42 protein-coding genes (1 of these 42 running past the window's edge) are annotated in these 46,002 nt (G+C 74.1%); 29 read left to right on the top strand and 13 right to left on the bottom strand.

The genetic code is table 11. The features are described from left to right. Nucleotides 1-98: 98 nt before the first annotated feature. Nucleotides 99-437 (bottom strand): hypothetical protein, encoded by a 339-nt coding sequence (locus ACFQ6N_RS20025; protein ID WP_380650524.1) that lies wholly within the window; start codon nucleotides 435-437, stop codon nucleotides 99-101. Nucleotides 438-698: 261 nt separating this feature from the next. Here ACFQ6N_RS20025 and ACFQ6N_RS20020 point away from each other — a divergent pair, with 261 nt between their 5' ends. Next, the gene (locus ACFQ6N_RS20020) at nucleotides 699-1,622 is read left to right on the top strand and encodes a LysR family transcriptional regulator (protein WP_380650522.1); all 924 of its coding nucleotides are present in this window, start codon (nucleotides 699-701) and stop codon (nucleotides 1,620-1,622) included. Nucleotides 1,623-1,722: 100 nt separating this feature from the next. Here the strand turns inward: ACFQ6N_RS20020 and ACFQ6N_RS20015 are convergent, their stop codons facing one another. Beyond that, a complete protein-coding gene (locus ACFQ6N_RS20015) occupies nucleotides 1,723-2,499 on the bottom strand; it encodes a crotonase/enoyl-CoA hydratase family protein (RefSeq protein ID WP_380650520.1) in 777 nt (258 codons plus the stop codon). 200 nt (nucleotides 2,500-2,699) lie between these two features. Here ACFQ6N_RS20015 and ACFQ6N_RS20010 point away from each other — a divergent pair, with 200 nt between their 5' ends. Then, nucleotides 2,700-4,034 carry a PLP-dependent aminotransferase family protein gene (locus tag ACFQ6N_RS20010; protein ID WP_380650518.1) on the top strand — a complete coding sequence of 445 codons (1,335 nt, stop codon included), beginning with the start codon at nucleotides 2,700-2,702 and terminating at the stop codon, nucleotides 4,032-4,034. Between the two features lie 117 nt (nucleotides 4,035-4,151). Here ACFQ6N_RS20010 and ACFQ6N_RS20005 read toward each other — a convergent pair whose 3' ends face one another. Next, nucleotides 4,152-5,120, bottom strand: a complete 969-nt coding sequence (locus ACFQ6N_RS20005; RefSeq protein ID WP_380650516.1) for a helix-turn-helix transcriptional regulator — start codon at nucleotides 5,118-5,120, stop codon at nucleotides 4,152-4,154. Nucleotides 5,121-5,220: 100 nt separating this feature from the next. Here ACFQ6N_RS20005 and ACFQ6N_RS20000 point away from each other — a divergent pair, with 100 nt between their 5' ends. Beyond that, a complete protein-coding gene (locus tag ACFQ6N_RS20000) occupies nucleotides 5,221-5,844 on the top strand; it encodes a DinB family protein (protein WP_380650514.1) in 624 nt (207 codons plus the stop codon). Between the two features lie 107 nt (nucleotides 5,845-5,951). Here ACFQ6N_RS20000 and ACFQ6N_RS19995 read toward each other — a convergent pair whose 3' ends face one another. Continuing rightward, on the bottom strand, nucleotides 5,952-6,167 hold the full coding sequence (locus ACFQ6N_RS19995; protein ID WP_380650512.1) for a heavy-metal-associated domain-containing protein: 216 nt from the start codon (nucleotides 6,165-6,167) through the stop codon (nucleotides 5,952-5,954). Nucleotides 6,168-6,637: 470 nt separating this feature from the next. Between ACFQ6N_RS19995 and ACFQ6N_RS19990 the strand changes: the two genes are divergently transcribed. Then, nucleotides 6,638-7,390, top strand: coding sequence for a DUF3152 domain-containing protein (locus ACFQ6N_RS19990; protein WP_380650510.1), 753 nt, complete (start codon nucleotides 6,638-6,640; stop codon nucleotides 7,388-7,390). Between the two features lie 274 nt (nucleotides 7,391-7,664). Next, nucleotides 7,665-8,576, top strand: a complete 912-nt coding sequence (locus ACFQ6N_RS19985; RefSeq protein ID WP_380650532.1) for a glutaminase — start codon at nucleotides 7,665-7,667, stop codon at nucleotides 8,574-8,576. Between the two features lie 110 nt (nucleotides 8,577-8,686). Here ACFQ6N_RS19985 and glmS read toward each other — a convergent pair whose 3' ends face one another. Both glmS and ACFQ6N_RS19975 read right to left on the bottom strand, forming a co-directional pair. Next, nucleotides 8,687-10,513: a glutamine--fructose-6-phosphate transaminase (isomerizing) gene (gene glmS / locus ACFQ6N_RS19980; RefSeq protein ID WP_380650508.1), complete on the bottom strand. Its 1,827-nt coding sequence runs from the start codon at nucleotides 10,511-10,513 to the stop codon at nucleotides 8,687-8,689. 137 nt (nucleotides 10,514-10,650) lie between these two features. Next, entirely contained in the window at nucleotides 10,651-10,926 is a 276-nt protein-coding gene (locus ACFQ6N_RS19975) for a hypothetical protein (RefSeq protein ID WP_380650506.1), read from the bottom strand. A 217-nt stretch (nucleotides 10,927-11,143) separates the two neighbouring features. Between ACFQ6N_RS19975 and asnB the strand changes: the two genes are divergently transcribed. From asnB to ACFQ6N_RS19955, 4 genes are all read left to right on the top strand, one after another. Then, nucleotides 11,144-13,003, top strand: a complete 1,860-nt coding sequence (gene asnB / locus ACFQ6N_RS19970) for an asparagine synthase (glutamine-hydrolyzing) (protein ID WP_380650504.1) — start codon at nucleotides 11,144-11,146, stop codon at nucleotides 13,001-13,003. A gap of 222 nt (nucleotides 13,004-13,225) precedes the next feature. Next, nucleotides 13,226-14,350 carry a hypothetical protein gene (locus tag ACFQ6N_RS19965; protein ID WP_380650502.1) on the top strand — a complete coding sequence of 375 codons (1,125 nt, stop codon included), beginning with the start codon at nucleotides 13,226-13,228 and terminating at the stop codon, nucleotides 14,348-14,350. 186 nt (nucleotides 14,351-14,536) lie between these two features. Next, nucleotides 14,537-15,961 carry a pyridoxal phosphate-dependent decarboxylase family protein gene (locus ACFQ6N_RS19960; RefSeq protein WP_380650500.1) on the top strand — a complete coding sequence of 475 codons (1,425 nt, stop codon included), beginning with the start codon at nucleotides 14,537-14,539 and terminating at the stop codon, nucleotides 15,959-15,961. 76 nt (nucleotides 15,962-16,037) lie between these two features. Then, entirely contained in the window at nucleotides 16,038-16,451 is a 414-nt protein-coding gene (locus ACFQ6N_RS19955; protein ID WP_380650498.1) for a hypothetical protein, read from the top strand. 109 nt (nucleotides 16,452-16,560) lie between these two features. On the opposite strand, the gene ACFQ6N_RS19950 is transcribed toward ACFQ6N_RS19955, so the two are convergent. Further along, nucleotides 16,561-16,836, bottom strand: coding sequence for a hypothetical protein (locus tag ACFQ6N_RS19950; RefSeq protein ID WP_380650496.1), 276 nt, complete (start codon nucleotides 16,834-16,836; stop codon nucleotides 16,561-16,563). Nucleotides 16,837-16,943: 107 nt separating this feature from the next. Further along, nucleotides 16,944-20,918 (bottom strand): amino acid adenylation domain-containing protein, encoded by a 3,975-nt coding sequence (locus ACFQ6N_RS19945; RefSeq protein ID WP_380650494.1) that lies wholly within the window; start codon nucleotides 20,916-20,918, stop codon nucleotides 16,944-16,946. A gap of 257 nt (nucleotides 20,919-21,175) precedes the next feature. Between ACFQ6N_RS19945 and ACFQ6N_RS19940 the strand changes: the two genes are divergently transcribed. From ACFQ6N_RS19940 to ACFQ6N_RS19920, 5 genes are all read left to right on the top strand, one after another. Continuing rightward, on the top strand, nucleotides 21,176-21,886 hold the full coding sequence (locus ACFQ6N_RS19940; protein WP_380650492.1) for a GNAT family N-acetyltransferase: 711 nt from the start codon (nucleotides 21,176-21,178) through the stop codon (nucleotides 21,884-21,886). Nucleotides 21,887-22,147: 261 nt separating this feature from the next. Then, nucleotides 22,148-23,410, top strand: coding sequence for a MurT ligase domain-containing protein (locus ACFQ6N_RS19935; RefSeq protein WP_380650490.1), 1,263 nt, complete (start codon nucleotides 22,148-22,150; stop codon nucleotides 23,408-23,410). 46 nt (nucleotides 23,411-23,456) lie between these two features. After that, entirely contained in the window at nucleotides 23,457-24,185 is a 729-nt protein-coding gene (locus tag ACFQ6N_RS19930) for a type 1 glutamine amidotransferase (protein ID WP_380650488.1), read from the top strand. A 353-nt stretch (nucleotides 24,186-24,538) separates the two neighbouring features. Further along, nucleotides 24,539-25,564 (top strand): 6-phosphofructokinase, encoded by a 1,026-nt coding sequence (locus tag ACFQ6N_RS19925; protein ID WP_380650486.1) that lies wholly within the window; start codon nucleotides 24,539-24,541, stop codon nucleotides 25,562-25,564. A 156-nt stretch (nucleotides 25,565-25,720) separates the two neighbouring features. Beyond that, nucleotides 25,721-26,716 (top strand): 2-hydroxyacid dehydrogenase, encoded by a 996-nt coding sequence (locus ACFQ6N_RS19920; protein ID WP_380650484.1) that lies wholly within the window; start codon nucleotides 25,721-25,723, stop codon nucleotides 26,714-26,716. A 4-nt stretch (nucleotides 26,717-26,720) separates the two neighbouring features. On the opposite strand, the gene ACFQ6N_RS19915 is transcribed toward ACFQ6N_RS19920, so the two are convergent. Continuing rightward, nucleotides 26,721-27,773, bottom strand: coding sequence for an NAD-dependent epimerase/dehydratase family protein (locus ACFQ6N_RS19915; protein ID WP_380650482.1), 1,053 nt, complete (start codon nucleotides 27,771-27,773; stop codon nucleotides 26,721-26,723). A 201-nt stretch (nucleotides 27,774-27,974) separates the two neighbouring features. Between ACFQ6N_RS19915 and ACFQ6N_RS19910 the strand changes: the two genes are divergently transcribed. Beyond that, a complete protein-coding gene (locus ACFQ6N_RS19910; protein WP_380650530.1) occupies nucleotides 27,975-28,997 on the top strand; it encodes a cytochrome c oxidase assembly protein in 1,023 nt (340 codons plus the stop codon). Between the two features lie 123 nt (nucleotides 28,998-29,120). Beyond that, nucleotides 29,121-29,708: a YdcF family protein gene (locus ACFQ6N_RS19905; RefSeq protein ID WP_380650480.1), complete on the top strand. Its 588-nt coding sequence runs from the start codon at nucleotides 29,121-29,123 to the stop codon at nucleotides 29,706-29,708. Between the two features lie 137 nt (nucleotides 29,709-29,845). On the opposite strand, the gene ACFQ6N_RS19900 is transcribed toward ACFQ6N_RS19905, so the two are convergent. Beyond that, entirely contained in the window at nucleotides 29,846-32,065 is a 2,220-nt protein-coding gene (locus tag ACFQ6N_RS19900; RefSeq protein WP_380650478.1) for an NADP-dependent isocitrate dehydrogenase, read from the bottom strand. A gap of 389 nt (nucleotides 32,066-32,454) precedes the next feature. Here ACFQ6N_RS19900 and ACFQ6N_RS19895 point away from each other — a divergent pair, with 389 nt between their 5' ends. After that, complete coding sequence (locus tag ACFQ6N_RS19895) at nucleotides 32,455-32,760, top strand: SAV_915 family protein (protein WP_380650476.1); 306 nt, start codon at nucleotides 32,455-32,457, stop codon at nucleotides 32,758-32,760. Beyond that, nucleotides 32,757-33,083 (top strand): hypothetical protein, encoded by a 327-nt coding sequence (locus tag ACFQ6N_RS19890; RefSeq protein ID WP_380650474.1) that lies wholly within the window; start codon nucleotides 32,757-32,759, stop codon nucleotides 33,081-33,083. The genes ACFQ6N_RS19895 and ACFQ6N_RS19890 overlap by 4 nt, the downstream gene beginning before the upstream one ends. 59 nt (nucleotides 33,084-33,142) lie before the next feature. On the opposite strand, the gene ACFQ6N_RS19885 is transcribed toward ACFQ6N_RS19890, so the two are convergent. Together ACFQ6N_RS19885 and ACFQ6N_RS19880 are read right to left on the bottom strand one after the other, a co-directional pair. After that, entirely contained in the window at nucleotides 33,143-33,403 is a 261-nt protein-coding gene (locus tag ACFQ6N_RS19885) for a hypothetical protein (protein ID WP_380650472.1), read from the bottom strand. A 143-nt stretch (nucleotides 33,404-33,546) separates the two neighbouring features. Then, nucleotides 33,547-34,509, bottom strand: coding sequence for an EamA family transporter (locus tag ACFQ6N_RS19880; RefSeq protein WP_380650470.1), 963 nt, complete (start codon nucleotides 34,507-34,509; stop codon nucleotides 33,547-33,549). Nucleotides 34,510-34,794: 285 nt separating this feature from the next. On the opposite strand from ACFQ6N_RS19880, the gene ACFQ6N_RS19875 reads away from it, so the two are divergent. Beyond that, the gene (locus ACFQ6N_RS19875) at nucleotides 34,795-35,721 is read left to right on the top strand and encodes a serine/threonine dehydratase (RefSeq protein WP_380650468.1); all 927 of its coding nucleotides are present in this window, start codon (nucleotides 34,795-34,797) and stop codon (nucleotides 35,719-35,721) included. Nucleotides 35,722-36,019: 298 nt separating this feature from the next. Further along, nucleotides 36,020-37,681 (top strand): APC family permease, encoded by a 1,662-nt coding sequence (locus ACFQ6N_RS19870; protein WP_380650466.1) that lies wholly within the window; start codon nucleotides 36,020-36,022, stop codon nucleotides 37,679-37,681. A gap of 68 nt (nucleotides 37,682-37,749) precedes the next feature. Here ACFQ6N_RS19870 and ACFQ6N_RS19865 read toward each other — a convergent pair whose 3' ends face one another. Further along, on the bottom strand, nucleotides 37,750-39,375 hold the full coding sequence (locus tag ACFQ6N_RS19865; protein WP_380650464.1) for an FAD-dependent oxidoreductase: 1,626 nt from the start codon (nucleotides 39,373-39,375) through the stop codon (nucleotides 37,750-37,752). A gap of 304 nt (nucleotides 39,376-39,679) precedes the next feature. Between ACFQ6N_RS19865 and ACFQ6N_RS19860 the strand changes: the two genes are divergently transcribed. From ACFQ6N_RS19860 to ACFQ6N_RS19820, 9 genes are all read left to right on the top strand, one after another. Then, nucleotides 39,680-40,855 carry a SchA/CurD-like domain-containing protein gene (locus ACFQ6N_RS19860; RefSeq protein WP_380650462.1) on the top strand — a complete coding sequence of 392 codons (1,176 nt, stop codon included), beginning with the start codon at nucleotides 39,680-39,682 and terminating at the stop codon, nucleotides 40,853-40,855. A gap of 32 nt (nucleotides 40,856-40,887) precedes the next feature. Next, a complete protein-coding gene (locus ACFQ6N_RS19855; RefSeq protein WP_380650460.1) occupies nucleotides 40,888-41,313 on the top strand; it encodes a cupin domain-containing protein in 426 nt (141 codons plus the stop codon). Next, the gene (locus ACFQ6N_RS19850) at nucleotides 41,310-42,566 is read left to right on the top strand and encodes a beta-ketoacyl-[acyl-carrier-protein] synthase family protein (protein ID WP_380650458.1); all 1,257 of its coding nucleotides are present in this window, start codon (nucleotides 41,310-41,312) and stop codon (nucleotides 42,564-42,566) included. Before ACFQ6N_RS19855 ends, ACFQ6N_RS19850 begins: the two co-directional genes overlap by 4 nt. Nucleotides 42,567-42,571: 5 nt before the next feature. Further along, complete coding sequence (locus tag ACFQ6N_RS19845) at nucleotides 42,572-43,813, top strand: beta-ketoacyl synthase N-terminal-like domain-containing protein (RefSeq protein ID WP_380650456.1); 1,242 nt, start codon at nucleotides 42,572-42,574, stop codon at nucleotides 43,811-43,813. A gap of 32 nt (nucleotides 43,814-43,845) precedes the next feature. Further along, on the top strand, nucleotides 43,846-44,106 hold the full coding sequence (locus ACFQ6N_RS19840; protein ID WP_380650454.1) for an acyl carrier protein: 261 nt from the start codon (nucleotides 43,846-43,848) through the stop codon (nucleotides 44,104-44,106). Between the two features lies 1 nt (nucleotide 44,107). Beyond that, the gene (locus tag ACFQ6N_RS19835) at nucleotides 44,108-44,563 is read left to right on the top strand and encodes an SRPBCC family protein (RefSeq protein ID WP_380650452.1); all 456 of its coding nucleotides are present in this window, start codon (nucleotides 44,108-44,110) and stop codon (nucleotides 44,561-44,563) included. Beyond that, complete coding sequence (locus ACFQ6N_RS19830; protein WP_380650450.1) at nucleotides 44,560-44,889, top strand: TcmI family type II polyketide cyclase; 330 nt, start codon at nucleotides 44,560-44,562, stop codon at nucleotides 44,887-44,889. The genes ACFQ6N_RS19835 and ACFQ6N_RS19830 overlap by 4 nt, the downstream gene beginning before the upstream one ends. Nucleotides 44,890-45,243: 354 nt before the next feature. Continuing rightward, a complete protein-coding gene (locus ACFQ6N_RS19825; RefSeq protein ID WP_380650448.1) occupies nucleotides 45,244-45,666 on the top strand; it encodes a hypothetical protein in 423 nt (140 codons plus the stop codon). Nucleotides 45,667-45,769: 103 nt separating this feature from the next. After that, nucleotides 45,770-46,002, top strand: the 5' portion of a protein-coding gene (locus tag ACFQ6N_RS19820) for a class F sortase (protein ID WP_380650446.1). Its footprint extends 475 nt past the window's final position; 233 of the gene's 708 nt are visible here — the first part of the coding sequence; the start codon lies at nucleotides 45,770-45,772; its stop codon lies off the right edge, out of view.

Genomic DNA, 46,002 nt, shown 5'->3' with positions numbered 1-46,002 from the left:
CGGTCCGACAACCGCTCATCCGCAGGCGACTTGACCTGCCCCACCCTCGCCACACCACAACCAACGAGCACAGACCGCCAAAGTCACTGGCATTGGGTCTAGCTCCAGTCGTCCGTACCGCCCAGGATTTCGACCAGCTCCAGCCCCGGGTCGTCCGCCTCGGCCGACCACCGGTCGTAGGTGGCCTCCCAGATCGGGGCGAGTTGGAGCAGCCACCGCAGCCGGTAACGGAACACGACGGGGGGCAGACCGGGCCGGCGGACGACGAGGCGGTGGCGCAGCACCCCGGTGTGGTGGTGGATCCCGGTCCGGTCGTCGAACACCGTGGACCAGTCGTCGATCCGCAGGACGCGCCGGCCGTCCGTCTCCCGCACCTCGACGGCCAGGTGACCGAGCCGCCCCGACCACACCACCCGGGACTCCGCCCCGTCCGTCATGGCCGACGCACCCGTCCTTCCCCCGTCCGGCGTGACCGTTCCCTTCCCCTCGCACATCCCGTGTCCTGCCGCATCGATGCGGGTCGACACCCGCCCGCCACCCTCGCCGCCGCGTCCGGAACGCCCTGCGAGATCAGCGGGCGGGTTGCCGCCCTGGGCCCTGCACCGATGATCGATCCCGCCGGACACCCAAGTCAATCCACCGGTTCACTGGGATACCCCCAAGCAAAACCTTGGATCCAAGGGCTACCGTGGGTCATCGTGACCATTGACGACCTCCGCGTCTTCGCCGCGGTCTGCCGGGCCGGCTCGCTCAGCGCCGTCGCCCGCGACCTCACCTGCTCCCAGTCCGCGGTCAGCCAGCACGTGAAGCGGCTCGAACGGGAGCTGGGCCTCTCCCTGATCGAGCGCCACCCGCGCGGGGTGGTGCCCACCAAGGCGGGCCGCCTGCTCCAGGCCGCGGTCACCACCGGCCTCGGCGGCATCGACCACGCGCTGCACCGGATCGCCGAACTCGCGCGTGGCGAGGGCGGATCCGTCCGGATCACGACCGGTTCCACCAGCATCCGGCACTTCATGTCCGGGGCGGTGGTGGCCTTCCGGCGGCGCTTCCCGCAGGTCAGCCTGGAGTTCCAGACCGAGGTGTCCAGCCGCAGCTGCCTGGAGGCGCTCACCGCCGGCCGGGTCGACCTCGCCTGGATCACCCTCGGCAGCCCGGTCCGCGGCATCCACCAGCGGCCTGTGGTCGACCTGCCGTGGGTGCTGGCCGTCGCGGCGGGCGACCCGCTCACCACGAGGGCCCGCATCGAGCCCGCCGACCTCCAGGACGCCCGGCTGACCGGGCTGCCGCAGAACTCGGTGGCCCGCTCCCAACTCGACTCCTGGCTCGCCGAGTCGGGCATCCGGCCGGTCTACGACACCAGCGTCGCGGACTGGGACACCGCGATCCTGCTCGCCGAACTCGGCCTCGGCCATGCCGTCGTCCCGGCCCTCCCCCAGTGGCAGGGCCCCGGCCACCCCGGACTGCGGCTGCTCCCGCTCCCCGACCTGCCCCCGCTCACCGCCGGCTGGGCCGTCCGGGACTGGGACAACCTCGACCCCCTCGCCCGTGCCTTCGCCGACACCGTCGCCGCCCACTGCGGTGACGGGGCCGTCCGTGCCACCGGGCACCCGGGAGCCCCCTGAACACCTGCCCCGGCCGGGCGCCACCCCCGACGCCGGCGCCACCCCCTACGCCGGCGCCACCGAGAACGCGGGCGCCCCGGCCCGGGGCGCCCGCCCGCCCTCAGCCGGAGGCGGCCGTCCGGTCCAGGAAGCGCCGCAGGCCGTCCCGGACGCCCTCGGTCGGCACGGTCGCGGCGAAGGCCGCCGCCTCCACCGCGAGCCCCTCGTCGATCGGGAGGTTGATCCCCCGGGTCACGGCCCGCAGGCAGGCGGCCACCGCCGTGGGGGCGTGCCGGATGATGCGGTCGGCCAGGTCCCGTGCGGTGTCGAGCAGTTCACCGGCCGGCACGACGGTGTTGACCAGGCCCATCCCGGCGGCGCGGGCTGCCGGGATCGGGTCGCCGGTGAGGATCAGCTCCAGTCCCCGCTTGCGGCCGACCTGGCGCGGCAACCGCTGCGAGCCGCCGAAGGGCGGCGGGAAGCCGAGCGAGATCTCCGGCTTGGCGAAGGTCGCGTGCTCGGCCGCGACGGCCAGCGGCGCGGCCTCGGTGATCTCGCAACCGCCGCCGTACGCCAGGCCGTTGACGGCCACGATGACCGGCTTGGGGAACTCCTCGATCCGCCGGGTGAGGGTGTGGCCGCGCCGGACGAACTCGCGCAGGGCCCGCTCGGGCCCGCCGGCGATGCTGGCGGCCAGGGACGGGATGTCGGCGCCCGCGCTGAACGCCCGCTGTCCGGCGCCGGTGAGGATCACGGCTCGGACGCTGTCGTCGGCGTCGACGCGGTCGAGCTCGGCGAGCAGCGCGTCGATCGTCGGGTAGTCAAGGGCGTTGAGCTTCTGCTCCCGGTCGATGGTGAGGGTGACGACCTGCCGGTCCCGCTCGCTGCGGACGGTCATGGGCGTGTGCTCCGTTCCTGGCCTCGATTGATCCCGGCCTCGATGTTCCCGGCCTCGATGTTCGCGGCCTCGATGTTCGCGGCCGCTTCCCGGCCTCGCTGCCGGACAGGTCGAGGCTAGGAACACCCCGCCAGGACAATCCAGTTATTGTCCTGGATACACCCCGGTACGGCCCGACCCCCAGGAACGGCAGGTGACCCGTGCGACCGCCCTCCTACAAGGCCGTCGTCGACGAGTACGCGGCGGCGATCCGCTCCGGCGCGCTCCCGGCCGGCACCCGGCTGCCGACCCACCGCGCCCTCGCCCGCGAACGACGGATCGCCCTCGCCACCGCCACCCGCGTCTACGCCGAACTGGCCGCCGCCGGACTGGTCGTGGGCGAGCAGGGCCGGGGCACCTTCGTCCGGGCGCGCTCCGGCTACGACGGCCTCGAACCCTCCCGGGCCCTCCCGGTGCCCCGCGTCGCGGACCTCTCCTTCAACCAGCCACTCTCCCCCGACCAGGGCGACCTGCTGCGCCGGGCCCTGCGGGCGCTCGCCTCCTCGGGCGACGCCGAGGCCCTGCTGCGCCAGCACCCGCCGGGCGGCCACCGGCACGACCGGGCCGCCGTGGCCCGGTACCTGCTGGACCGCGGCATCGACACCGCGCCGGAGAACGTGCTGCTCACCAGTGGGGCGCAGCAGGCGCTGGACTGCGTCCTGCGCACCCTCACCCGCCCCGGGGACGTGCTCGCCGTGGACGCCCTCGGCTACCCCGGCATCAAACTGCTCGCCGCCGCGCACGGGCTCGACCTGGCCCCCGTCCCGGTCACCCCCGACGGACCCGACCTGGACGCGCTCGACCGGCTCTGCCGCGCCCGCCCGGTGCGCGCGGTGTACGTCCAGCCGACCGTCCACAACCCGCTCGGCTGGGTCCTCGACCGGGTATGGCGCGCCCGCCTGGCCGACCTCGCCGCCGCGCACGGCTGCACGCTGGTCGAGGACGGCACGTACGCGTTCCTGGAGGCCGCACCACCACCGCCGCTGTACGCGCTCGCACCGGAGCACACCTGCTACGTGGCCGGGCTGTCCAAGAACGTGGCGCCTGGCCTGCGGTTCGGCTTCGCCGTCCTGCCCGGCCGCCTGCTCCGATCCGCCACCACCGGGCTGCGCACGGCGGCCTGGGGCGCGCCCGGGCTGATCACCGCGCTCGTGACCGGCTGGCTCGGGGACGGCACGGTCGCCCGGCTGGAACGGGAGCGCCGCACGGACGCCGCCGCCCGCCAGGCCGTCGCCCGGACCGCCCTGGCCGGCCTCACCAGCACCGCCCACCCCACCTCGTACATCCGCTGGCTCACCCTCGAACCCCACCAGCGCCCGGACCACGTGGCCGCCGTGCTCGCCGCCGAGGGCATCCTGGTCTCCACGGCCGACGCCTTCGCCACCACCGCCCACCGGCCCAACGCCGTCCGCCTCGCCCTCGCCACGCCCCCGCTCACCGACCTGCCCGCGGTCCTCGCCCGGCTGCGCGCCGCCCTCGACGCCATCGCCCCGTAGACCCTCGCGTCCCGCCCGGGCGTCCCAGCCCGGCAGCACGCCCCGGCGGCGCGCCCCGGCGTCCCGACCCGGCGGCGCGAGAAGTCGACCGGGCCGACTTCCCACTCCCCGCCCTCGCTACTCCCCGAGCGCGACCGCCCGCCCGAATCGGGTGCTCCAGTCCGCCAGCAGCAGCCGCAGCTCGGGCGGGCCGACCAGTTCGAAGTCCGCCCCCAGCGAGCCCAGGGCCATGGCGGGCCAGTCCAGCGAGTCGGCGGTCATCCGCAGCCGGCAGCGGCCGGGAGCGACCTCCTCGACCGTGCCCCAGCGGCCGATCCGCTCCCGCACCCGGTCGGCGGGCGCGTCGACCAGTGCCTCCACCGCGTACGGCCGGGGAATGCCGCTGAGGCCCGCCCGGACGAACTCCACCGCGTCCGCCGCCGGGAGGGTGCGCGGGGCGAAGCGGGCGCCGCTGCCCTGGGGGGCGGTCAGGCGGTCGAGGCGGAAGGTGCGCCAGTCGGCGCGGTCGAGGTCGTAGGCGACCAGATACCAACGCCGGCCGAGGCAGACCAGCCGGTGCGGTTCGACGTGCCGTTCCGTGCCGCGTCCGTCCGCGGCGGTGTACGCGAAGCGCAGCCGCTCGTCGTCCCGGCAGGCGAGGGCGACCACCGTGAGGATGTCCGGGGCGACGCCCGCACCCGCCGAGGTGCCCCAGTCCACCGGGACCGTCACCGCGCGCAGCGCCTCCACCCGGCGGCGCAGCCGGGCCGGCATCACCTGGACCACCTTCGCCAGGACCCGTACCGAGGCCTCGGCGACGCCTTCCACCGGGCCTTCCGCCGCGGCCTGGAGGCCCACTGCCAGGGCCACCGCCTCCTCGTCGTCGATCACCAGCGGAGGAAGCGCCGCGCCCGCCGCCAGCTGGTAGCCACCGTCGACGCCGCGCTGCGCCTCGACGGGGTAGCCGAGGTCGCGCAGCCGGTCGACGTCCCGACGCAGGGTGCGGACGGAGACGTCGAGCCGGCCGGCCAATTCCTCGCCGGGCCAGTACCGGTGGGTCTGGAGGAGGGAGAGCAGTCGCAGCGTGCGGGAGCTGGTGTTCGCCATGCTTCCGATTCTCGCGGCAATTCAGGACAGGAACTGACCGCTTCCCTCCGTAGCGTTGTTCTTGTCCGAGGGAGCAGGAACCGAACGGAAGGCCCGAACCATGACCACCACCTCCAGCAACGCCGCCTCCACCGACGCCGCCGCCACCAACGCCGCCGCCACCAACGCCGCGAGCAGCGTCACCAGCGCCACCGCCGACGCCGTGCCGGCCACCGTCACCGGTGAGCGCGCCGACTTCCTGGAGACCCTGGCGAAGCACCGCTACTTCCTGCGCTTCACCACCCGCGACCTCACCGACGAGCAGGCCGGCCTGCGGACCACCGTGAGCGCGCTGTGTCTGGGCGGCCTGATCAAGCACGTCACCTCGATGGAGCGGCACTGGGTGGACTTCATCCTGGAAGGCCCGTCCGCGATGCCGGACTTCACCACCTGGACGGAGGCCGACATCGCCGCCCGCGCCGACGAGTACCGCATGCTGCCCGGCGAGACGCTGGCCGGCGTGCTGGCCGCGTACGCCGAGGTGGCGCTCCGCACGGACGAGCTGGTGGCCACCCTCCCGGACCTGGACGCCTCCCACCCGCTGCCGAAGGCCCCCTGGTTCCAGGCCGACGCCGAGTGGTCGGCCCGCCGGGTCCTGCTGCACGTCATCGCCGAGACCTCCCAGCACGCCGGCCATGCCGACATCATCCGCGAGGCCCTGGACGGCGCGAAGACGATGGGCTGAACCGGACGGGCCGCGGGGTCCGTCGGCCACCACCGACGGACCCCGCGGTCCCAGTGGTCCCACCCGCCCCGCGATCCCACCCCCGTGAGCGGACCCTGAACGGCTCCTCAGGCCCGCCCGACCAGCGTGAACCCGGCCCCGTCGACCGCGCCGCGGACCACGGCCTCGTCCAGCGGCCGGGCGGAGGCCACGGTGACCCGCCCGCTCGGCGCGTCGGCGACGACCTCGGTGACGCCCGGGAGCGCGGAGAGCCCCGCGCTGACCGTCCTCTCGCAGTGGCCGCAGCTCATCCCGTCGACGGCGAAAACGGCGGTAGTGGACATGGCGGTGCCTCCAATGGCGTGCGCACGGGCTGGATCGGCCCGGGGGGACGCGCCCGGCGGGCCGACCCGCACCACAACACCCGAATCCGACCCCCGGGCCCAGGGACACGCCGCACGGGTGACACCATCGAGCGGTTCCGGGAACCGGCCGGGACCCGCATCCGACTGGGCCCCCGCACCACCGCTGAGCTGCCCCTGAACCCCCGCACCGCCCCCTCCCGTTCCTCCAGGTACAACCCCATCGCCCGACCCGACCCGACCCAGCCTGACCTGACCCGACCGGGCCCATCCGGCCCCCGGCCCCGAAGCCCGGTCGCCGATCGGCCGCCCGAACCGCCGATCCCGCACCGGAGCCGTACCGCCATGTTCTGCAGCACCCCGCTCAGCCCCATACCGCCGCTCGGCCCCGTACCGCCCGGCACCACCCCGCCCGGCAGCAGACTCCGGGCCCACCCGACCGGGAGCGGCCGTTGAGCGCGCTCACCCGGCTGCTCGGGCGACGGCTCGCACTCCTGCTGACCCCGCTGCCGGCCCGGCTCCGCCCCCGGAAGCCCTGGCACGGCGCGCTCGCCCTCGCGCTCGTCGCGGTCCTGACGGCCGGCCTGCTGTGGTGGCAGCCGTGGAACGACCGGAAGCACGGCCCGGCCGCGTTGGCGTTCACCACGGCGCCCGGCGGCTCCGCCCGGTTCGGCACCGGCGAGCACCTGTACCGCTACAAGGTGCGGGTGGAGAACGGGATCGCGGAGAGTCCGGAGCAGTTCGCCGCCGAGGTGGACGCGGTCCTGGGCGACGTCCGCCAGGGCTGGGCGGCCGGCGGCACGGCCTCCTTCCAGCGGATGCCCGCCGACCCGGTCGACTTCACCGTCTACCTGGCCACGCCGCAGTCCACCGACCGGATCTGCGGCCAGTACGGGCTGGACACCGGCGGCTGGGTGAACTGCGGTGTCACCCACCAGGTGGTCATCAACCTGAAGCGCTGGACCGAGCTGTCCGAGTTCTACCAGGGCAAGCCCGAGCTGTACCACGCGCTCGCGGTCAACCACGAGGTCGGCCACATCCTCGGCAACGGCCACGTCGACTGCCCCGGGCCGGGCGCCCCGGCGCCGGTGATGATGCAGCAGATCAAGGGACTGCACGGCTGCGTCCCGAACGGCTGGCCCTACTCCGACACCGGCACTCTGCTCACCGGCCCGCCCGTCGAGGCCCCCACCAACGCGCCGTAGCGCGGCCGCACCCGGGCACCGCCCCGGACCATCCACCGCCCCGCGCCGGAACCGCCCACCGCCGGTACCGCACCACCCCATACCGAACCGCACCACCCCATACCGAACCGCCCCGTACCGGAGCCACCCGCCCCCGGTACCGAAGCACCCGCCCGAAACACGGATAATCCTGGTCGGACCGGACGCCGCCCGCACCGCGCGCCCGGTCCCGATCATGTCCGTACGCGGTGCCGGTGGAGGAAGAGCGTTGAACGGTGAGCCCGACGGGGAGGCCCTGGACTGGCCGGTGCTGCTGGCGGCCGCGGAGGGGGCGGCCCGGGCGACCCGGGGCCGGGGAAGGGTCGCCGACTACATCCCGGCGCTCGCCACCGCCGATCCGGAGGCCTTCGGCATGGCCGTCGCCACCGTCGACGGGCAGCTGCACGGCGTCGGCGACTGGGAGCGGCCGTTCTCCGTCCAGAGCGTGTCCAAGCTGTTCTCGCTGGCCCTCGCGGTGGCCTACGGCGGCGACACGCTCTGGCAGGGCGTCGGCCGCGAGCCGTCCGGCAACCCCTTCAACTCCCTGGTCCAGCTGGAGACCGAGCACGGCATCCCACGCAACCCGTTCATCAACGCGGGCGCCCTGGTGGTCACCGACCGGCTGCAGACCATGACCGGCGACGCCTCCGGCGCGGTACGGGAGTTCCTGCGCCGCGAGTCCGGCAACCCCGGGCTCGACACCGATCCGGTGGTCGCCGCCTCCGAGGCCGAGCACGGCCACCGCAACGCCGCCCTGGCCCACTTCATCGCCAGCCACGGCAACCTGGAGAACCCGGTCGAGACCGTCCTGGAGCACTACTACGCCCACTGCGCCCTCACCACGAGCTGCCGCGACCTCGTCCTGGCCGGCTCGTTCCTCGCCCGCTACGGCGTGCGCGCCGACGGCACCCGGCTGATGTCCCGCAGCGAGGCCAAGCGCATCAACGCCGTCCTGCTCACCTGCGGCACCTACGACGCCGCCGGCGAGTTCGCCTTCCGGGTCGGCCTCCCGGGCAAGAGCGGCGTCGGCGGCGGCATCCTCGCCATACTCCCCGGCCGCGCCGCCGTCTGCGCCTGGGGCCCCCGCCTCGACCAGGCCGGCAACTCGGTGGCGGCGGTCACCGCCCTGGACACCCTGACCACCCTCTCCGGCTGCTCGGTCTTCTGAGCGAACCACCCCATCACGCGCCCCACCCCACCGCACGGCCGGGCCCCGAAAGCCACCCGGGCCCCGGCCGTCCGCACAGCGACCGGGGCCCGGTGGTCCTGCGGTGACGGCTACTCGACCGTCACGCTCTTCGCCAGGTTGCGCGGCTTGTCCACGTCGCGGCCGAGGGCGACGGCGGCGTGGTAGGCGAGCAGCTGGAGCGGGATGTTGAGCAGCAGCGGGTCCAGCTCGGGCTCGCTCTTGGGGACCAGGATGCAGTGGTCCGCGAGCTTCTCCTCCGGGCGGCGGTGGGCGATCGCGATGACCCGGCCGGAGCGGGCCTTGATCTCGCCGAGCGTGGTCAGGTTCTTGTCCAGCAGCTCGTCGTCCGGGACGAGCGCCACGGTGGGCAGTTCGGGGCTGATCAGGGCCAGCGGGCCGTGCTTGAGCTCGCTCGCCGGGTAGGCCTCGGCGTGCACGTAGGAGATCTCCTTGAGCTTCTGCGCGCCCTCGCGGGCCACCGGGTAGCCGCGCACCCGGCCGATGAACATCATGCCGGCCGACTCGGTGTACTCGGCGGCGAGTTCGGCGATCGCCTCGCTCTGCTCCAGCACCTCGCGGATCTGGTCCGGCAGTGCCTTCAGGGCGGAGACGATCCGGCGCCCGTCGGCGGGCGACAGGTCGTGGATGCGGCCGAAGTGCAGGGCGAGCAGCGCGAAGGCGACCACGGTGGAGGTGAACGCCTTGGTGGAGGCGACGGAGACCTCCGGTCCGGCGTGCAGGTAGATGCCGCCGTCACACTCTCGGGCGATAGCGCTGCCCACGGTGTTGACGACGCCGAGCACCCGGCCGCCCTTGCGCTTGATCTCCTGGACGGCGGCCAGCGTGTCGTAGGTCTCGCCGGACTGGCTGACCGCGACGTACAGGGTGTCCGCCTCGATCACCGGGTTGCGGTAGCGGAACTCCGAGGCGGGCTCGCTGTGCGCCGGGATCCGGGACAGCTCCTCGATCAACTGCGCGCCCATCTCGCCCGCGTAGTAGGCGGATCCGCAGCCGAGGATCTTGACCCGGCGGATCTCGCGCAGCTCCCGGGCGTCCAGGTTGAGGCCGCCGAGGTGCGCGGTGGCGAAGCGCTCGTCGAGCCGGCCGCTGAGCGTGCGCTCGACCGAGCCGGGCTGCTCGTGGATCTCCTTGAGCAGGTAGTGCTCGTAGCCGGCGGTGTCGAAGGAGTCGATCTCCCAGTCCACGGTGGACGGCTGACGGTGGGTGGTGCGGGCGTCCGCGGTGAAGGTGCGGAAGCCGTCGGCCCGGACGGTGGCCAGCTCGCCGTCCTCCAGGTGGACGACCTGGCGGGTGTAGCGGACCAGCGCGGAGACGTCGGAGGCGGCGAACATCTCCTTCTCGCCGATGCCGAGCACGATCGGGCTGCCGTTGCGGGCGACGACGATCCGGTCCGGCTGCTCGCCGTCGAGGACGGCGATGCCGTACGTGCCGACGACCCGGCCGAGCGCGGCGCGCACCGCGTCCTCCAGCTCGACGCCCTCGGTGACGTGCGCGGCGATCAGGTGGGCGAGCACCTCGGTGTCGGTCTCGGAGCGGAAGACGGCGCCGTCGGCGGTCAGCTTGGCGCGCAGCTCGTCGGCGTTCTCGATGATGCCGTTGTGGACGACGGCGATCCGCTCGGCGTTGTCCAGGTGCGGGTGCGCGTTGGCGTCGCTGGGCACGCCGTGGGTGGCCCAGCGGGTGTGGCCGATGCCGGTGGTGCCCTTGAAGCGGGCCGGCACGGCGGCGGCGAGGTCGGCGACCCGGCCCTTCACCTTGCGGAGCTTGAGGCCGCCGCTGCGCCCGGTGACGGCGACGCCGGCCGAGTCGTAGCCGCGGTACTCAAGCCGGGCCAGCCCCTCCAGCAGGAAGGGGGTCGCGTCCTTGGGGCCGATGTAGGCCACGATTCCGCACATGCGTGGACTCCTCTTGGTAGTGAACGGACGACTCGGCCGTGCCGCGCGCCCGTGGTGGCGGCGCGGCAGGCGTGACGGCGGCCCCGGCGCCGTGGCGGCGACGCGGCGCACCTGGTGGTGACCTCGGGCGGCGGTGCTCAGCCGTAGACGATCCGCCGCAGCTGGCGGGCCGAGAGCTCCGGCGCCGCGACCCGGCGCTGCGGCAGCTCCTCGGCGAGCCGGGCGAAGATCCGCTCGTTGGTCAGGCCGCGTGCCTGCAGCTCGGTGTGGCGGCGGCGCACGTACTCCTCGGTGCTCTCGGAGAAGTACGCCAGGACCTCCGCCACGACCCGCGCCGCCTCCCGGGGCCCGAGCGGGCTGGTCCGGCTGAGGTGGGCGAGGAGGTCTTCGTGAGGGTGGGGTGAGCTCGGCACGAATGAGGAGCCTAGGTCCGGCGGCTCGGGGAAGCCAATCTTCCTGCCCGAAATCGGGCAGACTTTACGAATTTCAGCTCGCGTCCACCCGGTGGCGGCGCCCCGGACGGCCGACTACCCTCCCATCCGTTCGTCTTCGGGCGAACTCTTGAACCGTCACCAACTCCACACGTAGCGTGATCCCCTGAACACGAAGCGGAAGACCGGAGGCTTGCTGATGTGCGGGATCACCGGATGGGTCGCGTTCGAGCGCGACCTCACCGCCGAGCCGGGGCACCGGGCCGTCCTCGACGCGATGACGGCCACCCAGCGGTACCGCGGCCCGGACGCCGGCGGCGTCCTCCTGGAGCCGCACGCCGCGCTCGGCCACCGCCGCCTCGCGGTGATCGACCTCGAGGGCGGCACCCAGCCGATGACGGTCGAGCAGGACGGCCGGCTGATCGCCGCGCTGTCCTACAGCGGCGAGGTCTACAACCACCGCGAGCTGCGCGCGGAACTGGAGGCGGCCGGCCACCGCTTCCGCACCCGCAGCGACACCGAGGTCGTGCTGCACGCCTACCTGGAATGGGGCGAGGACCTGGCCCGGCGGCTCAACGGCATGTTCGCCTTCGCCGTCTGGGACGCCCGCCGCGAGGAGCTGCTGCTGGTCCGCGACCGGATGGGCGTCAAGCCGCTGCACTACCAGCCCACCCCCGACGGTGTGGTCTTCGGCTCCGAGGTCAAGGCCCTGCTCGCCCACCCCGCCGTCCGCCCGGTGGTCGGCCTGGACGGGCTGCGCGAACTGCTCGGCTACACCCGCACCCCCGGCCTGACGCCCTACCGGGACATCCGCGAGGTCCGGCCCGGCCACCTGGTGCGGGTGCGCCGCTCGGGCGTCTCGGAGCACCGCTACTGGGCGCTGGAGGCCCGCGAGCACACCGACGGACTGGAGGCCACCGTCGCCACCGTCCGGGCCCTGCTGGACGACATCGTGCACCGCCAGCTCGAAGCGGACGTCCCGCTCTGCTCGCTGCTCTCCGGCGGCCTGGACTCCAGCGCCGTCACCGCGCTCGCCGCCCGGACGCTGGGCGCGGCCGGCGCCGGACCGGTGCGCTCCTTCTCCGTCGACTTCGCCGGCCCGGGCGGCGGCCTCCCCGCCGACACCGTCCGGGAGACCGCCGACGGCCCGTTCGCCCGGCTGCTCGCCCGGCACGTCGGCGCCGACCACAGCGTGGTCGAGCTGGACGCCGCCGAGCTGAGCGACGTCGCCCGGCGCTCCACCGTGCTGCGCGCCCGCGACCTGCCGGGCGGCGTCGGGGACATGGACGTCTCGCTGCTGCTCCTCTTCCAGGGCGTGCGCCGCCACTCCACCGTCGCTCTGTCCGGAGAGTCCGCGGACGAGCTCTTCGGCGGCTACCGCTGGTTCCACGACCCGGTGAGCATCGCCGCCGAGGACTTCCCCTGGGCCACCGGCCTCACCCGGATCGCCGGCGCCGGCTCCTGCCCCCGCGAACAGCTCCTCGACACCGAGCTGCTCCGCAAGCTCGACCTGGACGAATACCGCCGGGACCGCTACCGCGACGCGATCGCCGAGGTCCCGCACCTGGCCGCGGCCGACCCGACGGAACGGCGGATGCGCGAGATCTCCTACCTCAACCTGACCCGCTTCGTCTGCATCCTGCTCGACCGCAAGGACCGGATGAGCATGGCCAACGGCCTGGAGGTGCGGGTGCCGTTCTGCGACCACCGGCTGGTCCAGTACGTCTTCAACACGCCCTGGGCGATGAAGAACTTCGACGGACGGGAGAAGAGCCTGCTGCGAGCCGCCGTCCGGGACGTGCTGCCCGCGGCGGTCGCCGACCGGATGAAGAGCCCGTACCCGGTGACCACCGACCCGCACTACCCGGCCCGGCTGCGCTCGGAACTCGCCCGGCTCGCCGCCGAGCGGACGTCCCCGGCGCTCGGCCTGCTCGACCGGCGGCGCCTCGCCGACGCCCTCGCCCCGGACACCGACCCGCAGTCCGTCCGGCTGGGCGCCGACCTCGCCCTGGACCTGGACACCTGGTTGACGGAGTACCAGGTGACGCTGGAACTCTGACGCCCGGACACCCGGACACCCGGACGGAGCAACACCGCGAGCGCGCGGGCCGTTGCGCCGTCCGGGTGATCATCGGGAACCATCCCGCCGCGTCCGGGCGTCGCACGGTGCGGTAGCGTCGCCGACACCTCCCGAATGGCGGGCGAATTCGTGGAATCCCGCCCCCGTGCCGTCAGGATGGGAGAGAACCCGTCCACCTCGATCCGCCGGGGGATCCCGCTCATGCAGCCGCGAGTCTTCGCGATTCTCACCGCCCTGCTCCTGGGCGTCCTGGGCCTCGGGTCGGTGGCCGTCACCGACTGGTCGCCCGCGGCGGCCACCGCGACCCCGGCCGCCACGGCCCCCGGGGCTCCCGCCCCCGGCGCCGGCGCCCAGCCGGCCTCGGCGGGCGCCGCGAGCGCGACGCCGACCGGCGATCCGGCGGTGTGGACCCGCTCGACCCTGCGCAACAAGCTGATGGCCGAGATGGACGCCACCGACCCCGGTGTCGCCCTCGCCGACCTCGACAAGATCACCAAGGAGAAGCCGTACACCGTGCGCTTCTGCCACCCGATCGCGCACGAGCTCGGCCACTCGGCGGTCAAGCGCTTCAACGCCGACTTCCAGAAGGTCATCTCCTACCCGCACGAGACCTGTGCGGCCGGCTACCTGCACGGCGCCGTCGAGGAGATGCTCAACGCCTCCGCCCAGCCCGAGGTGGACCTGCTCAAGCTCTGCGCGCCCAAGAACAGCGGCCCCTGCATCCACGGCGTCGGCCACGGCACGATGTTCGTGGTCAAGCAGGACGTCGCCAAGGCCCGCGACCTGTGCAACAAGTTCCCCACCGACCAGAACCGGATCCGCTGCTCCGAGGGCCTGTTCATGCAGCTCTTCGGCCCGGACGAGGAGGACGAGCAGGCCAAGGCCAACCTGCCCGCCGACAAGCTCGCCCAGGACCCGCTCTACCCCTGCAAGGACCAGCCCTCGCTGTTCCAGTCCGCCTGCTTCTTCTACGCCCCGACGTTCTACCTCTCCTCGCACGACTACCCGAACCACCCCGAGGTCTACGCCGAGGCCCTCAAGTGGTGCCTCAACGGCAAGGCGAGCGGCGGGGCGGTGGACTGCAGCCGGGGCGTCGGCTCGCGGACCATGAAGTACAACCTGGACCGCGAGGACTGGGCCGCCCAGCAGTGCGCCACCGCCGCCGACGGCTGGCAGCGCAAGGCCTGCGCGGAGGGCCTGGTCAGCTACTACACGGTCAACTACACGGACGGCGGCGCGGCCGGGCGGCTCTGCGCCAAGATCACCGGCAAGGAGATGCAGGGCTACTGCCGCTCCGCGAGCGGCCTGTCCGCTTCGCTGGACTGAACCCGCCCGCCGTCTCCCGTCCCGCCCCCCGTCCGGCCCGCCCGGACCCCCACCCCCGGTCTCAGCATGAGGGCCCGCGCCGCACGGCGCGGGCCTTTTGCATACGATCGCCTCTCCGTAAGATCACCGGACCACGGTGCGCCGAGGACGCCGCGCCCCACCTCCCCGGCCTCCCTGGAGCACGCCATGACCACCGAGGACTTCCGCGCCGCCGCCCACGCCACCGCCGACCTGGTCTCCGACCACCTCGCCGGACTGCCCGACCGCCCCGTCTGGCAGCCGATGGACGACGACGCCCGCCGCGCCCTGCTCGACGCCCCGCTGCCCGCCGGGGGCCGCCCGCTCGGCGAGCTGGTCGACGCCATCGGACGCGAGGTCCTTCCTCATCCGATGGGCAACGGCAGCCCGCGCTTCTTCGGCTGGGTCAACTCCGCCCCCGCCCCCGCCGGGGTGCTCGCCACCCTCGCCGCCTCGGCGATGAACCCCAGCTCGGCCGGCGGCGACCACGCCGACGTCCACCTGGAGCGCGCCGTCGTCCGCTGGATCGCCGAACTCGTCGGCTTCCCGCACCCGGCCGGCGGCGGGCTGCTCACCTCGGGCACCTCGATGGCGACCATCGTCTGCCTCGCCGCCGCCCGCAACCGCGCCGCCCGCCGGGCCGGCTGGGACGTCCGCGAGGACGGCCTGGCGGGCCTGCCCCCGCTGGTCGGCTACGTCACCGGCGAGACCCACTCCTGCGTCCGCAAGGCCGCCGAGCTCCTCGGCCTGGGCAGCAGGCACCTGCGCACCGTCGCCACCGGCCCGGACGGCCTGCTGGACACCGCCGAGCTGCGCGCGGCCGTCGAGCGCGACCGGGCCGCCGGACTGCTCCCCTTCCTGGTCGTCGCCTCCGCCGGCACCGTCGGCACCGGCGCCGTCGACCGCTTCGACCCGATCGCCGACCTGTGCGAGGAGCAGCGGCTCTGGCTGCACGTGGACGGCGCGTACGGCGCCTTCGGCCGGCTCGACCCCGCCATCGCCCACCGCTACGCCGGCCTGGAGCGCGCCGACTCGCTCGCCCTCGACCCGCACAAGTGGCTCGGCGTCCCGGTCGACTGCGGCTGCGCCCTGGTCCGCGACACCGAGGAGCTGCGCGCCACCTTCAGCCTCGTCCCGTCCTACCTGCGCGACGAGGCGGCCGGCGCGCTCGGCTGGTTCTCCGAGTACGGCACCGAGCAGACCCGGCCGTTCCGGGCCCTCAAGGTCTGGGCCACCATCGCCCACAAGGGCCGCGACGGCCTCTCCCGGGACATCGCCCGGTGCACCGAACTGGCCCGCCTGCTCGGCGGACTCGTCGAGGCCGACGAGGAGTTGGAGCTGCTCGCCGAGGTGCAGACCTCCATCGTGGCGTTCCGCCACCGCGCGCCCGGCCTGGACCCGGCCGCCCGCAACGCCCTCAACCGCGACCTGCCCGCCGCCGTCCAGCAGCGCGGCCGGGTCTTCGTCACCGGCGCCCGCCTCGGCGAGGACGAGCTGCTGCGCGCCTGCCTCCTCAACGCCGCCACCACCGAGGACGACCTCCGTCTCCTGCTCGCCGAGGTCAGGGCCGCGGCCCGCGAGCTGCTCCCGTAACAGCCCCGCGCGGACCGTAACCGCCTGGTCACGACGGACGCCCGGCCGGGAAACACCGGTCGGGCAGGGTGGTGGCATGGAGCACTCGAAGACCTCTCCCCGCCGGGCCCACCGCTGGCGCCGCGACACCGTCGAGCTCGCCGCGGTCTTCCTCTCCGTCACGGCGGCCGACCTCATCGCCAAGCTCGTGGTGGACGGGCCCGACGGCCCGGTCGTCCTGGCCGCCTCCGCCCTCGCCCTGCTCGCCACCGCCCTGCTGCACACCTGGTGGTCGCCCCACGCGCCGCCCCCGACCGTCCTGTGGCGGGTGCGCACCACGGCGCTCGCCCACACCCCCACCGCGCTCGCCGACCACGAGATCACCCTGCTCTCGCTCCACCCCGAGGAGCTCTTCCTCCGCACCTCCCGCGCCGTCACCCCGGCCGCGCTGGCCGCCCTTCTGACCACGACGGGGCACACCCTCCAGGACCACCCGACCCGGATCGCCTGACCCGGACCACCTGACCCGGATCACCTGACCGGTGCACCCGCCCCGGCACCGGGCGTCCGGACGACCCCGGCGGGGTGTCCGGACGCCCGGCCACGCGTACGGCGGGAGGTCAGCCCTCGTCGGCGGGCCGCACGGCGCACACCGCGTTGCCGAGCATCGCGCCGAAGCCGCCGAGCAGGGCACCGGTGACGGACTTGCAGGCGGCGGCCTCCTCCGGGGTCTTGGGGCCGTTGATCTCGGAGGAGTCGGAGGAGTCGGACGAACCGGAGGAGACGGTGGAGGCGACGGCGGCGGCCGGCTGGGCAAGGGCGAGCGGGGCGACGAGGAGCAGCGCGCACCACGCGGCGGCCCGTACGGACTGCCGGACCTGCTTCTTCACGGACATGGGTGAACCCCTTCGGATCGGGACGGGATCGGCGGAAAGCCGAGCCATCCCTATCCGAAGGGGCCCACCCGCTCACAGATCCTGGGCCATCCGTGAGCGTGTCCGCCTCAGCGGGTGTCGCCCGTCCGCTCCAGCGCCCGGATCGCGGCGACGAGTTCGCCCACCCCGTGCTCCTTCAGCACCCCGTAGTGGTCCCCGGCCAGGTCGACCACGGTCGGCGGGGCGGCGGAGTAGCCGCTGCTGCCCTCGATGAAGGAGTAGTCGTCGCCGGCGGCCTTGAACAGGGTCACCGGGGCGTCCAGCCGCCGTTCGGCGAGCTCGCGGAAGCTGTACTCGAACTCGTAGGTCTCGGCGACGATTCCGGTGATCCGGCGGATCAGCTCCTCGTCCAGCTCCGGCAGCGTCCGGTGCACGGAGGCGACGAAGCCGTCCTCGTCCTCGGTCTCGGCGAGGCAGCGCTCCAGGTCGGGGCCGCTGATCCGGCCGGTGAACACCCCGAACAGGATGGTCACGTACGCCGGGTCGGCGTACGAGGCCTCGCGGCCCCACCGGCGGCCGTCGCCCTGGCGCACCTTCGGGTTGCCGGGGCAGATCAGCAGCAGGTCCTCCACCCGCTGGCCGGCCTGCTCCAGCTGCCAGGCCGCCTCGAAGGCGACCCGGGCGCCGAAGGAGAAGCCCCACAGCGTGTACGGGCCCTGGGGCTGTATCCGCCGCAGTTCGGCGACGTCGGCGGCGGCCGTCTCCCGGATGGTCGGGTACGGCGTCTCGCCCTCGTTGATGCCGTGCGCCTGGACGCCGTAGAAGGCGCGGCCCGCGCTCGCCTCGCGGCCGAGCAGGCGCAGGTTCATCGGGTAGCCGCCGAGCCCGGGCCAGCAGAACACGGGCCGGCCGGCCTCGCCCGGGTGCAGCGGGATCAGCCGGGAGCCGGCCGTCCCGGCCCCGTCAGCGCCTCTCTCGCCGCTCTCGCCGCTCGCCCGCTCGGCGCAGGCCCGCTCGATGCGCGCGGCCAGGTCGCCCAGCTTCGGGCACTGGAACAGCACCTGGAGCGGCAGCGCGACGCCGAACTCGCGGTTGATCCGGTGGACCAGGGCCACGGCGACCAGCGAGTTGCCGCCGACCGCGAAGAACTCGTCCGTCACCGAGACGTCCTCGTACTTCAGCGCCTGCCCCCAGGCCTCGGCCAGCCACCGCTCGTGCGCGGTGCCCGGCGCGGTGTACTCGCCGCGGGCCCCTGAGGCGCGGACGGCGTCCGAGGCGGCGAGCGCCTTGAGGTCGACCTTGCCGTTCGCGGTCAGCGGCAGGGCGTCCACCACCAGCACCCGGTTGGGGAGCATGTAGTCGGGCAGCAGGTTGGCCAGTTCGTCCTTGATGATCTCGGCCGGTCCCTTCATGTGGACGGTGTCCTCGTACATGCCCTCGCTGCGGATCTGCTCCTCGCTCACCTTGCCGCCGAGGAAGAAGTACGACGGGCCGGCCGCGATGCCGTGCTCGGCGAGGATCCCGTCGATGCGGCGGGCGGCGGGCAGCGGGTGGCCGGACCTGGAGCTGTAGCCGGAGGACATGAAGCCCAGGCCCCGGCCGTTGCGCTGGAGGTGGTGCAGCTTGGTGCCGAGCGCGATGTACTCCAGCCACTCCTCGTCGGCGCGGCCGACGGCGGTGATGCCGAACGAGGCCCGGGCGTAGACGGACTGGTTGATCGCGATCACGTGCCGGGACTCCACCACGGAGTCCGAGACCCGGGTCAGCCCTCCGTCGGCGTACCGGTAGAGGCCGCCCGGCAGGCCGTCGACCCGGCCCTGGTGGGCCTGGAGGTACAGCTCGGTGTGCTCGGGACGCGCCGCGCCGGTGTTGCGGACGACGGCGAAGCCGCCCAGGTAGTGGTCCTCCTCGGCCACGTCCAGCCGGTCCTTGACCGCCGGGTCGAGGCCGAGCGGGCGCACGTCCAGCCCGTACTCGGGCAGCACCTCCTCGAAGACGCCCAGCATGTGGCCGGTCTCGAACTCCAGCACCTCGCGGATGTTGGTCTTGTAGACCGGCTCGATGGCGCCGTGCTTCCCGGAGAAGTGCAGCGTCAGGTACGCCTCCTCGCGGGTCCCGGCGGGCCCGATCCGGACCAGGACGTGCTCGACGGGGTGGTAGTAGTACAGCCCGGCCGGGAGGCCGTCCAGGCCGCCGGTCTCCAGGTACAGCTGGGTCGCGTACAGCGCGCCCGGCGAGGCGTAGGCGTACTTGGGCAGCAGCCGCTCCTCGCTGTGGAACTGGCCGAACCAGCGCAGCACGCGGCCGAGTTCGGGGAAGCTCAGCAGTTCCAGGTCCCGGCCGAAGGCGCCGGCCGGGCGCGGGGCGAGCAGCGCGGTGAGGTCCTCGCGGGTGACCGGGCCGCCGTCGTAGAAGCGGTAGGTCTTGCGGGCGAAGGTCTCCCGGCGCTGGGCCTCGCTCTCGCGCCGCCCGGGCAGTGCGATCCGTTCGCGGCCGGCCAGTCGTGCCGGGTCGCGCAGGCCGGGGTCGGAGAGCTGGGCCTTGACCTGGAGCTTGCTGGCCTTGGACTGGTGGTGGCCGCCGTGGCTGCCCTGGTCCATCAGGGCGGCCTCGCGCGGGTTGAGTTCGACGCAGGCGACCAGGTTGCGGTGGCCGGTGCGCTCGTCGTCGCTGACGACGGCGGCCGAGCGGCGCACCCAGGTGTGCTCCTCGATCGCGCGGGCGATCTCGTCCAGTTCGACCCGGTAGCCGCGCAGTTTGACCTGGTTGTCGACCCGGCCGGCGAACTGGAGGGTGCCGTCCGGGTTCCACTGCGCGAGGTCTCCGGTGCGGTACAGCCGCTCACCGGGGGCGAACGGGGACGGGACGAACCGCTCCGCGGTCAGCTCCGGCCGGTTCAGGTAGCCGCGGGCCAGCTGGACACCGCCGATGTACAGCTCGCCGACGGCGTCGCCGGCGACCGGCACCAGGTCCTCGTCCAGGACGTGGCACTGGGTGTCGTCGACCGGGCGGCCGATCGGCACCGAACCGGCGCCGTCGCCCGGACCGGCCGGGTCGACCACGTACGCGGTGGCGTTGATGGTGCACTCGGTCGGACCGTACAGGTTGACCAGCGACGCCCCGGGCAGGGCCAGGCCCAGGTTGCGGGCGAGCCGCCGGGAGAGCGCCTCCCCTCCGGAGAACAGCCGGGTCAGGCTGGTGCACCCGGTGAAGCCGTCGGTGTCCAGCAGCGCCTGGAGCAGGGTGGGCACGCACTGCAGCGCGCTCACACCGTGCCGCCGGACGGCGGCGACCAGGGCCTCCGGGTCGCGGTGGAGGCCGGGCGTGCCGGCCACCACGCGGGCGCCGACGGCCGGGGCGAGGATCTCCCACTGGGCGGCGTCGAAGCTCATCGGGGTCTTCTGCAGCACGGTGACCTCGGGGCCGAGGTGCCCGGAGTCGAGCATCCAGCGCAGCTGGGAGACCACCGAGCGGTGCTCGATCATGACGCCCTTGGGGCGGCCGGTGCTGCCGGAGGTGTAGATGACGTAGGCCAGCGACTCCGGCCGGGCCGCCTCCCCTGCCTCCTCGGCCTGCCCGGCCTCCCCGGGCTCCCCCGCCACCCCCGCCGCCCCCGGCTTCCCGGCTTCGGTGTGGAGCGCCGGCACGTCGTCGAGGGTGAGGATCGCCGTCCCGGCCGGGGCCAGTGCGGCCAGCCGCTCGCGCAGGTGTTCCTGGGTGAGCACGATCCGGGTGCCGCTGTCCTCGATCATGTAGCGGAGCCGGTCCTCCGGGTACTCGGGAGACAGCGGCAGGTAGCAGGCCCCGGCGTAGAGCACGCCCCAGGCGCCGGTGACCAGGTCCACCGACGGCTCGACGTACACGCCGACGCAGGCGTCGGTGCCGGCCCCCAGGCCACGCAGCCCGGCGGCGATCCGGCGGGCGGCCCCGGCCAGTTCCGGGAAGGTGAGGCCGGTGCCGTCGCCGACGACGGCCCGGTCGGCCGGCCGGGCCTGGGCCTGCCGGTCGAGCAGGGCGGTGAGCGGGCTGCCGACCGGCGCCCGGCGGGCGTGCGGGACGGCGGAGACGGCGGGGGCGGCGGAGACGGACGGGGTGGTGCGCATGGTATTCGCCTTCGGTGCGTCGGTGGGGAAGGACCCCGGCTGCCCCTCTGACCAGGAGCGCCGGGCTCGGAATCCACCGTCGGCCGCCCGCTGTCCCGTCCGCCTGAGGCAGTGGTCCGGACCTGTGCCGGATCCGTCCCGGCCCGCGGGCCCGCCGGTCCCGGTCCGGCCCCATCCGGTCCCGGGCGCGTCCCGGGCCTCCACCCGTTCACGATCACGTAACCGAGCGGAAGCGAGCCGTCGGTAGCGTCGGCCTCATGACGGCACCACGCACGCGCCCCGAACGGCTCTGGCACCGGCCCTTCCGCGGGTCCGACCGCAGGTGCGCGGCGCCCGAGGGCCAGGCCTCCCGGCCGCCGGCGCTCACCGACGGCCCGCACCGGGCCGCCCGGACGCACCCGCACCCCCAGCACCCCCAGCAGGGCCCGGGCGGCCCGGCGCCGGAGGGCCCGGCCCGGCTGTCCCTGCCGGACGGGACCGAACTGCTGCTGCGGCCGGCCGGCCCGGCGGACAAGGCAGCGGCGCTGGCCATGCACGGCCGCTGCTCCCCCGCCGCGCTGCGGCTGCGCTACCACGGCCCGGTCCGCGACGCCGACCGCTACCTCGACCACCTGCTGGACCCCCGGCACGGCCGCACCCTCGCCGTGACCGCCCCCGACGGCCGGATCCTCGCCCTGGGGCACCTGATGTGGGACGACGGCGAGGCCGAGCTGGCCGTCCTGGTCGAGGACGCCTGGCAGCGGCACGGGCTGGGCACGGCCCTGCTGCGGCGGCTGTCGGCGGCGGCCCGCACGGCCGGGGTCGGGACGGTGTACGCGGTGACCCACGCCGGCAACGCCGGTCTGATCGCCGCGATGCGCCGGCTGTCCGCTCCGCTGGGCTTCCGGGCCGAGGACGGCACCCTGGTGATCACCGCCACGCTGGGCGCCGAGGACCCGGCCGTCCGGACCCACCATCCGGGCCGCTGATCATTTCTTCACCAGATCCTTACCGGCGCCTCCGGGGAACCCGCCACCGTCCGCGGGCGTCCTGAAGGGACAGAGGCTCCGTCCGTACACCGCCCTCCTTGACGGCCCGTCAACAGCCCCCGCCGCCCCGTCGCAGCAGGCGGCACGGGGTCCGGTTCGTCCGGCCGGACGACGGAGTCGGTAGGCTGAGCCCCGTCCCCGCCGCCCGACGGCCCGTTATCCGGCCCTGGGCGGTGCCGCAGCAAGGAGGAACCACTGAGCATGGCAGGCACCGAATCGGAGCCCACAGGCGCACGCGACGCCTCGCTGCCGGCCCGCGCCAAGATCGCTGTCACGGCCGGCCGGGTCGCCGCCGCCGTGTCGCGCAAGGCCGGACGCGGGAGCGGCTCGGTGATCGGCGGCAAGGTCGCCCTCAGGCTCGACCCCGACCTGCTCGCCACCCTCGCCGACCACCTCGACGTCGTCCTGGTCAGCGCGACCAACGGCAAGACCACCACCACCCGCCTGATCGCCGAGGCGCTGCGCGCCGCCGGCCCGGTGGTCTCCAACGCCCTCGGCGCCAACATGCCGGCCGGCATCACCTCCGCCCTGGCGGGCGGCACGGAGGCCCGCTTCGGCGTGATCGAGGTCGACGAGAAGTACCTGGCGACGGTCGCCCGCGACACCCGCCCCAAGGCGATCGCCCTGCTCAACCTCTCCCGCGACCAGCTCGACCGCGCCGCCGAGACCCGGATGATGGCCGAGAAGTGGCGCGAGGGCCTCCAGGACACCGAGGCCGTGGTCATCGCCAACGCCGACGACCCGCTGGTGACCTGGGCCGCCTCCTCCTGCAAGAAGGTGGTCTGGGTGGCCGCCGGACAGGCGTGGAAGGAGGACGCCTGGTCCTGCCCCGCCTGCGGCGGTGTGATGCAGCGCCCCGGCGACGACTGGTTCTGCCAGGAGTGCGGCTTCCGTCGCCCCAACCCGCACTGGGCGCTCCAGGGCACCCACGTGATCGACCCGCAGCGCGGCGCCTGGCCGATCCAGCTCCAGCTGCCGGGCCGGGCCAACCTGGCCAACGCCACCAGCTCCGCCGCCGTCGCCGCCGTGTTCGGCGTCTCCCCCCAGGTCGCCCTGGAGCGGATGCGCTCGGTGAGCGCCGTGGCCGGCCGCTACGACGTGGTCCAGTACCAGGGCCGGGACATCCGCCTGCTGCTGGCCAAGAACCCGGCCGGCTGGCTGGAGACCTTCTCGCTGATCGACGGCCCGCCCGCCCCGGTGATCCTCTCCGTCAACGCCCTCGACGCCGACGGCACCGACACCTCCTGGCTGTGGGACGTCGACTACGAGCGCCTCGCCGGGCACCCGGTCTTCGTGATGGGCCAGCGCAAGCTGGACCTGGCCGTCCGCCTGGAGGTCGCCGGGCTGCAGTTCCACGTGGTGGACACCCTGGAGCAGGCCGTCCGGATGGCCCCGCCCGGCCGGATCGAGGCCATCGCCAACTACACCGCCTTCCAGCAGCTGCGGAAGGTCGTGGCCGGCTGATGCCGCGCCCGCACACCAGTCTTTTCGTGACGGAAGGCCTTCGAGGATGAGTGAGAGCAGCCTGCGCGTGGTCTGGGTCTACCCGGACCTGCTCAGCACCTACGGCGACCGGGGCAACGCCCTGGTCGTGGAGCGCCGGGCCCGCCAGCGCCATCTCAACGTGACCCGGATCGACGTCCGCTCCGACCAGGCGATCCCCACCAGCGGGGACATCTACCTGATCGGCGGCGGCGAGGACCGCCCGCAGCGGCTCGCCGCCGAGCGGCTGCGCGCCGACAGCGGCCTGGTGCGGGCCGCCGAGAACGGCGCGATCATCTTCGGTGTCTGCGCCGGCTTCCAGATCATGGGCCACGAGTTCATCAACGACCTCGGCGAGCGCGAGCCCGGCCTGGGCCTGCTCGACGTCTGGACCGCCCGCGGCGAGGGCGCCCGCTGCGTCGGCGACGTGCTCGCCGACGTCGACCCCCGGCTCGGCCTGCCGCAGCTGACGGGCTTCGAGAACCACCAGGGCGTCACCCACCTCGGCCAGGGCGTCCAGCCCTTCGCCACCGTCAGCGTCGGCCGGGGCAACGGCACCGGCGACGGCACCGAGGGCGCCTGGCGGGACACCGTCTTCGGCACCTACCTGCACGGCCCGGTGCTGGCCCGCAACCCCGCCGTGGCCGACCTGCTGATCAAGCTGGCGCTGGACGTCAACGCCCTGCCGCCGGCCGACACCACCTGGTACGACGCGCTGCGCGCCGAGCGCATCGCGGCCGCGACGCGCCCCGCCTAGTACGTCCGGCCGCCCCGGCCCGGGTGCCCGCGATGCGGTCACCCGGCCCGCGGGCGGTCCCGGACGTACGACAATGGGGCTGCCTACTGCACACCCTCCTCGGCAGCAGGCTGCACTTCCGCGCGGGGGCGCCGACGGCGCCGTCCCCCGCGTCGGCTCCTGCCCGGCCGGACCAGGGGCCGTATGCTCGACTTCGCGGCCGTTTTCGGACGTTCTGTCCGGATCGGCCGGTCCTTCACCCCACGGCCACCTCCCCGCCGCCCCGGCGTGGGAGTGCCCCGTTACGGTGACGGCTCGTCGTCCCAGCCTGTGGTCCGGCCGTTCCTCGGTTCTGCTCGGGAGTTGCAAAGCTAATGCGTATCGGAGTGCTGACCAGCGGCGGTGACTGCCCCGGCCTCAACGCGGTGATCCGATCCGTGGTCCACCGGGGGGTGGTCGACCACGGCGACGAGATCATCGGGTTCGAGGACGGGTGGCGCGGATTCCTGGAGGGCCACCACCGCCCCCTGACCCTGGACTCGGTGAGCGGCATCCTCGCCCAGGGCGGCACCATCCTCGGCTCCTCCCGGGTCCAGCCGAGCCACCTGCGGGACGGCGTCGAACGGGCCAAGAAGTACTGCGCGGACCTCGGCCTGGACGCGGTCATCCCGATCGGCGGCGAGGGCACCCTGAAGGCCGCCAAGCTGATGAGCGACGCGGGCCTGCCGATCGTCGGCGTGCCGAAGACCATCGACAACGACATCGCCGCCACCGACGTGACCTTCGGCTTCGACACCGCCGTCTCGGTCGCCACCGAGGCACTGGACCGGCTGAAGACCACCGCCGAGTCGCACCAGCGGGTCATGGTCGTCGAGGTCATGGGCCGGCACACCGGCTGGATCGCGCTGAACGCGGGCATGGCGGCCGGCGCGCACGCCATCGTCGTCCCGGAGCGCCCGTTCCACATCGACAAGCTCACCGCCGTCGTCCGCGAGCGCTTCGACCGCCAGAAGAAGTTCGCCATCGTCGTCTGCGCCGAGGGCGCCAAGCCCGAGCCCGGCACGATGCACTGGGAGGAGGGCACCAAGGACATCTACGGGCACGAGCGCTTCACCGGCATCGCCACGCAGCTCTCCAGCGAGCTGGAGCACCGCCTCGGCAAGGAGGCCCGCCCGGTCATCCTCGGCCACACCCAGCGCGGCGGCACCCCCACCGCCTACGACCGGGTGCTCGCCACCCGCTTCGGCTGGCACGCCGTCGAGGCCGTCCACAAGGGCGCCTTCGGGCACATCACCGCGCTGCAGGGCACCAACATCAACCTGGTGCCGCTGGCGGAGGCCGTCGCCGAGCTGAAGACCGTCCCGCAGGAGCGCTACCAGGAGGCCGAGACGGTCCTCTGACCGTCCGCCCCACCGAGGGCCCCCGGACCCGCCGTACGGTCCGGGGGCCCTCGCGCACCCGCCGGGCGCCCGCGCGCCGCGCCCGCTAGCGTGGCCGCAGACGTGCTCGCAGAGGCGCCCGCAGGGGCCGCGGGGCCGGACCAGGAGGGACCGCGCATGGAGATCCTCGCGTACGGGGTGCAGGCGGACGAACGGCCGCTGCTGGCGGCGGCCTTCGCCGGCCGGCACGGACTGCGCTGCCTGGAGATGTTCCTGAACCGGGACACCGCCCCGCTGGCCGCCGGCCACCCGGTCGTCAGCAGCAGCGTCAACGCCGTCCTGGACGCCGAGACCCTCGCCGTCCTCGCCGACGGCGGGACCAAGCTGATCGCCCAGCGCTCCACCGGCTTCAACAACATCGACCTCGACGCCGCCGCCGGACTCGGCCTCACCGTCGCCCGGGTCTCCCACTACAGCCCGTACGCCGTCGCCGAGCACGCCTGGGCCCTCGCCCTCGCCGTCAACCGCCGCCTCACCCGGGCCGCCACCCGCACCCGCGAGTTCGACTTCCGCCTCGACGGCCTGCTCGGCCGGGACATCCACGGGATGACGGTCGGCGTGATCGGCACCGGCAAGATCGGCGAGTGCTTCGCCCGGATCGCCGCCGGCTTCGGCACCGAACTGCTCGGCTGGGACATCGCCGAGAACCCGGCCTGCCGGGACCTCGGCATGACCTACACCGAACTGCCCGAACTGCTCACCCGCGCCGACCTGGTCAGCCTGCACGTGCCCCTGCTGCCGGCCACCCGCCACCTGATCGACGGGGCGGCGCTGGCCCGGATGAAGGACGACGCCATCCTCGTCAACTCCAGCCGCGGCGGCCTGGTCGACAGCGCCGCCCTGGTCGAGACGCTGCGCGCCGGGCGGCTGTCCGGCGTCGGCCTGGACGTGTACGAGGAGGAGACCGGCGTCTTCTTCACCGACCGCTCGATCGAGGGCATCACCGACGACACCCTCGCCCGCCTCGTCACCTTCCCCCAGGTCCTGGTCACCAGCCACCAGGCCTACTTCACCCGCACCGCCGTCGGCCAGATCATCGACGCCACCGCCCGCAACATCGACGACTTCGCCGCCGGCCGGCGAAACGAGAACACCCTCGTCCCGAGGGCCTAGTCGGTCAGCCGGACTGCCCGAGCACCTCGCGGTACCAGGCCGCGGCTTCCGGGAGGCGGGCCAGCGGGCCGGGGCCGGGCGGGCAGCCGGCCTGGCGCCAGACGGAATCGCTGCGGTACCAGTGGTCGCGGGCGACCATGGCGAACTGGCGCTCGGAGACCCGGCCGGGCGCGGCGGCCAGCAGCCGGCGGCACTCCTCCCACGGCACGGCAGGGCCGTCCAAGCCGGGCAGCAGGCCGAGCGCGGCCAGGGCGTCGAGCAGGTCACCGGAACGGACCGGGGCGGGGTGGGAGGCGTGGTGGACGCCGGGCGGGGCGGTGTGGTCGTCCAGGGCGAGCGCGGTGACCAGCCGGGCCAGGTCGGTGCGGTCCACCACCGAGAGCCGGGCGTCCCCGCCCTCCCAACGGACCGGCACCCGGCGGACCACCTCGGCCAGCGAGGGCACCACCCAGCGGTCGCCCGCCCCGGTCACCAGGCCGGGGCGCAGCACGTACGCGCCGGCCTCCAGGGCGTGGCGCTCGCCGAGCAGCCGGGTGCGGCTGGCCTCGGAGACCGGGGCGGGGGGCACCTCGTCCACGTCGATGCCCGCGTGCGGGCCCTCGCCGTACACCGCCGTGGTCGAGAGGTGGACGATCCGGCGCACCCCGGCGCGGGTGGCGGCGGCCATCAGGGCGGCCGTGCCCCGGACGTTGGCGGCCTCGCAGTCCTCGGCGCAGCCGTCGACCCGGGCGGCGAGGTGGACCAGCACCCCGGCGCCCGCGCAGAGCGCCGCCAGGCCCGTCCCGTCGACGAGGTCGCCGGGCACCCAGTCGGTGCCGGGAGCGGCGCTCCGGGGCGGTCTGCGGGCCAGCGCGCGGACCCGGACGCCGCGTGCCCGGAGGGCCGCCAGCACTCCGGAGCCGATGAAGCCGGTCGCCCCGGTCAGCGCGACCGCGGTCCCCGTCGCGGGTCCGCGCGCCGTCGCGGCACGGGGTCGTGCCGCCGTGCCCGCTTCGGCCGCCGTGTCCGGTGCCGTCGCCGTGTCCGGTGCCGTCGCCCTGCCTGGTGCCGTCGTCATGCCTGGGCCTCCCTGCCGACCGGCCGGTCAGTCTAGCCAGCGGGCGGCCCGGTGGGGAGACACCCGTTCGGAGGGGGCGGGGGTATGCGCGAGGTAAGGCCCACCTAGGCTGTATGCCAAGCAAACGGGGCGAACCGGACCCGATCCAGGCAGCACGAGGACGGAAAGCAGGACCCGCCGATGGGCGACGGAATGTCAGGCATGCACCACCACGGCGGGATGACCCAGCTAGGCCCGTTCACCTTCTCCAACGTGTGGACCTGGTCCCCCGACTGGGTGTTCCTGCTCGCCGGCCTGGTCCTCCTGGGGCTCTACGCGGCGGGTGTGGTCCGGCTGTACCGGCGCGGCGACCGCTGGCCGGTCGGCCGGATGGTCGGCTGGGCGGCCGGCGTCGCCACCATGCTGCTGGTGACCTGCACCGGGCTGAACGACTACGGCATGGTGCTGTTCAGCGCGCACATGATCCAGCACATGGTGCTGTCCATGCTGACGCCAATCCTGCTGCTGCTCGGCGCCCCGATCACGCTGTCGCTGCGTGCGCTGCGCCCGGCGGGCAAGGGCCGCCCGCGCGGGCCGCGCGAGCTGCTGGTGGCGCTGCTGCACAGCCGGTACGTCCGGGTGATCTCGCACCCGGCGTTCACCATCCCGATGTTCATCGCCAGCCTGTACGGGGTCTACTTCACCCCGGCGTTCGACTTCCTGATGCAGTACCGCCTCGGGCACATCTTCATGATGGTGCACTTCCTCATGACCGGTCTGACCTTCTTCTGGCCGATCATGGGCGTCGACCCGGGCCCGCACCGCCCGGGCCACGTGATGCGGATCATCGAGCTGTTCATGGGGATGCCGTTCCACGCCTTCTTCGGCGTGGCGGTGATGATGGCCGGCCACCCGCTGGTCACCACCTTCACCCCGGAGGGGTCGCCGCCCGGGACGAACCTGCTGGAGGACCAGAAGCTGGCCGGCGGCATCACCTGGGCGTTCGGCGAGATCCCGACCGCGATCGTGCTGATCGCCCTGGTCTACCAGTGGATGGGCTCCGAGCAGCGGCAGGCCCGCCGCAGCGACCGCGCCGAGGAGCGGTCCGGCGACGCCGAGCTGGAGGCGTACAACGCCTACCTGGCCTCGCTGCACAAGCACGACCGGCGGCCGGGCGCGGGTACCGCCCCGGGCGCCCCGACGGCCCCCGCCGCGTCGGCCGCGCCCGTCGCCGAGGCCGGCTGAGCCCTGCGCCGCCACCGCGGAACCACCGTTCCCGGGAACCCCCGTTCCGCCACCGGAACGGGGGTTCCGCCGTTTCGGCCCTGGTCCCGGAACGAGGATTCCGCCGGATGCGTTCGAACCGGTATGCGCGTCCTGCTGAAAACCGTGGTCCTGCTCTGCGGGTACGTCCTGCTCTCGCTGCTCGGCTTCCTCGGCCTGGCGCTGCGCGGGCGCCACCGGCCCGTGCCGCTCGGCGCCGACTACCTGGTGGTCCTGGGCGCCGCGCTGGACGGCTGCGAGCCCGCGCCGACGCTGGCCGCCCGGCTGGACGCCGCGCTGGAGCACCTCGACGCCGAAGCGGACGCCGGGTACGCCCCGCTGGTCCTGGTGACCGGCGGCAAGGGCCCGCACGAGCGGTGCACCGAGGCCGCCGCGATGGCCCGCTACCTGATCGCCCGGGGCGTCCCGGCCGAGCGGATCCGGCGCGAGGAGCGGGCCGTGAACACGGCCGAGAACCTCCGCTTCAGCGCGGCGCTGATGGCCGCAGAGCGTCCCGGCTACCGGTGCACGGTGGTCACCAGCGGCTTCCACACGGTCCGCTCCGCGCTCGCCGCCCGCCGGGCCGGCGCCCCCGCCGAGGTGCTGGCCGCGGACGGCCCGCTGGCGCACGGCCCGTACCTGCTGCTGCGCGAGGCGGTCGGCACCGCGCTGGCCCTGTTCGGCCGGGTCTGAGCGGCCCCGCCGCCGGGCCGCCGCGCGGGCGGACACGCGAGGAGGCCCCCGGGTACCGCGATTCGCGGTACCCGGGGGCCTCCCGGTGCTACGGCTGCGGCCGTCCCCGACCGGCTCCGGCCGGGGCGCCGCCCGGATCAGCCGAGGTTGGCGAGCGCCTCGTTGAAGGTCTTCGACGGGCGCATCACGGCGGCGGCCTTGGCCGGGTCCGGCTGGTAGTAGCCGCCGAGGTCGACCGCCGAGCCCTGGACGGAGTTCAGCTCCTCGACGATGGCCTGCTCCTGCTCGGTCAGCGCCTTGGCGAGGCCCTCGAACGCCTGCGCCAGCTCGGCGTCGGCGGTCTGCTTGGCCAGCTCCTGGGCCCAGTAGGTGGCCAGGTAGAAGTGGCTGCCGCGGTTGTCGATGCCACCGAGGCGGCGGCTCGGCGACTTGTCCTCGTTGAGGAAGGTGCCGGTGGCGCGGTCCAGGGTGTCGGCCAGCACCTGGGCGCGGGCGTTGCCGGTGGTGGTGGCCAGGTGCTCGAAGCTGGCGGCCAGCGCGAAGAACTCGCCCAGGCTGTCCCAGCGCAGGTAGTTCTCCTTGACCAGCTGCTGGACGTGCTTCGGGGCGGAGCCGCCGGCGCCGGTCTCGAACAGGCCGCCGCCCGCCATCAGCGGGACGACCGACAGCATCTTGGCGCTGGTGCCCAGCTCCAGGATCGGGAACAGGTCGGTCAGGTAGTCGCGCAGCACGTTGCCGGTCACCGAGATGGTGTTCTCGCCGCGGCGGATGCGCTCCAGCGAGAACGCGGTGGCCTCGACCGGGGACTTGATCTCGATCTGCAGGCCGGCGGTGTCGTGCTCCGGCAGGTACTGCTTGACCTTCTCGATCAGCACCGCGTCGTGGGCGCGGTCCGCGTCCAGCCAGAACACGGCCGGGTCGCCGGTGGCACGGGCGCGGGTGACGGCCAGCTTGACCCAGTCCTGGATCGGCAGGTCCTTGGTCTGGCAGGCGCGGAAGATGTCGCCCGGCTGGACGGCCTGCTCCAGCACGACGTTGCCCTCGGCGTCGACCAGGCGCACGGTGCCGGCGGCGGCGACCTCGAAGGTCTTGTCGTGGGAGCCGTACTCCTCGGCCTTCTGGGCCATCAGGCCGACGTTCGGCACCGAGCCGATGGTGGCCGGGTCCAGGGCGCCGTTGACGCGGCAGTCGTCGATGACGGCCTGGTAGACGCCGGAGTAGCTGCTGTCGGGCAGCACAGCGAGGGTGTCGGCCTCCTGGCCGTCCGGGCCCCACATGTGGCCGGAGGTGCGGATCATGGCCGGCATCGAGGCGTCGACGATGACGTCGCTCGGCACGTGCAGGTTGGTGATGCCCTTGTCGGAGTCGACCATGGCCAGGGCCGGGCCCTCGGCCAGCTCGGCCTCGAAGGAGGCCTTGATCGCGGCGCCCTCGGCCAGCGCGTCCAGACCGGCCAGGATGCCGCCGAGGCCGTTGTTCGGGTTCAGGCCCGCGGCCGTCAGCGCCGCGCCGTACGCGGCGAAGGTCTTCGGGAAGAAGGCGCGCACGACGTGGCCGAAGATGATCGGGTCGGAGACCTTCATCATGGTGGCCTTGAGGTGCACCGAGAACAGCACGCCCTCGGCCTTGGCGCGGGCCACCTGCGCGGCCAGGAACTCGTTCAGGGCGGCGACGTGCAGCACGGAGGCGTCGACGACCTCGCCCGCCAGCACCGGCACCTTCTCGCGGAGCACGGTGGTGGTGCCGTCCTCGCCGACGAGCTCGATGCGCAGGGCGCCGTCGGCGGCGATCACGGTCGACTTCTCGGTGGAGCGGAAGTCGTTCTCACCCATGGTGGCGACGTTGGTCTTGGACTCGGCCGACCAGGCGCCCATACGGTGCGGGTGGGTCTTGGCGTAGTTCTTGACCGACTGCGGGGCGCGGCGGTCCGAGTTGCCCTCGCGCAGGACCGGGTTGACGGCGCTGCCCTTGATCTTGTCGTAGCGGGCGCGGACGTCCTCGTCCTCGTCGGTCTGCGGGTCGTCCGGGTAGTCCGGCAGGGCGTAGCCCTGGGCCTGGAGCTCGGCGACGGCGGCCTTCAGCTGCGGCACGGAGGCCGAGACGTTCGGCAGCTTGATGATGTTGGCACCCGGGGTCTTGGCCAGCTCGCCCAGCTCGGCCAGGGCGTCGCCGATGCGCTGGGCCTCGGTCAGACGCTCCGGGAAGCTCGCGATGATCCGCCCGGCCAGGGAGATGTCACGGGTCTCCACCCGCACACCCGCGGTCGAGGCGTACGCCTGGACCACCGGCAGGAACGAGTAGGTCGCCAGGGCCGGAGCCTCGTCGGTGTGCGTATAGATGATGGTCGAGTCAGTCATCGGTACTCCGCTTCAGGTCTCCAACGTCTTGACGTCAAGATATCTCGTCACGGGCCCCGAGCTCCACCTCCCCCCGCCCCGGAGCGCGCGCCGGTGCCCTCGGGGGCGCCGCCGCAGGTCCCGTCGGAGCGCCGCCGGAGGGGGCGGCGCGGCGCCGCCGGTCGGCGGCGGGTGACGGATCCACCGTCGTCCCGGGCGGCGCGCGGGGCAACCGGAGCGTCCCCGACCAGTGGTGTAGTCCACACGGGTGACCCGAACGTCAGGAGTGCGTCAACGCACCACCCCATTCGGTCAACGCTGCGTCAGGAGCGGCGCCGACCGGGACGGGCCGACCTAGCGTCGAGGGAGCAGTTCCGGCAGGAACCACCACCCCACTCGGGAGCATCCGCATGGCCCGCGTCGTCTGGCACGTCCCGGTCACCACCTCCGGTACCGGGAGCACCACCGCCCTCCGCCTCTTCCGCCTGCGTGACGGCCGCCGCTGCGCGGTCGGCTTCTCCAGCCCCGAGGCCCTCGCCGCCCTCCTCGGACCGGACCAGGCCCGCACCGAGCTCAGCGAGCCCGCCCTGCGCGACCTGACCGCCCCGCTCGGGGTCGACACCCTGGTGCTGGACCCGAGGCTGGTCGCCCCGCCCGTCACCGTCCCCGCCGTACCGATCGCCCCGGCCCCGACCGCACAGCTCCAGCACCGGTGACGGCCCCGCTCCGGCTCCTCCCGGCGGGCCCCGCCACCGAGGAGCACCCCCGGCCGGCCCGGGCCCTGCACGCGATCGCCCGGATCAGTCACGGCCCGGTCCCGCTCGACTTCGACCGGCTGGCGGCCGAGTTCCCCGCCGTCCAGAGCGGCCTCGCGCTGGCCGGCGAGGCCGACCTGGAACTGCGCCTCGCGTGCACCGGCCCGGAGGAGTTGCGGACGATCGCCGCCGCGCTCCACCGGGCCGGCGCCGCCCGGGTCCGCATCGACCTGGTTCTGCGCTCGCTCACCCCGGCCCCGGTGACCCTGCGGCCGGTGCCGTGAGGTGCGCCCCGCCCTGAGCCGCACCCACACCCGCACCCGCACCCGCCCCGGGGGGTGGCTCACTCCTCGCCGGGGCGCGGGTCGGGGTTGATCGCCTGGTAGTCGATGGGCTGGCCCCAGGCGTCGTCGCCGACCGCCGCGGTGCAGTAGCCGCTGCCCTCGACGTGCCCTCCCGCGCCCCGGCACTGCTCGGCGGTGACGTCCCGGCGCCCGGTCGCCGCCGCCGGGACAGCGGCGGCGACCACGGCGCCGGCGGCGGTGGTCAGCAGGAGGACGGACGCGGCGGTGACGGCCACCCGGGCCGGGAGTGAGCGGTTCATGCGGACCACGACAGCACGGCCGCGCACCCCCGGCGACCACAGGGCGCCCGCCCGGGTGGCCGCCGGGCCGACCCGCCGGGAACGGCCCGGCGGCCGGCCCCACAGCCAGGCACGGCCGACCCCACAGCCGGGCTACGGCGGGGCTACGGCCGGGCCAGCGCCGCGATCGCCGCGAGCAGCAGCGCCGAACCCGCCAGCAGGCCGGCCGTGACCGGCTCGCCGAGGAACAGCACGCCGATCACCGCCGCGGTGGCCGGCTCCAGCAGCACCAGCACCGCCGCCGTCGTGCCCGGCACGGCCGTCAGCCCGCTGAAGTACCAGCGGTAGGCGAGCAGGGTGGGCACCGTGCCGAGGAAGAACAGCGCGCCGCCGGTCACCGCCGGGTCGCCGGCCGTCGGCAGGACGCCCTGGGCGGCGGCGAGCGGGAGCAGGCAGAGCAGCCCGGTGGTGAAGGCGCCGGTGCCGGCCCGGGCCGATCCGCCGCCCCGGGCCCACAGGGTGAGGCCGCTCTGGCCCGCGCCCGCGAGGACGGCCAGGGCGACGCCCAGGGCCGGGCGCGGGCCGGAGGCCGGAGCGGCGACCAGCAGGGCGAGGCCGCCGAGCGCCAGGGCCACCGCGGTGAGCGCACGGCGGGTGAGCCGCTCGCCGAGCAGCAGATGCGCCCCGAGGCTGGTGAGCACCGGCCCGGCGCCGATGGTGATGAGGGTGCCGAGCCCCAGTCCCGCGTAGTGCACGGAACCGAAGTAGGCGCACTGGCTGACCGCCAGCCCGAGGCCGGTCAGCACGGCGGCGCCGCACCGGGCGGTGTCGGGCCGGCCGCGCCCCCACCGGACGGCGGCCCAGGGGACGGCGCCCCACCGGACGGCGGCCCAGGGGATGGCATCCCGGCGGACGGTTTCCCGGCCGGCCCGGCGGCGCCCGCCGGTCGGCAGCAGCGCCAGGCAGAGCGCCGCGACGCCGAAGCGCCAGCAGGAGACGGCCACCGGGCCGAGCCCGCTGGTGCGCATCAGCAGCGCCGCCACGGCACCGCCCGCGCCCCAGGCGACGGCGGCGGCGGAAATGGACAACAGGCCGTGCCGGAAGGGCACGGCGGCGTAGGAGGTCATGCGTCGGTACTCCACGATGAGATGCCGGTCGGGTCCGCTGGGCGTGCGGGCGGCAGTCATCGCCCCGGTGGCGGACGGAGTCCGGCCGACCGGGGTGGGTGGAGCGGGCCGCCCGCTAGCGGGCCGGCGGCGGGAGGATCACGAAACGCATGGGCTCAGCCTACGCCCGGGGCCGTCCCCGTGGACGGCCGTGATCTCCCCCTCCGGCCCGCCACGTACCGTCGGACCCGGACGGGACGTCGCCTCGACGCCCCTTCGACACCCCCGGCGAAGGAGCAGGACAGCATGGACCAGCTGACGTACGAACAGGTAGAGGCCGCCGGGCAGCGGATCGCCGGGCGGGTGCGCCCGGTCGCGGTGGCGCCGGGGGACGACGGCGGTCGGACCTGGCTGGCGCTGGAGTTCCTCCAGCACACCGGCAGCTTCAAGGCGCGCGGCGCGCAGAACTTCCTGCTGGCGCACGCCGAGGCGGGCACCCTCCCGGACGCCGGCGTCACCATCGCCTCGGGCGGCAACGCCGGATTGGCCTGCGCCTGGGCGGCGCGCGAACTCGGCGTCCGCGCAACGGTGTTCCTGCCGGAGACGGCCTCCCCGGTGAAGCTGGCGAGGCTGCGCTCGTACGGTGCCGACGTGCGGCTGACGGGCCGTGAGTACGCGGAGGCGCTGGCCGCGTGCGAGGAGTTCGCGGCGGGCAGCGGGGCACTGGCCTCGCACGCCTACGACCACCCGCTGATCGCCGCCGGCGCGGGGACCGTCCTGGCGGAGATCCGCGACCAGGTGCCCGGGCTGGACACCGTGGTGGTGTCGGTGGGCGGCGGCGGGCTGTTCGCCGGCGTGGCCGTGGCGGCCCGCGCGCACGGCGTCCGGGTGCTCGCGGTGGAGCCGGCCGGCAGCCGCGCCCTGAACGCCGCCCTGGCCGCCGGCCGCCCGGTGGACGTGCCGGTCGACTCCGTCGCCCAGGACGCGCTCGGCGCCCGGCGCGCCACCGCGCTGGCCGTCGGGGCCGCCGGGTACGAGGGCGTCCGGTCCGTCCTGGTGGACGAGGAGGCGATCGTGCGCGCCCGCCGCCGGCTGTGGGAGGACCACCGGATCGCCGTCGAGTACGCGGCGTCCACGGCCCTCGCCGCGCTGGACCAAGCCGACGGGGAGCGTGTCGCCGTGCTCCTGTGCGGCGCCAACACCGACCCGTCCGACCTGGTGGAGCGGGCGTAGTCCGGGCCGCTGTGCGGCCCGGCGCATCGCTATACGGATAAAGCCATTTCCATAACGCGCCGGGCCGTCAATAATGCGGCCTCGCGAGGGTTTGCTCAATTGATGCTCAAATGCTGGACCTACTCGCGAGTCACGTAACAGACAACTGAACAGACAGCCACCTACCTGCACGGATATCCGGCAAAGAAAGTAAACATTCAGTAATGAAATCTGTGCAGAGCTCTATGAATAGCCCTACTGTGTGGCAACTCTCCGCGCTCCGCCCACCCCGGAGTCCCCCCACACAGAGAGATCGCCCATGGCTTCCCTCAACCAGATCTCGCCGCCCGGCCAGAGCACCGGCTCCGACTCGGGGACCACCCACCGGTCGCTCAACCGCCATGTCGGACTCATCGGCCTCATGTGGGCCTCGGTCGGTTCGATCATCGGCTCCGGCTGGCTCTTCGGCGCGAAGAACGGCGTGGTCGCCGCCGGACCGGCGGCCGTCATCTCCTGGGGCATCGGCGCGGTCGCGATCGTGCTGCTCGCGCTCGTGCACGCCGAACTCGGCGGGCTCTTCCCCGTCGCCGGCGGCACCGCGCGCTACCCCCACTACGCCTTCGGCGGCCTGGCCGGCATGTCCTTCGGCTGGTTCTCCTGGCTCCAGGCCGCCACCGTCGCCCCGATCGAGGTCGAGGCGATGATCGGCTACGCCAAGGACTGGCCGTGGGCCGGAAACCTCCTGAACGCCGACAACACCCTCACCACCAGCGGGTTCATCGTCGCGACGCTGCTCATGGCGGTGTTCGTCGCGGTCAACTTCCTCGGCGTGAAGGCGCTCGCCCGGACCAACAGCGTCGCCACCTGGTTGAAGATCTTCGTGCCACTGTTCACGATCTTCGTCCTGGCGATCACCAACTTCCACGGGTCCAACTTCACCTCGCACGGCTTCGCCCCGTTCGGCGCCAAGGGCGTGCTCGCCGCGATCAGCACCAGCGGCATCATCTTCGCGCTGCTCGGCTTCGAGCAGGCCATCCAGATCGCCGGCGAGAGCCGCAACCCCAAGCGCGACATCCCCCGCGCGGTGCTCGGCTCGGTCGCCATCGGCACCCTGATCTACACCCTGCTGCAGGTGGTCTTCATCGGCGCCCTGCCGGTCAGCGCCTTCGCCAACGGCTGGGACAAGCTCGACTTCCCCGGCATCGACGGCCCCTTCGCGGGCCTGGCCACCCTGGTCGGCCTCGGCTGGCTCGCCTGGGTGCTCAAGGTCGACGCGGTGATCTCCCCCGCCGGCACCGGCCTGATCTACACCACCTCCACCTCGCGCATCTCCTACGGCCTGAGCCGCAACGGCTACGCCCCGCAGAAGTTCGAGCAGCTGGACCGGAACGGCGTGCCGTGGTTCGGCCTGATCGTCTCCTTCGTCACCGGCGTGATCTGCTTCCTGCCCTTCCCCAGCTGGCAGGAGCTGGTCGGCTTCATCACCTCCGCCAGCGTGCTGATGTACGCCGGCGCCCCGCTGGCCTTCGGCGCGCTGCGCCGCCGCCTGCCCGACCGCGAGCGCTCCTACCGGCTGCCGCTGGGCGGCGTAATCTCCCCGGCCGCCTTCGTGGTCTCCAGCCTGATCATCTACTGGTCCGGCTGGCACATCCTGTCCCGCCTGGGCATCGCGATCGTGCTCGGCTACCTCCTGCTCGGCGGCTACGCGGCGTACGCGATCAGGAAGGGCCTGGCCAACGCGCCGCGCCTGAACTGGAAGTCCGCCCAGTGGCTGCCGGTCTACCTGCTGGGGCTCGGCCTGATCTCCTGGCAGGGCGGCTTCGGCAACGGCACCGGCCTGATCCCGATGTGGTGGGACATGGCACTCGTCGCGGTGTTCGCGCTCGGCATCTACTACTGGGCGATCCGGGTCGCCCTGCCCGCCGAGGAGATCGAGCACGAGGTCGCCGACGTCGAGGTGGTCGACGCGGGCGGCCACTGACCCCGGCCCGGCCGACACGAAGGGGCCCGCCGGTCGCACACGACGACCGGCGGGCCCCTTCGCACGCCTCAGAGCGCCAGCACCGTCCGCAGCGCCGTACCGATCTCGGCCTCCGGGTCCAGCACCGGCCCGGGCGAGCGCCAGGCGACGAAGCCGTCCGGACGGACCAGGACCGCGCCCTGCGGGCCGATGCCGTGCAGGGCGGCGAAGTCCGCGCCCGGCTCCGGCGCCAGGTCGTCCTCGGCGCCGTCGCCGATCCGGTAGGCGTCCAGCGGCACGGCCAGCCGGTCGGCCGCGCGCCGGGCACCCGCGTGCCAGGCGGTGCCGTCGGGGCCGGTGAGCAGCACCATCGCCTGCTCGTACAGGTCCAGCGTGGAGAGCCGCACGCCCGCCCGCAGCAGCCACTGGTGCGGGGCCCGGCTGCCCGGCTCGCCCGCCGCCTCGAACTGCTCGGGGACGACCGCGCCCGAGCGGTCCGTACCGACCACCGCGCCGACCGGGTAGCGGTAGCCGAGCGCCACCGCCAGCACCCCGGCCTGCCGCCCGACACCCGGCACCACCGCGTAGCCCGGGTGGCTGTGCTCCGCGGAGCGGGCCGACGCCCGCTCGCTGGTCACCCGCGCCACCGGGCGGCGCTCCTGCCCGTACGTCTCCAGCAGCCGCGGACCGGCCCAGCCGCACAGCACGGCGGCGAGCTTCCAGGCCAGGTTGTGGGCGTCCTGGATGCCGGTGTTGGAGCCGAACGCGCCGGTCGGGGACATCTCGTGGGCGGAGTCCCCGGCGAGCAGGACCCGCCCGGCGCCGTACCGCTCGGCCACCCGCTCGGCGGCGTGCCAGGGCGCCCGGCCGGTCACCTCGACGTCCAGCTCGGGCAGGCCGACGGCGGTGCGGATGTGCCGCTCGCAGCGCTCGTCGGTGAAGGCCTCCAGCGGCTCGCCGTGCTCGGGGTGCCAGGGCGCGTGGAAGACCCACTCCTCCTGGTTGTCCACCGGCAGCAGCGCGCCGTCCGCCGCCGGGTCGGTCAGGTAGCAGGCGATGAAGTGCCGGTCCCCGACCACCTCGGCCAGCCGCTTGGACCGGAAGGTGATGCTGACGTTGTGGAACAGCTCGCCCCGGCCGCTGCGGCCGATGCCCAGCCGCTCGCGGACCGGGCTGCGCGGGCCGTCCGCCGCGACCAGGAAGTCCGAGCGCACCACCCGCTCCTCGCCGCTCTCCCGGCTGCGCAGTACCGAGGTCACCCCGTCCTCGTCCTGCTCGAAGGACATCAGCTCGGTGTTGAACCGCACGTCCCCGCCCAGGTCGCGGGTCGAGCGCAGCAGCACCGGCTCCAGGTCGTTCTGGCTGCACAGGCACCAGGAGCTGGGGCTGAACCGGGCCAGCCGGCCGCCCGGGTCGATCTCCCGGAACAGCCACTCCTGCTCGGCGCCGGTCAGCGAGGGCGCCTGGAGGATGCCGTGGTTGGGGGCGAGGACGGAGGCCGCCTCGCGGATCGCCGGCTCGATCCCGGCCACCCGGTACAGCTCCATCGTGCGGACGTTGTTGCCCCGCCCGCGCGGGTGGTAGGAGGTGTCGGCGTGCTTCTCGACCAGCAGGTGTCCGACCCCGAGCCGACCGAGGAAGAGTGACGCCGACAGCCCGACCAGCGAGCCGCCCACGATCAGGACGGGCACCCGGTCGTCGATCTTCGGATTCATCGATTGCTCCACCCTGTCAGGGGATTCCGCGGCCCGGCGACTGGACCCGGCGCCGCCCTCGTCGGGCCCGCTCAGCCGGGGGCCCCGCTCTTCCATCCCCCGCCGCGGGCCGCCTGTGCGGCCCCTTCCCCCGGATGGCCCGCAAATCTCGCGCCGAGTCGGGTGCGCCGCCCACGATCGACCTCAGGCCTGGAGCCGAACGTCCGGGCCGACCACCGTCGCACCGACCTTCCCAGGCCGGGGAGCACCCGCCGGGCACGGCCGACACGGCCCGCAGCGTGCGGCCCAGAGGAGAAAGTGGATCATGACAACTCTGTCCGAACCCCAGCCGAGGCAGCAGTCCGAGTCCGACACCCGGTTGCGGGTGGTGCTGATGCTGGAGATCCAGGACGGCGCCCAGCAGCGCTTCCTCGACGTCTACGAGCAGCTGCGCCACCAGGTGGCCTCCGTCCCCGGGCACGTCAGCGACCAGCTGTGCCAGTCGATCAACGACCCCCGCCAGTGGCTGATCACCAGCGAATGGGAGGACCAGGAGACCTTCCTGGACTGGGTGGACAGCCCGGCCCACCGCGAGATGGTCAAGCCCATGCACGGCTGCGTCAGCGACAACTTCCGCTCGCTGCGCTACGCCGTCCTGCGCGAGACCTCCGCGGCCGGCTCGACCGGCACCCGGGCACCGGTGGAGGTGCCGCCCGGACTGCCGCGCTCCGCCCCCGCCGGGCAGGTCGGCCCGCCGAAGGCCGACCCCGGCCCGGACGGCGTGGTCCGCCACGCGCTGACCTTCACCGTCCGGCCCGGCAGCGAGCCGGAGGTGGCCCGGATCCTCTCCGGCTACGCCTCCCCCCGCGCCGAGGTGGACGAGCACACCCGGCTGCGCCGCACCTCGCTGTTCATGCACGGCAACCGGGTGGTCCGGGCCGTCGAGGTGATCGGCAGCCTGGGGGACGCGCTGCGCCACGTGGCGATGCAGCCCGAGGTGCGGGCCGTCGAGGAGGCGATCAACCCGTACCTGGAGGAGGTGCGGCAGCTGGGCGACCCGCAGTCCGCCCGCGCGTTCTTCGCCAAGGCCGCGCTGCCCGCCCGGCACCAGGCCATCGCCAGCTCCCCCGCCTCCGGCCGGCTGCACCGGCACGCCGTGCTCTACCCCGTCCGCCCGGGCGAGGGACGGGCCGTGGCCGAGCTGCTGGCCGACTACGACAACCTGGCCACCGCCGACCCGACCGGGCCGGTCGCGGCGGGCACCGTCTTCCGGCGCGAGGACGTGGTGGTGCGCCTGGTCGACCTGCGGGTGCCGGCCGAGGCCGACCCGGCGGCCGCCCTCGGCGTGGCGGACGACCGGGAGGCCGCCGAGCTCGCCCGGCTGCTCGACCTCGGCCCGCAGACCGACCTGCGCACCGTCGCCGGACTCAGCGCCTTCCTCGCCGCCCGCGCGATGAACCCGGTCACCGACCGCAGCTCCGGCGACCCCCAGGACAACTGACGCTCCGTCACCCTTTTCGGAAGAAGACCACCATGACCACGCAGTACCCACGGATCGTCAACGTCGACGAGGCTCCGGAGAACCGCCGCCACGGCGCCGAGCTGCGCACCATGCTCACCCCGACCAGCTGCGGGGCGACCAGCGGCTTCATGGGCCTGGCCATCGTGCGGCCCGGCGAGCGGATCCGCGAGCACTACCACCCGTACTCCGAGGAGTTCGTGTTCGTCGTCAGCGGCGAGCTGGAGGTGGACCTGAACGGGGAGCCCCACCCGCTCAAGGCCGACCAGGGCCTGATGATCCCGATCGACATGCGCCACCGCTTCCGCAACGTCGGCGACACCGAGGCCCGGATGGTCTTCCACCTCGGCCCGCTCGCCCCGCGCCCCGACCTCGGCCACGTGAGCACCGAGGAGAGCGCGGCCTCCGGCCCGCCGGAACACGCCAAGGTGGCCTCGTGACACGGCGCGTCGCCGTCACCGGGATCGGTGTGGTCGCGCCCGGCGGCGTCGGGGTCCCCGCGTTCTGGGACCTCCTCACGGCCGGCCGCACCGCGACCCGGGGGATCACGCTCTTCGACCCCGCCGGGTTCCGCTCCCGGATCGCCGCCGAGGTCGACTTCGACCCGGCGGCCCACGGGCTGGGCCCGGAGGACGTCCGACGGGCGGACCGCTACGTGCAGTTCGCGATGGTCGCGGCCGACGAGGCGATCGCCGACGCCGGCCTGGACCTCGCCGCCGAGGACCCGTGGCGGATCGCCGTCTCGCTCGGCACCGCCGTCGGCGGCACCACCCGGCTGGAACACGACTACGCCCTGGTCAGCGGCGCCGGCGCACGCTGGGACGTGGACCACCGGCAGGCCGAGCCGCACCTGCACCGGGCCTTCGCGCCCAGCACGCTGGCCTCCGCCGTCGCCGAACGGACCGGCGCGCACGGCCCGGTGCAGACCGTCTCCACCGGCTGCACCTCCGGCCTCGACGCGATCGGCTACGGGTTCCAGGCGGTCGAGGAGGGCCGCGCCGACATCTGCCTCGCCGGCGCCTCCGACTCCCCGATCTCGCCGATCACCGTCGCCTGCTTCGACGCCATCAAGGCCACCAGCGAACGCAACGACGACCCGCAGCACGCCTCCCGCCCCTTCGACGCCGAACGCGACGGCTTCGTCCTCGGCGAGGGCGGCGCCGTCCTGGTCCTGGAGGAGCTGGAGCACGCCCGCCGCCGCGGCGCCCGCGTCTACGGCGAGGTCGGCGGCTTCGCGACCTTCGGCAACGCGTACCACATGACCGGCCTCACCAAGGAGGGGCTGGAGATGTCCCGGGCGATCGACCACGCGCTCGACCACGCCCGGATCGACCGCACCGACGTGGACTACGTCAACGCGCATGGCTCGGGCACCAAGCAGAACGACCGGCACGAGACCGCCGCGGTCAAGCGCTCGCTGGGCAGCCACGCCCACCGGACGCCGATGAGCTCGATCAAGTCGATGGTCGGGCACTCGCTCGGCGCGATCGGCGCCATCGAGGTCGTCGCCTGCACCCTGGCGCTCGCCCACGGCGTCGTGCCGCCGACCGCCAACTACGAGACTCCGGACCCGGAGTGCGACCTCGACTACGTGCCGCGCACCGCGCGCGAGCTGCCACTGAGCCACATCCTCTCGGTCGGCAGCGGATTCGGCGGATTCCAGTCCGCCGTCGTGCTCAACAGAACGGGGTGAGTTCCATGACGTCACGTCAGCAGGGCCGCCGGGCGGTGGTCACCGGCCTCGGCGTGGTGGCACCGAACGGTGTCGGGGCCGACGCCTTCTGGAAGGCCACCAGGCAGGGCGTGAGCGTCCTCGACCGGATCTCCCGCGAGGGCTGCACCGAGCTGCCGCTCCGGATCGCGGGCCAGGTACGGGACTTCGAACCGCAGTCCGCGATCGACACCCGCTACCTGGTGCAGACCGACCGCTTCACGCACTACGCGATGGCCGCCGCCGACCTGGCGGTGGCGGACGCCGGCTTCCGGCCCGACGACGGACAGCCCTTCGCGGTCGGCGTGGTGACCGCCGCCGGCTCCGGCGGCGGCGAGTTCGGCCAGCGCGAACTCCAGCAACTCTGGGGCCAGGGGCCGAAGTTCGTCGGACCGTACCAGTCCATCGCCTGGTTCTACGCGGCCAGCACCGGGCAGATCTCGATCCGCGGCGGCTACAAGGGCCCGTGCGCGGTGGTCGCCAGCGACGAGGCCGGCGGCCTGGACGCCCTCGCGCACGCCGCCCGCTCGATCGAGCGCGGCACCGAGGCGGTGGTGGTCGGCGCCGCCGAGGCCCCGCTGGCGCCGTACTCGATGGTCTGCCAGCTCGGCTACCCCGAGCTCAGCCTCGCCGAGCGGGCCGACGAGGCCTACCTGCCGTTCACCGCGCAGGCCTGCGGCTTCGCCCCCGCCGAGGGCGGCGCGATGCTGCTGCTGGAGGACGAACAGGCGGCCCGGCGGCGCGGCGCCACAATCAGGGCGCAGCTGGCCGGGCACGGCGCCACCTTCACCGGGGCCTCCCGCTGGGAGGAGTCCCGGGAGGGGCTCGCCGCCGCGATCCGGCTCGCACTGGACGAGGCCCGGGTCGCGCCCGAGGAGATCGACGTGGTCTTCGCGGACGCGCTCGGCGTGCCCGCCGCCGACCGGGCCGAGGCCCTGGCACTGGCCGACGCGCTCGGCCCGGCCGCCGAACGCGTCCCGGTCACCGCGCCCAAGACCGGGACCGGGCGGGCCTACTGCGGCGCCCCCCTGCTGGACGTGGCCGCCGCCGTGCTGGCCATGGAGGACGGCGTCCTGCCGCCCACCCCCAACGTCACCGAGGTCTGCCACGACCTCGCCCTGGTGACCGGCCGCGCCCGGCCGGCCGATCTGCGCACCGCGCTGGTGCTCAGCCGCGGGCTGATGGGCTCCAACTCGGCGCTGGTGCTCCGGCGCGGGAAGCGGCCCTGAACCACTCCGTCACACCTTCGAAGGGACACCCCGTGAGCAACACCCTCAGCTATCCGGAACTCGCCGCACTGCTCCAGGCCAGGGCCGGCGTCACCGTCGACCCGGGCGACCTGGAGCAGCCGGGTGCCCAGTTCGACACCTTCGGCGTCGACTCGCTCGGACTCCTCGGGATCGTCGGCGAGCTGGAGAACCGGCACGGCCTCAAGGTCACCTCCGGCGCCGAGTCCGCCAAGACCCCGGCCGAGTTCCTGGAGCTGGTCAACTCCTCCCTCTCCGCGAAGGCCGGTGCCTGAGATGCCCGGACACACCGACAACGAGATCGTCATCGCGGCGCCGCTCGACCTGGTCTGGGAGATCACCAACGACCTGGAGAACTGGCCGGACCTCTTCAGCGAGTACGCCTCGGTCGAGGTCCTGGAGCGCGACGGCGACCGGGTGCGGTTCCGGCTCACCATGCACCCGGACGAGAACGGCAAGGTCTGGAGCTGGGTCTCCGAGCGCACCACCGACAAGACCTCGCTGGCGGTGCGCGCCCGGCGGGTCGAGCCCGGACCGTTCGAGTTCATGGACATCCGCTGGGAGTACGCGGAGGTCCCGGCCGGCACCCGGATGCGCTGGATCCAGGACTTCGCGATGAAGCCCACCGCCCCGGTCGACGACGACGGCATGGTCAACCACATCAACCGCAACTCGCGGATCCAGCTGCAGCTGATCCGGGAGAAGGTCGAGAAGCGGGCGGCGGAGCTGTGAGCGGCGCGCACCGGGCCCTGATCGTCGCCCGGATGAAGCCCGAGGCGGCGCCGGACATCGCCGAGGTGTTCGCCGAGTCCGACCAGGGCGAACTGCCGCACCTGATCGGGGTCACCGGCCGCAGCCTCTTCCAGTTCGGCGATGTCTACCTGCACCTGATCGAGGCCGACCGGCCGCCGGGGCCGGCGGTCGCCAAGGTCGTCGGGCACCCGGACTTCCGGACCGTCAGCGACCGCCTGACCGCCTACGTCCAGGCGTACGACCCGGCCACCTGGCGCGAGCCGAAGGACGCGATGGCGCGGGAGTTCTACCGCTGGGACCGCTGAACCGGCGCGTCCCCGATGGGCCCGCCCCCGGCCGTACGCCGGGGGCGGGCCCATGCGCGGTCCGGGGGCTCGTGCCGGTCCTGGCTCATGTGCCGTCCGGGGCCGCCGCCCGCCGTCCGACGCCGTGGCGCCCGGTCCCGCCGACTGAAGCCGAATCACCCGGAAAGCCCGGGCAGCCGGGTGAACACACCCGGGACTCCACCCGAAGGGCGCACAGTCCGGACCGGCGCTGCCGCGCTCCGGTGGCAGGCGGCGGCACGGTGGATGACGGTGGATCAGGCGCACCCCCCGCGAGTCCCCTTGCCCGGCACCGTGCCGGCAGTCGCGGGTCCGCGCGCCGGAAGGATCATCCTCATGCGTTCTGCACGCACACTGCTCGCCGGGGCGGCCGTCGCGGCCGTCCTGACCGTCGGTGCCCCCATGGCTTTCGCCGACGGTTCCGCCGACCAGGGCAAGAACCTCACCTGGCAGGAGAAGCAGGACAAGCCCGAGAAGGGCGCCGCCGAGGCGTCCAAGGGCACCGACGACAAGAAGGGCGGCGCTGCCTCCGAGGAGCACAAGGGCTCCGGCGAACACAAGGCCACCGACGAGCACAAGGGCACCGAGGCCAAGGACGAGGAGCACAAGACCCCGCACGGCGGCGTGCACACCGGTGGCGGCGGACTGTCGCTGTCCGGCGGCGGGCTCGCCTCCGGCGCGGTGCTGCTGCTCGGCGGCCTGGGTGCCGGCGCCCTCGCCCTGCGCCGTGGCCGCCGCGCCTCCGGCGCGGTCGCCTGACGCCCGACACCGCGCTTCCGCCGCCTCCGGGCGCCTCCCCCGGCCGGGGTGGGGCGCACCGGGGGCGGCGGACCGTTCGGAACCGGTTGAGCGGAGGACAGGAATGACGGGCGGTCCCGCCTCTGGAATGCCCCGGCTGCTGCGCGCCGGGATGGGTGCGGCAGCGGTCGGGCTGCTGCTGATCTACAACTCGGTGGACACCGAGCCGAGCACCGACGCGGCGGCCTCCGAGGCCGCTCCCCCGGCGGCCGCCGCACCGGCCGTCCCCGGGCCGCCGGCCGCCTCCCCGCCGCCCGCGGCGGCACCCGCCGCACCGGGGGCGGCCGTACCGGGGGC

It is taken from the genome of Kitasatospora sp. NPDC056446 (assembly GCF_042796115.1).
Classification (GTDB): domain Bacteria; phylum Actinomycetota; class Actinomycetes; order Streptomycetales; family Streptomycetaceae; genus Kitasatospora.
Note: the sequence above shows the minus strand (reverse complement) of the source record. Positions and strands in the feature narration are given on the sequence as shown.

Coding starts and splice junctions, on each gene's coding strand:
- ACFQ6N_RS20025 (WP_380650524.1), bottom strand. CDS start 437: ATGACGGACGGGGCGGAGTCCCGGGTGGTGTGGTCGGGGCGGCTCGGT.
- ACFQ6N_RS20015 (WP_380650520.1), bottom strand. CDS start 2,499: ATGACCGTCCGCAGCGAGCGGGACCGGCAGGTCGTCACCCTCACCATC.
- ACFQ6N_RS20005 (WP_380650516.1), bottom strand. CDS start 5,120: ATGGCGAACACCAGCTCCCGCACGCTGCGACTGCTCTCCCTCCTCCAG.
- ACFQ6N_RS20000 (WP_380650514.1), top strand. CDS start 5,221: ATGACCACCACCTCCAGCAACGCCGCCTCCACCGACGCCGCCGCCACC.
- ACFQ6N_RS19995 (WP_380650512.1), bottom strand. CDS start 6,167: ATGTCCACTACCGCCGTTTTCGCCGTCGACGGGATGAGCTGCGGCCAC.
- glmS (WP_380650508.1), bottom strand. CDS start 10,513: ATGTGCGGAATCGTGGCCTACATCGGCCCCAAGGACGCGACCCCCTTC.
- asnB (WP_380650504.1), top strand. CDS start 11,144: ATGTGCGGGATCACCGGATGGGTCGCGTTCGAGCGCGACCTCACCGCC.
- ACFQ6N_RS19965 (WP_380650502.1), top strand. CDS start 13,226: ATGCAGCCGCGAGTCTTCGCGATTCTCACCGCCCTGCTCCTGGGCGTC.
- ACFQ6N_RS19960 (WP_380650500.1), top strand. CDS start 14,537: ATGACCACCGAGGACTTCCGCGCCGCCGCCCACGCCACCGCCGACCTG.
- ACFQ6N_RS19955 (WP_380650498.1), top strand. CDS start 16,038: ATGGAGCACTCGAAGACCTCTCCCCGCCGGGCCCACCGCTGGCGCCGC.
- ACFQ6N_RS19950 (WP_380650496.1), bottom strand. CDS start 16,836: ATGTCCGTGAAGAAGCAGGTCCGGCAGTCCGTACGGGCCGCCGCGTGG.
- ACFQ6N_RS19945 (WP_380650494.1), bottom strand. CDS start 20,918: ATGCGCACCACCCCGTCCGTCTCCGCCGCCCCCGCCGTCTCCGCCGTC.
- ACFQ6N_RS19940 (WP_380650492.1), top strand. CDS start 21,176: ATGACGGCACCACGCACGCGCCCCGAACGGCTCTGGCACCGGCCCTTC.
- ACFQ6N_RS19935 (WP_380650490.1), top strand. CDS start 22,148: ATGGCAGGCACCGAATCGGAGCCCACAGGCGCACGCGACGCCTCGCTG.
- ACFQ6N_RS19930 (WP_380650488.1), top strand. CDS start 23,457: ATGAGTGAGAGCAGCCTGCGCGTGGTCTGGGTCTACCCGGACCTGCTC.
- ACFQ6N_RS19925 (WP_380650486.1), top strand. CDS start 24,539: ATGCGTATCGGAGTGCTGACCAGCGGCGGTGACTGCCCCGGCCTCAAC.
- ACFQ6N_RS19920 (WP_380650484.1), top strand. CDS start 25,721: ATGGAGATCCTCGCGTACGGGGTGCAGGCGGACGAACGGCCGCTGCTG.
- ACFQ6N_RS19915 (WP_380650482.1), bottom strand. CDS start 27,773: ATGACGACGGCACCAGGCAGGGCGACGGCACCGGACACGGCGACGGCA.
- ACFQ6N_RS19910 (WP_380650530.1), top strand. CDS start 27,975: ATGCACCACCACGGCGGGATGACCCAGCTAGGCCCGTTCACCTTCTCC.
- ACFQ6N_RS19905 (WP_380650480.1), top strand. CDS start 29,121: ATGCGCGTCCTGCTGAAAACCGTGGTCCTGCTCTGCGGGTACGTCCTG.
- ACFQ6N_RS19900 (WP_380650478.1), bottom strand. CDS start 32,065: ATGACTGACTCGACCATCATCTATACGCACACCGACGAGGCTCCGGCC.
- ACFQ6N_RS19895 (WP_380650476.1), top strand. CDS start 32,455: ATGGCCCGCGTCGTCTGGCACGTCCCGGTCACCACCTCCGGTACCGGG.
- ACFQ6N_RS19885 (WP_380650472.1), bottom strand. CDS start 33,403: ATGAACCGCTCACTCCCGGCCCGGGTGGCCGTCACCGCCGCGTCCGTC.
- ACFQ6N_RS19880 (WP_380650470.1), bottom strand. CDS start 34,509: ATGACCTCCTACGCCGCCGTGCCCTTCCGGCACGGCCTGTTGTCCATT.
- ACFQ6N_RS19875 (WP_380650468.1), top strand. CDS start 34,795: ATGGACCAGCTGACGTACGAACAGGTAGAGGCCGCCGGGCAGCGGATC.
- ACFQ6N_RS19870 (WP_380650466.1), top strand. CDS start 36,020: ATGGCTTCCCTCAACCAGATCTCGCCGCCCGGCCAGAGCACCGGCTCC.
- ACFQ6N_RS19865 (WP_380650464.1), bottom strand. CDS start 39,375: ATGAATCCGAAGATCGACGACCGGGTGCCCGTCCTGATCGTGGGCGGC.
- ACFQ6N_RS19860 (WP_380650462.1), top strand. CDS start 39,680: ATGACAACTCTGTCCGAACCCCAGCCGAGGCAGCAGTCCGAGTCCGAC.
- ACFQ6N_RS19855 (WP_380650460.1), top strand. CDS start 40,888: ATGACCACGCAGTACCCACGGATCGTCAACGTCGACGAGGCTCCGGAG.
- ACFQ6N_RS19845 (WP_380650456.1), top strand. CDS start 42,572: ATGACGTCACGTCAGCAGGGCCGCCGGGCGGTGGTCACCGGCCTCGGC.
- ACFQ6N_RS19835 (WP_380650452.1), top strand. CDS start 44,108: ATGCCCGGACACACCGACAACGAGATCGTCATCGCGGCGCCGCTCGAC.
- ACFQ6N_RS19825 (WP_380650448.1), top strand. CDS start 45,244: ATGCGTTCTGCACGCACACTGCTCGCCGGGGCGGCCGTCGCGGCCGTC.